Annotated in this window: 53 protein-coding genes and 13 tRNA genes (2 of these 66 cut by a window edge); 39 read left to right on the top strand and 27 right to left on the bottom strand. The window is 62.7% G+C overall.

Features of this window, described 5'->3' with window-relative positions; all coding sequences use genetic code 11:
* The 3 genes from OCUBac02_RS24230 to OCUBac02_RS24220 form a co-directional block, all read right to left on the bottom strand.
* Positions 1–2331, bottom strand: the 5' portion of a protein-coding gene (locus tag OCUBac02_RS24230; RefSeq protein ID WP_173050033.1) for a hypothetical protein. It extends 33 nt beyond the left edge of the window; only the first 2331 of its 2364 coding nucleotides appear in the window; its start codon is at positions 2329–2331; its stop codon lies beyond the left edge, outside the window.
* 41 nt (positions 2332–2372) lie between these two features.
* Positions 2373–2687 carry a hypothetical protein gene (locus tag OCUBac02_RS24225; protein WP_173050031.1) on the bottom strand — a complete coding sequence of 105 codons (315 nt, stop codon included), beginning with the start codon at positions 2685–2687 and terminating at the stop codon, positions 2373–2375.
* Between the two features lie 71 nt (positions 2688–2758).
* The gene (locus tag OCUBac02_RS24220) at positions 2759–3376 is read right to left on the bottom strand and encodes a M48 family metalloprotease (RefSeq protein ID WP_173050029.1); all 618 of its coding nucleotides are present in this window, start codon (positions 3374–3376) and stop codon (positions 2759–2761) included.
* A gap of 767 nt (positions 3377–4143) precedes the next feature.
* Here OCUBac02_RS24220 and OCUBac02_RS24215 point away from each other — a divergent pair.
* Complete coding sequence (locus tag OCUBac02_RS24215) at positions 4144–5040, top strand: hypothetical protein (RefSeq protein ID WP_173050028.1); 897 nt, start codon at positions 4144–4146, stop codon at positions 5038–5040.
* 83 nt (positions 5041–5123) lie between these two features.
* Entirely contained in the window at positions 5124–6380 is a 1257-nt protein-coding gene (locus tag OCUBac02_RS24210) for a hypothetical protein (RefSeq protein WP_173050027.1), read from the top strand.
* 320 nt (positions 6381–6700) lie between these two features.
* Here the strand turns inward: OCUBac02_RS24210 and OCUBac02_RS24205 are convergent, their stop codons facing one another.
* From OCUBac02_RS24205 to OCUBac02_RS24190, 4 genes are all read right to left on the bottom strand, one after another.
* Positions 6701–7060 (bottom strand): hypothetical protein, encoded by a 360-nt coding sequence (locus tag OCUBac02_RS24205; protein ID WP_173050026.1) that lies wholly within the window; start codon positions 7058–7060, stop codon positions 6701–6703.
* 43 nt (positions 7061–7103) lie between these two features.
* Positions 7104–7421, bottom strand: coding sequence for a hypothetical protein (locus tag OCUBac02_RS24200; RefSeq protein ID WP_173050025.1), 318 nt, complete (start codon positions 7419–7421; stop codon positions 7104–7106).
* Positions 7422–7529: 108 nt separating this feature from the next.
* The gene (locus OCUBac02_RS24195; RefSeq protein ID WP_173050024.1) at positions 7530–8327 is read right to left on the bottom strand and encodes a pentapeptide repeat-containing protein; all 798 of its coding nucleotides are present in this window, start codon (positions 8325–8327) and stop codon (positions 7530–7532) included.
* Positions 8328–8605: 278 nt separating this feature from the next.
* Entirely contained in the window at positions 8606–9478 is an 873-nt protein-coding gene (locus OCUBac02_RS24190) for a hypothetical protein (RefSeq protein ID WP_173050023.1), read from the bottom strand.
* 193 nt (positions 9479–9671) lie between these two features.
* Here OCUBac02_RS24190 and OCUBac02_RS24185 point away from each other — a divergent pair, with 193 nt between their 5' ends.
* The 11 genes from OCUBac02_RS24185 (at position 9672) to OCUBac02_RS24135 (ending at position 16211) form a co-directional block, all read left to right on the top strand.
* A complete protein-coding gene (locus tag OCUBac02_RS24185) occupies positions 9672–10703 on the top strand; it encodes a hypothetical protein (RefSeq protein WP_173050022.1) in 1032 nt (343 codons plus the stop codon).
* A gap of 106 nt (positions 10704–10809) precedes the next feature.
* A complete protein-coding gene (locus OCUBac02_RS24180) occupies positions 10810–11880 on the top strand; it encodes a hypothetical protein (protein ID WP_173050021.1) in 1071 nt (356 codons plus the stop codon).
* Positions 11881–11962: 82 nt separating this feature from the next.
* Positions 11963–13021, top strand: coding sequence for a hypothetical protein (locus OCUBac02_RS24175; protein WP_173050020.1), 1059 nt, complete (start codon positions 11963–11965; stop codon positions 13019–13021).
* Between the two features lie 486 nt (positions 13022–13507).
* Positions 13508–13583, top strand: a tRNA-Ala gene (locus OCUBac02_RS24170).
* 29 nt (positions 13584–13612) lie between these two features.
* A tRNA-Asn gene (locus OCUBac02_RS24165) sits at positions 13613–13688 on the top strand.
* 11 nt (positions 13689–13699) lie between these two features.
* A tRNA-Ile gene (locus OCUBac02_RS24160) sits at positions 13700–13774 on the top strand.
* Between the two features lie 29 nt (positions 13775–13803).
* Positions 13804–13880 (top strand) — tRNA-Met (locus OCUBac02_RS24155).
* A 333-nt stretch (positions 13881–14213) separates the two neighbouring features.
* Positions 14214–14627 (top strand): Ros/MucR family transcriptional regulator, encoded by a 414-nt coding sequence (locus OCUBac02_RS24150; protein WP_173050019.1) that lies wholly within the window; start codon positions 14214–14216, stop codon positions 14625–14627.
* A 75-nt stretch (positions 14628–14702) separates the two neighbouring features.
* A complete protein-coding gene (locus OCUBac02_RS24145) occupies positions 14703–15434 on the top strand; it encodes a metallophosphoesterase family protein (protein ID WP_173050018.1) in 732 nt (243 codons plus the stop codon).
* Between the two features lie 79 nt (positions 15435–15513).
* Positions 15514–15876, top strand: a complete 363-nt coding sequence (locus tag OCUBac02_RS24140; protein WP_173050017.1) for a hypothetical protein — start codon at positions 15514–15516, stop codon at positions 15874–15876.
* Positions 15873–16211 carry a hypothetical protein gene (locus OCUBac02_RS24135; protein ID WP_173050016.1) on the top strand — a complete coding sequence of 113 codons (339 nt, stop codon included), beginning with the start codon at positions 15873–15875 and terminating at the stop codon, positions 16209–16211. Before OCUBac02_RS24140 ends, OCUBac02_RS24135 begins: the two co-directional genes overlap by 4 nt.
* 22 nt (positions 16212–16233) lie before the next feature.
* On the opposite strand, the gene OCUBac02_RS24130 is transcribed toward OCUBac02_RS24135, so the two are convergent.
* The gene (locus OCUBac02_RS24130) at positions 16234–17100 is read right to left on the bottom strand and encodes a hypothetical protein (RefSeq protein ID WP_173050015.1); all 867 of its coding nucleotides are present in this window, start codon (positions 17098–17100) and stop codon (positions 16234–16236) included.
* A 54-nt stretch (positions 17101–17154) separates the two neighbouring features.
* On the bottom strand, positions 17155–17577 hold the full coding sequence (locus OCUBac02_RS24125) for an aminoacyl-tRNA hydrolase (RefSeq protein ID WP_173050014.1): 423 nt from the start codon (positions 17575–17577) through the stop codon (positions 17155–17157).
* Positions 17578–17653: 76 nt separating this feature from the next.
* On the opposite strand from OCUBac02_RS24125, the gene OCUBac02_RS24120 reads away from it, so the two are divergent.
* The 3 genes from OCUBac02_RS24120 to OCUBac02_RS24110 all read left to right on the top strand — a co-directional run bounded on the left by OCUBac02_RS24120 (position 17654) and on the right by OCUBac02_RS24110 (position 19966).
* Positions 17654–17881 (top strand): hypothetical protein, encoded by a 228-nt coding sequence (locus tag OCUBac02_RS24120; RefSeq protein ID WP_173050013.1) that lies wholly within the window; start codon positions 17654–17656, stop codon positions 17879–17881.
* A 163-nt stretch (positions 17882–18044) separates the two neighbouring features.
* Entirely contained in the window at positions 18045–18854 is an 810-nt protein-coding gene (locus OCUBac02_RS24115; RefSeq protein WP_173050012.1) for a metallophosphoesterase, read from the top strand.
* Positions 18855–18943: 89 nt separating this feature from the next.
* Positions 18944–19966: a hypothetical protein gene (locus tag OCUBac02_RS24110; RefSeq protein WP_173050010.1), complete on the top strand. Its 1023-nt coding sequence runs from the start codon at positions 18944–18946 to the stop codon at positions 19964–19966.
* A 214-nt stretch (positions 19967–20180) separates the two neighbouring features.
* Here OCUBac02_RS24110 and OCUBac02_RS24105 read toward each other — a convergent pair whose 3' ends face one another.
* The 7 genes from OCUBac02_RS24105 to OCUBac02_RS24075 are packed head-to-tail and all read right to left on the bottom strand — an operon-like array spanning position 20181 to position 25417.
* Positions 20181–20705 carry a DUF4262 domain-containing protein gene (locus tag OCUBac02_RS24105; RefSeq protein ID WP_173050008.1) on the bottom strand — a complete coding sequence of 175 codons (525 nt, stop codon included), beginning with the start codon at positions 20703–20705 and terminating at the stop codon, positions 20181–20183.
* The gene (locus tag OCUBac02_RS24100) at positions 20702–22171 is read right to left on the bottom strand and encodes a hypothetical protein (protein ID WP_173050006.1); all 1470 of its coding nucleotides are present in this window, start codon (positions 22169–22171) and stop codon (positions 20702–20704) included. Before OCUBac02_RS24100 ends, OCUBac02_RS24105 begins: the two co-directional genes overlap by 4 nt.
* Positions 22172–22206: 35 nt before the next feature.
* Positions 22207–22650, bottom strand: coding sequence for a hypothetical protein (locus tag OCUBac02_RS24095; RefSeq protein ID WP_173050004.1), 444 nt, complete (start codon positions 22648–22650; stop codon positions 22207–22209).
* 9 nt (positions 22651–22659) lie between these two features.
* Positions 22660–22911, bottom strand: coding sequence for a hypothetical protein (locus OCUBac02_RS24090; RefSeq protein ID WP_173050002.1), 252 nt, complete (start codon positions 22909–22911; stop codon positions 22660–22662).
* A gap of 4 nt (positions 22912–22915) precedes the next feature.
* The gene (locus tag OCUBac02_RS24085) at positions 22916–23410 is read right to left on the bottom strand and encodes a hypothetical protein (RefSeq protein ID WP_173050000.1); all 495 of its coding nucleotides are present in this window, start codon (positions 23408–23410) and stop codon (positions 22916–22918) included.
* 6 nt (positions 23411–23416) lie between these two features.
* On the bottom strand, positions 23417–24244 hold the full coding sequence (locus tag OCUBac02_RS24080) for a DUF7007 domain-containing protein (RefSeq protein ID WP_173049998.1): 828 nt from the start codon (positions 24242–24244) through the stop codon (positions 23417–23419).
* A gap of 57 nt (positions 24245–24301) precedes the next feature.
* On the bottom strand, positions 24302–25417 hold the full coding sequence (locus OCUBac02_RS24075; protein ID WP_173049996.1) for a hypothetical protein: 1116 nt from the start codon (positions 25415–25417) through the stop codon (positions 24302–24304).
* A gap of 121 nt (positions 25418–25538) precedes the next feature.
* Here OCUBac02_RS24075 and OCUBac02_RS24070 point away from each other — a divergent pair, with 121 nt between their 5' ends.
* Complete coding sequence (locus OCUBac02_RS24070) at positions 25539–26183, top strand: hypothetical protein (RefSeq protein WP_173049994.1); 645 nt, start codon at positions 25539–25541, stop codon at positions 26181–26183.
* On the opposite strand, the gene OCUBac02_RS27405 is transcribed toward OCUBac02_RS24070, so the two are convergent.
* Both OCUBac02_RS27405 and OCUBac02_RS27400 read right to left on the bottom strand, forming a co-directional pair.
* Positions 26155–26838 (bottom strand): AAA family ATPase, encoded by a 684-nt coding sequence (locus tag OCUBac02_RS27405; RefSeq protein WP_244639341.1) that lies wholly within the window; start codon positions 26836–26838, stop codon positions 26155–26157. The two genes, OCUBac02_RS24070 and OCUBac02_RS27405, sit on opposite strands and share 29 nt — an antisense overlap.
* Before the next feature lie 535 nt (positions 26839–27373).
* Positions 27374–28183: an RNA ligase family protein gene (locus tag OCUBac02_RS27400; RefSeq protein ID WP_244639320.1), complete on the bottom strand. Its 810-nt coding sequence runs from the start codon at positions 28181–28183 to the stop codon at positions 27374–27376.
* Between the two features lie 709 nt (positions 28184–28892).
* Between OCUBac02_RS27400 and OCUBac02_RS24060 the strand changes: the two genes are divergently transcribed.
* The 9 genes from OCUBac02_RS24060 (at position 28893) to OCUBac02_RS24020 (ending at position 30864) form a co-directional block, all read left to right on the top strand.
* Positions 28893–28981 (top strand) — tRNA-Ser (locus OCUBac02_RS24060).
* Positions 28982–29011: 30 nt separating this feature from the next.
* Positions 29012–29102 (top strand) — tRNA-Tyr (locus OCUBac02_RS24055).
* A gap of 915 nt (positions 29103–30017) precedes the next feature.
* Positions 30018–30104, top strand: a tRNA-Ser gene (locus OCUBac02_RS24050).
* Between the two features lie 52 nt (positions 30105–30156).
* Positions 30157–30246 (top strand) — tRNA-Ser (locus OCUBac02_RS24045).
* Between the two features lie 48 nt (positions 30247–30294).
* Positions 30295–30384: transfer RNA gene (locus OCUBac02_RS24040), tRNA-Ser, on the top strand.
* Positions 30385–30459: 75 nt separating this feature from the next.
* Positions 30460–30554 (top strand) — tRNA-Ser (locus tag OCUBac02_RS24035).
* Between the two features lie 39 nt (positions 30555–30593).
* A tRNA-Leu gene (locus OCUBac02_RS24030) sits at positions 30594–30680 on the top strand.
* Between the two features lie 14 nt (positions 30681–30694).
* Positions 30695–30781 (top strand) — tRNA-Leu (locus OCUBac02_RS24025).
* A gap of 5 nt (positions 30782–30786) precedes the next feature.
* Positions 30787–30864 (top strand) — tRNA-Leu (locus OCUBac02_RS24020).
* Positions 30865–31044: 180 nt separating this feature from the next.
* Here the strand turns inward: OCUBac02_RS24020 and OCUBac02_RS24015 are convergent.
* Positions 31045–31623: a hypothetical protein gene (locus OCUBac02_RS24015; RefSeq protein ID WP_173049991.1), complete on the bottom strand. Its 579-nt coding sequence runs from the start codon at positions 31621–31623 to the stop codon at positions 31045–31047.
* Between the two features lie 136 nt (positions 31624–31759).
* Here OCUBac02_RS24015 and OCUBac02_RS24010 point away from each other — a divergent pair, with 136 nt between their 5' ends.
* The gene (locus OCUBac02_RS24010; RefSeq protein ID WP_173049989.1) at positions 31760–33091 is read left to right on the top strand and encodes a hypothetical protein; all 1332 of its coding nucleotides are present in this window, start codon (positions 31760–31762) and stop codon (positions 33089–33091) included.
* Between the two features lie 20 nt (positions 33092–33111).
* Here the strand turns inward: OCUBac02_RS24010 and OCUBac02_RS24005 are convergent, their stop codons facing one another.
* A complete protein-coding gene (locus tag OCUBac02_RS24005) occupies positions 33112–33402 on the bottom strand; it encodes a hypothetical protein (RefSeq protein WP_173049987.1) in 291 nt (96 codons plus the stop codon).
* Between the two features lie 16 nt (positions 33403–33418).
* Complete coding sequence (locus tag OCUBac02_RS24000) at positions 33419–33652, bottom strand: hypothetical protein (RefSeq protein ID WP_173049985.1); 234 nt, start codon at positions 33650–33652, stop codon at positions 33419–33421.
* A gap of 135 nt (positions 33653–33787) precedes the next feature.
* On the opposite strand from OCUBac02_RS24000, the gene OCUBac02_RS23995 reads away from it, so the two are divergent.
* Complete coding sequence (locus OCUBac02_RS23995; protein WP_173049983.1) at positions 33788–34957, top strand: hypothetical protein; 1170 nt, start codon at positions 33788–33790, stop codon at positions 34955–34957.
* 3 nt (positions 34958–34960) lie between these two features.
* Here OCUBac02_RS23995 and ligD read toward each other — a convergent pair whose 3' ends face one another.
* The 3 genes from ligD to OCUBac02_RS23980 form a co-directional block, all read right to left on the bottom strand.
* A complete protein-coding gene (ligD, locus tag OCUBac02_RS23990) occupies positions 34961–35962 on the bottom strand; it encodes a non-homologous end-joining DNA ligase (protein ID WP_280528874.1) in 1002 nt (333 codons plus the stop codon).
* Between the two features lie 66 nt (positions 35963–36028).
* Positions 36029–36463 (bottom strand): hypothetical protein, encoded by a 435-nt coding sequence (locus OCUBac02_RS23985; RefSeq protein ID WP_173049980.1) that lies wholly within the window; start codon positions 36461–36463, stop codon positions 36029–36031.
* Positions 36464–36478: 15 nt separating this feature from the next.
* On the bottom strand, positions 36479–36757 hold the full coding sequence (locus OCUBac02_RS23980) for a hypothetical protein (protein ID WP_173049978.1): 279 nt from the start codon (positions 36755–36757) through the stop codon (positions 36479–36481).
* Between the two features lie 105 nt (positions 36758–36862).
* Here OCUBac02_RS23980 and OCUBac02_RS23975 point away from each other — a divergent pair, with 105 nt between their 5' ends.
* From OCUBac02_RS23975 to OCUBac02_RS23965, 3 genes are read left to right on the top strand one after another with little or no spacing between them, the layout of a single operon-like run.
* Positions 36863–37210, top strand: coding sequence for a hypothetical protein (locus tag OCUBac02_RS23975; RefSeq protein ID WP_173049976.1), 348 nt, complete (start codon positions 36863–36865; stop codon positions 37208–37210).
* Complete coding sequence (locus OCUBac02_RS23970) at positions 37207–39126, top strand: AAA family ATPase (protein WP_173049974.1); 1920 nt, start codon at positions 37207–37209, stop codon at positions 39124–39126. Before OCUBac02_RS23975 ends, OCUBac02_RS23970 begins: the two co-directional genes overlap by 4 nt.
* A complete protein-coding gene (locus OCUBac02_RS23965; protein WP_173049972.1) occupies positions 39123–40127 on the top strand; it encodes a metallophosphoesterase in 1005 nt (334 codons plus the stop codon). Before OCUBac02_RS23970 ends, OCUBac02_RS23965 begins: the two co-directional genes overlap by 4 nt.
* Here OCUBac02_RS23965 and OCUBac02_RS23960 read toward each other — a convergent pair.
* Positions 40124–40537 carry a hypothetical protein gene (locus tag OCUBac02_RS23960; protein ID WP_173049970.1) on the bottom strand — a complete coding sequence of 138 codons (414 nt, stop codon included), beginning with the start codon at positions 40535–40537 and terminating at the stop codon, positions 40124–40126. The two genes, OCUBac02_RS23965 and OCUBac02_RS23960, sit on opposite strands and share 4 nt — an antisense overlap.
* A 270-nt stretch (positions 40538–40807) precedes the next feature.
* On the opposite strand from OCUBac02_RS23960, the gene OCUBac02_RS23955 reads away from it, so the two are divergent.
* From OCUBac02_RS23955 to OCUBac02_RS23940, 4 genes are all read left to right on the top strand, one after another.
* Positions 40808–41539, top strand: a complete 732-nt coding sequence (locus OCUBac02_RS23955; protein ID WP_173049968.1) for a hypothetical protein — start codon at positions 40808–40810, stop codon at positions 41537–41539.
* 291 nt (positions 41540–41830) lie between these two features.
* Positions 41831–43090: a hypothetical protein gene (locus tag OCUBac02_RS23950; RefSeq protein ID WP_173049966.1), complete on the top strand. Its 1260-nt coding sequence runs from the start codon at positions 41831–41833 to the stop codon at positions 43088–43090.
* A gap of 76 nt (positions 43091–43166) precedes the next feature.
* Positions 43167–46913, top strand: coding sequence for a strawberry notch C-terminal domain-containing protein (locus tag OCUBac02_RS23945; RefSeq protein WP_173049964.1), 3747 nt, complete (start codon positions 43167–43169; stop codon positions 46911–46913).
* 84 nt (positions 46914–46997) lie between these two features.
* On the top strand, positions 46998–47579 hold the full coding sequence (locus tag OCUBac02_RS23940) for an RNA 2'-phosphotransferase (RefSeq protein WP_173049962.1): 582 nt from the start codon (positions 46998–47000) through the stop codon (positions 47577–47579).
* On the opposite strand, the gene OCUBac02_RS23935 is transcribed toward OCUBac02_RS23940, so the two are convergent.
* On the bottom strand, positions 47576–48481 hold the full coding sequence (locus OCUBac02_RS23935; protein ID WP_173049960.1) for a hypothetical protein: 906 nt from the start codon (positions 48479–48481) through the stop codon (positions 47576–47578). The genes OCUBac02_RS23940 and OCUBac02_RS23935 overlap by 4 nt on opposite strands.
* Before the next feature lie 118 nt (positions 48482–48599).
* Here OCUBac02_RS23935 and OCUBac02_RS23930 point away from each other — a divergent pair, with 118 nt between their 5' ends.
* From OCUBac02_RS23930 to OCUBac02_RS23915, 4 genes are all read left to right on the top strand, one after another.
* A complete protein-coding gene (locus tag OCUBac02_RS23930; protein WP_173049959.1) occupies positions 48600–51293 on the top strand; it encodes a DNA topoisomerase 3 in 2694 nt (897 codons plus the stop codon).
* An 88-nt stretch (positions 51294–51381) separates the two neighbouring features.
* Complete coding sequence (locus OCUBac02_RS23925) at positions 51382–52899, top strand: thioredoxin fold domain-containing protein (protein ID WP_173049957.1); 1518 nt, start codon at positions 51382–51384, stop codon at positions 52897–52899.
* Positions 52900–52907: 8 nt separating this feature from the next.
* Positions 52908–54293, top strand: a complete 1386-nt coding sequence (locus OCUBac02_RS23920; protein ID WP_173049955.1) for a hypothetical protein — start codon at positions 52908–52910, stop codon at positions 54291–54293.
* A gap of 60 nt (positions 54294–54353) precedes the next feature.
* A complete protein-coding gene (locus tag OCUBac02_RS23915) occupies positions 54354–54671 on the top strand; it encodes a hypothetical protein (protein WP_173049953.1) in 318 nt (105 codons plus the stop codon).
* Here the strand turns inward: OCUBac02_RS23915 and OCUBac02_RS23910 are convergent.
* Positions 54668–55166, bottom strand: partial view of a hypothetical protein gene (locus tag OCUBac02_RS23910; protein WP_173049951.1) — the 3' portion only. 17 nt of this gene lie beyond the right edge of the window; only the last 499 of its 516 coding nucleotides appear in the window; the start codon falls outside the window, past its right edge — the gene reads right to left on this strand; its stop codon occupies positions 54668–54670. The genes OCUBac02_RS23915 and OCUBac02_RS23910 overlap by 4 nt on opposite strands.

Here is a 55166-nt window from a genome sequence, read left to right as displayed (position 1 = left end):
ACCAGGCCGAACAAACCCGGGACCGTCTCGACCATCATCGCGCGAAAAACCGTACCGGGCGAGAAGCGCAGTCACTTCCAACTCGGCGGCCCACTCGGGCAATAGCTTCTCGCGGAGGACTGAGTATCGATCCGGGATCGCAGCGTCGAGATCATCATCCCACTTGTTTCTCAGTTCGAGCGCCTCAAGGAAGCCTTTGCCGGCGCCGATCGACGCATAAATTTCGCGACCAACCCCCCAATCCTCGTTGTGATCCGCTTCCGGCTCGATCCCATTTTCGGAAAGGAATTGCGATGCGACGCAGTTCCCGATCTCGTTTGGAAGACTCTTTACCCAGAGCGCGCTTTGGCCGTTTTCGTCGTAAATTCCCCAGTCATTCCCGTTCTCCGAAAGCTCGCGGTAAAAATCACCTGGCGCGATAAAGCCCTCGTCGAAAATGAATGTTGCGGCTTCGATGAATCCCATAGCGGCCTTCATCTGCTCGGGCGTCTTCGGCAATGCCGCATCCGGGGCATATGTAAGAAACGCCACATGCCAGGGCAGCAAGCCAAGGTCGTAGAGAACCACGACATTTCCAATCGCTTCGATGACCGCGCGAGCGCGGCGGGTGTCGAATTCAAGGCCCGGCCACTTGTGGCCCGCGAAGTCGGCAGCCTGTTGAGCGAACGCGCCAATTGGATCATCGGACAGCGTCGGATCATTCAGGTACGCGCCACCGTTCATTTCTGCATGGGCGCGGTGGGTCAGAATCGCTCCAAGCATAGGTGATTTCTCCACCGCTGCGCGAAAAGGCGCATCAGCTGGAAGGGAGCGCGCGATATTGTAAGCGGGTGTGTCGTAGGACCGCACAGCCTTCAACAGGCTCAGCGCGTCTCCATCGAGGCGCGAAAGCGTTGTGCGAATATACTCTCGTTCGAGAGTTCGTTTCGGGAACTTATCTTCTAGAAGACCTGCCATTCGAAGCGCTGTGCCGAGAAAGCTGCTCTGGTCCCGTTTGACGGCGTCAGAGGAACCAGGCGCAGTCCAAGGCAGCCTAACCATTTTGAGACTACCGCCTTCAGCCGTAAGCAATCGGAACCCAAGCTGCTCAGCTGGACCCGATGTTAAACGCCTACGGCCCTCAATCTGAGAAGAACTGATCCAAAACTCGAAACCATCAAGTTCACCGTCAGAGACCGGGCGGATGTGGGTCGCCATGGCCTCAAAACCGAGCGCCATCCGCTCGACCGTCTTCGCCCAGGCGTCCGCCTTCGGGTCAGCGGGCTTGGCTACGATCTCCAAGCCTTCGGCTACCACCCTAACGCCGGAACCGAATTCGATCTCGAACGACCCGTTGGACGCCAGCCCCACCTTCTGGATCTGATCGTGCCGGGCCTCTCCGATTGCGGCCCAATCGTCAGGCTCAGGCCAAAACGCCTCGGAACGCCCGTGATCGAGCAACGTGGCCTCTCCCTTAATTTTGAATTCGTATCCAGATCGGGTTCGGATGTGCAACGCACTGCGATTGAAGGCGATGTGTGAAACCATGCCGCAATTCGAAGCCAAGGGCTGGCTCTTCTTTTCTGAGCGATAGAGACGCGATATCTCCGCGTGGAGCCACGGAGGCATCTTCATCTCAAGCACGCCGGCGGCGAGTGCCTTCCTGGCAACCTGCAGCGCCTTGATCTCGCGGCCGATCCTGGCCTCTGCAACCCGGCTGAAGGAATCGAGGTGTTCCGCGACGTAGCTCTCCATCATTTTGGAGAGGCTCTGGACATAGTTTGTGAGTCCGGCTTCGCCGCGGGCTACTCCCATATGATCGTGCAAGATGGACGGTGAAATATCGACGACATGGCCGCGGGCGTCGAACGAAATTGCGTGGTATCGGCTGCGATACAAGGATTCGTATCCGGGAAGGTGGCCGAACCAATAGACCTCTGTTCCCTTCTGATTGAACACGACGTCGAAATGCCCACCGGACGTGCACGGAAGAGGGACTTCCCAGACGGTCAAGGAGCCAGTTCGTTCTGAGTATACCTCTTCATAGCCTTGCGCCCTTGCGAGCTCCTGGCCCTTCGCCAAGAACTCAAGTCGCTGATCGATCCCCTTGATGAACGGGACACGCCATTCTTCGGTGAGCCGAACGCCGACTTTCCCGGTCGCTTTGCTGCGCTGAAGGTTTGGGTTGGCCTCCTCTTTCAAGAACCGGCGTGCATCCGTGCGGATAGACATCGCGTCAAGCCTCACCCAGTCGTGATTTCGCACCGCCTCACGGTAAGCATTGCGCTTTTCCGGTGTGCCAAACGGCATCCTGGAGTCGGGGCGATAATCAGGGCAGTCGACTGGGATCATGGGTTCCGCCGAGCTTCAAGGGTTAGTGCGCGATCCAGGGATCAGGGCGAGAAGGCGCTCGGAGCCTCCTTGAGATCCTCGTCGAGGTCGTCATCCTCGTCGTCGGAATCACTGGGCTCGCTCGGCCACATGTCCTCCTCGGTCAGCGAGGAAGGAGCTTCGGTCCATTCCAGGCCCAGGCCCCGAAGGCGCTCACGGATCCCGTCGCCCATATCGTCGACGACGCCAGCTCGCAGGGCGATCGAGGAGCCGAGCGACACGAAGGTCAGAGGAAAGGCTTTCTCGGCCGCCGTCGCGTTCTCGAAGGTGCCGAACTTGAATTCAATGAAGTCCGGATCGGAATCGGTATGGGTCATGGAAGGCCTCGCAGATCTGCAAGGACTCTTCCGGATCGGCTTGCCTACGACAAGGCCGCGTTTTGGCACCTCTAGTCTGGCAACCGGCAAGCACGTCCAGCCTCTGGATTGTTCCAGCCCGCGGTGATCGCCGCAACACGGGCAGCGCTGGATGGATGGGTCCGCCCGGGTCGTTTCGAGAACAGAGGGACAGCTGAGAGGGCATCCTTCAGAGTCTTCCCGCGAAGACGAGCTGCCGCGCCGGCGAAGGCGTCTGCCTGGAGCTCGTGCGTGGTGTCGGCCGCCTTTCCGAGATGGCCACAGCGATGATGCCCAAGCTCATGGGCGATGATCATCTCCGCACCGTCGTAGCCAACCTGACCAGAGAGCTCGCGATCATAGACGATGATCCGGTTGCCATCGACGAGCGTCGCCAGAGCGTTGCCTCCGAGCTTCGCGTTCATCGGGAAGATCGAGCATTCCTTGCTGGAAAGTTTCAGCGCATCGCAGAGATCGAAGAGCATGTGAGCATAGTCTTCGAAAGCCGGGTAGGCGGAGACGACGCGACTGCCGGCGGGAAAGTGGATGGTGGGCACAGCGTCGAAGTCGATCCGCGTTCGCTCCTGCGCTTCTGCTGCTGACGGTGAAAACAAGTGTGGCGTCGCCAGAACCCAGAAGGCGTAGGCGACGCGAAGTAGTGAGCTGCCCATGCTTCGCTGGTCTCCCGGTTTCCACTCTGTAAACCTGGCCAGCGTATCGCTTCTCCGATCCAGCTGGAATTCGTCTCTTGGATGCACCGTCTGAACTCACAACCCTCTTGGAAACGGCAAAAATCGATATCGCCATCTTCCATCAGGAGCTTCTACTCCGCGGTCACGCCGTTCATCTAAACACGCTTGCGCGCTATGTCGGCCAATCCGCGACAAAGAGCCCGCCAGCCTGGATGGTGGCCACGGCCCGCTATTTGGCTGAGAACGGTCCCAGCGTAGCGACCGCTGGTCGAAGAAAGCCCACTCCCGCATCGCCCGCGGTATCGAAGCCTCGCACACTGAGCTGTCTCGCCCCGCCGGCCGTCGTTGAAGCGGTCGAAGCGCTGCGGTCTTCGGACCCTACCGGGCCAACCGAAAAGCAGGTTGTGCTGCAGCTGATCGAGCGTGGTCTCGCCAGCCTGCAGCAGAACGAACCCAGCTCTCGAAAGCGCTATGCCTGCGCAGTCTGCGGACATATCTCGGACGGTCGATTGCTCGAAGCGGGGAGAGAGCAAACTGATCCAAGCATGCGCTTTCCCAAGAAGCATAAGGGGTCGGACGGACAACCCTGCGCGGGCAACTATCGCTACGCCCGGATCGTGTAGCGGCAGCCGCCGACGCGTTGTGACTTTCAGGATCAGCTCCCAGCATCGCGTCAGCGAACAGGAGTTGATCCATGAATCTCGACAATGGGCTGCAGCCCACGACGGCTCTCTGAGGGCCTCGCCGTGGTCAACGCTCTGCGCACGCTCGCGGCTCTACGCGTCGCTCTCGACGCCGATGGTCTGGTCCGCACTTCCGACCTCAACGGGGCGGAGATGAGAGGCTGGCTTCCGTCAAATGTGATGGGCTCTACCGGGTTCTCGCTCCGCGCGGTCGCGAATGGCGAGATCGAGTGGCACCTCGTGATCTCCGGAAAGAACCATCTCCGTTACCGCGAGTATGAGGATACCCGAGACGAAGAGACTTATGAGCTGCACGAGCCGGTGAATCCAGAGATCCTCTATCCGCGGATCAAGGCGATCTTCTCCTCGCTGGGAATCAAGGCGGCCTCTGTCCAGGCGACGGACTGGCAGAACATGTGGGACGACGATGTCGGCTACACGATCCGCAGCAGCGCTCCGGCCTGGCTGGAGAAGCCTGACCCGGAAAATCGCTGGCGAATGCCGGGCGAGCCGATCCTCATCACGCTGACCGGCGATCCCAATTCGAGTTCCCGCCTTCGGGGCCAGGGCCTCATCGGATACGCCCATCTCGGCAAGCTCTGGCTCACCCGCGAGACGATCGACCATCTGATCGCGACGCTTCCCATGAAGGCGCCGTCATCGAAGAACGAGTTTGCCAGGCCTTCCCTCTTCGGCGTGCGCCGCGCACCGAGTGATTTCGACGACCCGGCAAAGCTGCTGACCAGGCTGACCTCGAAGGTGACGAACCACTGGGGTGACGAGGTCAAGCTCTACCCCGTGTTTGATACGGACCTGAAGATCGATGCAAGGTTCAAGCCGACCGTCCCCTTCATGATGGGAGGTGAGCTCCGCTCGGAGGCTTCCTTCGTGGAGATCGACGCCCAGTTCGGCGACGAGACACCGTGGAAGGTCGAGCCGACGCCAGCGCTGCGTCCGTGACGCCACCGTGCCCCGTCCACGGACCCTTGCTGGCTTCCTAATGCGGACCGCCGCATGATCGCGGTCCAAAGCGGAGACGAGACGTGCAGATTACCTTCGACGACGACGGCCGCGGCGATATCCGCGTCCTGACCTTGGCAGAAGGTCGTGAAATCGCGCGCCTGGTCGAATCCCCCGACGGCACCGTCGCCCTGAGGCTCGACGAGGGCGAAGCAAAAGAACGGTCGCTGCCGGCTCGATCCAGCTACCCCGATCTGCTCGCGGCGCAATCCTTTCTCGTTGGGGCTTTCGATCCGGATCCCACCTATCAGGATACCTCGGTACCGCAGACTGCCCCCGAAGTTAAAGCGCGCCCAATCGCAACGAGCCGGCCTCGGGAACGGGCCGGTTGGCGCGGCGGCCCCAAGCGCGGCACGCACTACGCGGCAGCTCTGGAGATCACCGACTTCTTCGAGCGCCGCTATGGGACGGTCGATCTGATCGAGAAGCTCAAGCAGCAGTCGTCTGCTCACGAAGCCTGCTATGCAGAAGCATGCGAAGCCGCCACGAAGCTGCGAGAAGCCCAGAGCCTGAGCCGCCACCACTATCCAGGCGCCCGGCAGCACGAGATGTCCTATCGAGGAAAGGGCAAGCGAGCCCTCGACAGGGCGAAGGCGCTGTTCGAGCCAATTCGTCTGGCTGCCCGGCAGGCCGATCGGGAGGCCATGCCGAACACGGTCTACGACATCATCGGCAACACCCGGGATCTTGAGGTCGCGCTGAAGCTGATCGAGGCGAAGGGCTTTCACGAGATTGGCGCCGGCCATCATGCAGCCGTCTATGGCCGCGGGCGCATCGACACGATCAGGGCTGGAAACGGCGTTGACGGCTATTTCCGGCAGTTAGTCGCGGCCGCCGGCCCGCTGGCTCCGTTCGTCGGGCTTCACACTCCTGTCGTCCTCGATGTTCTGCTGACCGACGACGGCGGAGCGGTTGCGCTTGTGGAGCGGCTGGATCCTCTGCCTGATCAAGGCGATGCCCCCGAGCTCGACGAGGTCGTCGACCAGGCGATCGCCGCGCTTCGCGGCATCGACGGGCCCAGCGGCAAGCTCGACCGTCGCTATCCGCGCTTTCGGGAATACGCGAAGATCCTGCGGGAAACCCTGCCGACGATTGATTATCGGCGCGAGAACCTGATGCTGAGGCGAGGCAACCTGATCGCCAACGATCCCTGCGGCCGCGGCTTTCTCGAAAGCGAGCTCGGTGCGTTGGAGGCGGTGATCCCGCTGCTGCCGTTCGAGCCCGCGCCGCGCGCCGACAAATGGTGGGACGACGAGCCTCGCGCTTCGCTGCGGCCCTAAGCGCAGCCTGGACCAACCTCATCGGCACACTGAGGGCACCGCGCCTTCAACCGGCCATAGGCAATTGCCTCGTGCCCGCATTGGAGCTTGACGAAATCGTGGTCGAAGAGCCCCTCGCGATGCCGGATCACATAGGTGATCGCTACCAGGGGTGCCTTCCGCTTCTCAGCTGAAACGGGACGCCCCCATTTCGCCCGGCTGCGCATGAACCGTTTGGAGATCCAACCCATCTGCTCGCTCCTGTCCTTCCATCACTAGTCCGGGCCCGAAACAGGGCGCCGGCAGTTAGAGGACGGGAGGCGTTACAACGGGACACGCGGCTAGACGGCCAAGGCCTCTTCAACCCCGAGGACTGGCAGGCCGGAGATATCGATGACCCCGCTGTAGACAAAGCTGTCTGAGCGGGATGTCTGAGGATCCGCGAGAAGGCGATCGGAGCGAACCCGGCTGTCGTCGACGACGATCACACAGATTTCGTCGAGATGCTCCGACGGAACGCTGCTCGGATCGCCGTAGGCGAGATAATGCTCCAGCATCACCGAGACACAGATCGCCGGGTGAGCAGCCAGGTAGACGCCGGCGGCACAGCCTGGCCAGTTGGTGCCATGGCCATCGGCTCCGAGACCATGGCGACGAATGCTGTTGAGGTGCTTCCGAAAGGTTGCGTGGAAGAACGGCATCAAGCTTCAATGACAGCCGAGCGCCAAGGCGTCGAGGCCCAGCTTACCAGCGGTCGTCGTAGTATGGCCGGCGGTAGCCGTAGGGCGGGGGAGGCGGTCCGTAGCGGCGATAGCCGTAATCTCCGCCGTATCCGTCGCGATAGCGGCCGCCATAGCCGTGGCGGCGCTCATAGGCATTCTGCCGCGCCATATTCTCCTGGATAATCATCAGTCGTTCGCGTTTGGCCTCAGACATCGTGAATTCCGCGGGCAGCCTGTCGAGCCGGGCAGCGACGGAGGGCGCCAGGGCCTCCGTGGCGTGAGCGGCAGTACCAAGGCTGACACCGAGAGCGATCAGGGAAGCGATTGCGAACCGAGCCATCGAGAGCTCCTTTCAGAAGATGCCGCATTACGGCAGAGCGAAGCCGAACAGTGGGTGAACGGAAGCGTTGTCACCCATTCAGGAAACGGGTGGACAGGGTTGCGACAGTCAGGGCGAGGGCTCATCGGAGGGCTCGTCATCGGGGTCGTAGCCCGTGCCATACCATTCGATCCCCAGATCCTCATGGAGGTAGGAGGTGGTGTCCTCGGAGCGGACCCAAAACGCCCAGCCGCACTTGTTTGGGGCGTCGTTCTCGCCGCCGTCTTCATGGAGCTCGAAGGGCGCATCCAGCTCGCCGAGCGTCTCCGTGAGGAAGGCATCGATGACGGCTTCAGCGACCTCGCGCGATGGCCGCCGGCCGCCGCAGGACGATGCCGACAACACCGGCAGATCACCAGGCGTCAGAAGCTTGACGCCCTCGAAAGACAGGACCTTCTCGTCATCGAGGTCATCTTCGTCGATCTCCTGCCTCAGATAGTCGGCGATCCCGGCCGGAAGCTCCTGGCGACGGCCATCGGAGCCGCTCAGCACGACTTCGACCTGATCTCCGGACCAGAGCGACAGTTCAGTGCAGTCGAGGAGCAGCTGGCACCGAAAGCGCTGCTCGCCCGCACCTTCGACGCCAGTGTCGACCAGCTTTATCGGCGTGGTCACCAACCGAACCGCTCGAAGGACCGCAGCGGCGTTGACGAATGCCAAAACACGGTCTGCGTCGGCCCCGACGATCCCTTCGAGCTTCGCGCCGTCGAACTTCGTCGTCCGATCGACGATGACGTTCTCGAAGAGGGCACCAGTCATATCGGCGCCGGAGAAATTCCAGTTTCGCAGGTCGAGCGGGCGCTCGGCCGTGCCACAGAATTCGCTCTTGGCGAGATCAGCGCCGATGAAGGCGATCGCGGGGTCCATCCCGCCGGCCGCGACCAGATCGTCGAAGCGATCGGACTCCAGCGTCAGCACGCTGGCGAGGTCCTTGAGGAGGTCGGCCCGGTCCTGAGGATCAGGCATCAATGCAGACAGGGAGATGGGAACGGGTTGGTCCAGGATGACCTCGGCATGGGCGGTGCCGTCAGCGCCGAGCTTGATCGGACCGGTTCTGACGATGGAAATCTGGTCGCCGGAGAGGACGTTTCCGCGGACCGTCTGCCGATCATCGTTGGAAGGCTTGCTCACGGTTGATCCTCAGTTCAGGGCGCCGGCGCCGCGGCGGTCGTCGGACGCCGTTCAGGGCGCTGCCAATTCGACTTCAGCGCCGGGCCTTTTCCTTTCAGCCAGGCTTCGAGCTCCTCGACGGTGAACCACCCGGAGTTGACGCCGTTCTGATCGTGCGGGTTCAGGAAGAACATCACGTTGTGCTGGGTCTCGATCGGATTGGGCAATCCAACCCGCTCGCGCAGAGGCCGGCCCGGTGCGAGGGCGAAGAACCCATAGGATGACCGAAAGCCGCTGCCCTTCATCGCGGTGTGCCGCTCGGTGATCTTCTGCTCGATCCCGGTAGCAAGAGCATCCCGCTTCAGCTCATTCCTCGCTCGATCGGATGCGAGCATCTGCGCCTTGTCCTCGGCCCTGACCCGGCTGGGCATGGCAATGACAAGCCCATCCCGGGCAAACGGATTTCCGCCGGCGCCGCCGAGCCAGATTGCGAGGTCCGGCACGCGAATGGCTTCGGCGAGAGCCTGGAGATGCGGGATCGCATCCCCATGGGCCGAGATCGCGAACCCAGCCTGGTCCCACCAGCCGCAGAGCTGGTTCTTGGCCTCGAGGAAGTGAGCACGAGGCGAGATCGTCGAAGGACCGATCTGCAGCACAGCAACCTTGTGGTGCTTGCGCGAGCCTGCGAGTCGAACCTTGGAGGTGACATGGAAGTCGAGCGAAAGCGGAACTTCGTCCGCCGACCGCGAGCCGATGCCTTCGGGATCAGAGACCAGCCGGATGCCTGCCCATCTCAGGAGCCGGTCAATTCCGCTCTCATGCTCTGCCCAACCGGACGGCATCAGAATGAACCCAGCGACCTGATCATTCTCGCCCTGGATGATTTCGACGCTCATCGCGCGCTGCATCGGCGCCTCCTATCGAATGCACAAGACGACAGGAAGATACCGGCGTTGTCCAAGAAAATTGAGCGCGAGCCCGCAGAAACCCGTGGGCGGACAAGGACCGCTCGTTTGTTCCATTCATTCCCTCGCGGGAGACTCGTCGTGACCTCATCGAGATCCGGCAATGCGAACGAGACAGGACGACCCCTTCGGCGAGATGCTCGAACGCCAGATGAAGAGCGAGCATCACGAGCTGTTCCGGGAAATCAGCGAAGCGACGGACACGCTCATCTCGGCCGTGAAAAGCGTCTGCGATCCAAGATTTGCTGCCGCGGGGCAACTGGAAGTGGCCGACGTGGAGGAACTCGAAGTGGCCTTCGAGGAAAGCCTCGGTGGCGTAACCTCGCTCTATTCCAGGGACATGGAGCGCGCGAAGAAGACGGCCTTCCGCAACGAATACGCGTTCGAGCGCCTTCGGCTGCATGCCTCGCCGGGCGACTCCGCCGAGTTGTCGTGGCTATGGACGACCAACTTCTACGCCAAGAGCAAGATCGTGATCCTGGAGAATTCGCGACTCCCCTTCGCGTGGAGCACGCATGCCATGGCCAGGATGATGCAGCGGGGCATCGCCCACCGTGATCCACGCAGCGCGATCGCCAAGCAGGTGCTGGAAAGCAGCTTCCTGATCTCGGTTGCCGCCGACCTGATCGAGGCTGAAGGCCTGGCTCCGCGCTTTTCCGTGCCGGTCGCGGACGGTATCCTGGCCGGCTTCGTCTGTCCCATTCCCGAGGCCGACCGCGGTTCGTTTCGCCTAATACGCAGCAGGGACATTGCTGGGATCGACTATATCGGTCCGGCTGCTCTCTACTGGCGCGGCCAGCAGGGTCCATCCACCACGGGTTGGATCGGTCGAACCTTCATCGGGTCGGACACCCTTGGCTCAGCCGAGCGGCAGTACATCTACGATTTTAGCCGCATGCAGCGCCGGTACCGGCTGGCAGCGAAGGAGGCTGCCCATCTGCTGATCACCATGACCTCGGTGATGAAGCCTCCGGAGGAGCTTTCGCAGGGCGTCTCGGAAAGCCTCAGAGAGGCGTACGAGGAGGCGACTGCCGAGATGCGCGAGTTCCTCACCAAGTTCCAGCGGACGAACATCTGCGGAGCCGAACGCGGCAACAAGCGCCGACGCTCCTGGATCGAGCAGCGGGAGGATCTCCAGAGGGAGGAAGCGCTGTCATTCGGAATGTGACGGAAAGGCCCGTAGTCGATGACTTTCGGTGGACGGGCAAGGATCGGTTGTTTGTTTCTTGAGCGGACTGAACAATTGTTTGGTCGGAAACAACGAGGCCGGATCCATGAAAAGGAAGCGCGATCCATTATCAGAGGCTGCCGAGCAGCATTTTTCGGACGAGCATTACAACCTGCTCGCCTCCTCGAATGCCTCGCTCGCGGCCTTGGTGGAGCGTGTCCAGGGAATCTGTGATCGCCCTTTCCTGAAAACAGGCCATCTCGTCACGGCAGAGCTCGATCTCCTGGATCAAGCCTATCGTGACATTCCTGGCATTGCGGTCCCCTCCTTGTTCGAGCGCGATATCGATCGCTCTCCGACAAGCTTCCGTCCGCGGGCGGAGTCGTTCGAGCGCATCCGGGCCCACGCGTCGCCGGGGCACGGCTCGCAGCTGTCGTGGCTTTGGACGCAGACTTTCTTCGCTAGCCGCGAACTGGTCGTCATCGAGAACGCGCCGTTGCCCTTCAGCTGGGCATCGCACGCGATGGCAAGGCTCGTCGAACGCGGCGGGAAGCTAATCGATGTTCGCAGTGAAATCGCGAAGAGCCTCCTCGAACACAGCTTCATGATCGCCGTCGCCTCCGATCTCATAGCGTCGGAAAACCGGCTTCCCCGATTTACCGTGCCTTGCGGGGACGGGATGATCGGCGGTGTCGTTGGAGAGATTGGCGACCTCGGCGTCACGGCGTGCCGGACGATGATCAGTCGGGATTTCTGTGAAGCGACGCCCATTATGCCCAAGGCGCTGAAGCGGAACGGACAGTTCAGCGAGGCGACGACGGGCTGGATTGGGCGAACCTACATCGACGAGGAGACGATCAGCCCCGCCTATCGTCGCTACCTCACGGATCTGCAGCGCTTCCAGAAGAAGTACCAGATTGTCTCCCGCCAGGTGGCGAAGCTGCTGATCACCGGGGGCTCGATCATGCAGCCGCCGGAGGAGGCGCTGCGCGGCATGTCCGACGACCTGCTCGACGCATTCCGGGCTGCGAGCAACGACATGCGCGAAATCTTCAGAGAGCATCGGCGCACGCGATTTTGCGGAAGAGACAAGCGGGCCCCGCGCCGGAGCTCTTGGCCGGAGGCCATAAGCCGCGAGGAGCTGGAGCACGAGGCCGAACTGGCTCTCGCATTCTGACACCGGTTCGTGGCGGGGCAGGGTTTCCCTTGTGCCTCGGCGCGAACGAACCACCACCCTCTAACGAGTTCGGAGCATCCCCATGCTGATCGATGTCAGCAAAGAGCCCACCGTTCTGAACCTCAGGGTCCAGCGCCAGCGGGAGAAAGCACGCGAAGGCATCTATCGTTCGACCGAGCCGGTACTCCAAGCGATTGCTGGTGCGTGCAATCGTCGCTTCGGTGGACGCAAAAAGCTGGTCACCGGGGACCTGCAGGGCATCTCCGATCTCCTGATGACCGAGTTCGACACGACGGTGAATTCGATCGTCTCCTTCGATCACAAGCGCGAGGCGACCCGCGTGCGACCCAAGGGGGACGCGATCGAGCACGTCCGCATGTTTGTTGGCCCCGGGACCAAGGATGATCAGCGCAAGGCGTCGATCTGGACGCTGCATCTCTATGCCACGCGCAAATACGCCATGGTCGACTTCCGGCGCTTTCCGAGCACCTGGAAGGCCCATGCCTCTGCGCGAATGCACGAGCGGGTGGAAGCCGACCTCGACGCTGAACGGGAAGTGGCCCAGGCAGTGATGTTGGAGCATTTCATGGTCTCGGCCGCAACCGACGCCATCGCAGAGCTGGGGCTGCCGCCGCGGTTGGCCATTCCGTGCCGGGAAGGCCTCCTGCTGGGAAACGTGGACTCGATCGATCCGTACGAAAGCGGATCCTTCCGCTGGCAGTTCACCCGGATCGGCACGCAGGATTTCGACGTCCCCAGTCGCTACATCTTCCGGAAGGGTGGATACCCCGAGCTCATGCCGACCTGGACCGCGCAGACCTTCATCGGGCCCAACGAGATGCGCCCGACCCAGGAAGAATACGTTGCCCGCTTCAGCGAGATCCGAAACCGCTTCAAGCATGCCGCCGACCAGGCCGTGCAAATCCTGACGATTGGAACCTCCTTCATCAAGCCGCTCTGGGACGCTGAGACGGCGGAGCCCGAATATCAGCGACTGATCGGTGCCTACGAGGAGGCCAAGGCATCGCTCAAGGTTCTGCTGTCGATTCCCCGGTTTGCGCTCGCTTGCGGCAATGATATTCCGGCCCGACCCATAGAGACCTCCTCTATGGAGTGGGATACGCCCGCGCCGGCTTTCTAAAAAGCGTTCACTGCTTGATCCATTCAGTGATCGTCGGCATATTCCTGTCGCTGATCCTCTCTGGGAGTGCCGCCCGCATCATGCGCGCAAACGCCGCCGTGAACATGACCGCAGCCGTCGCGATTAACGCGGCGCGCTTTGTCGTGTCTGGAGGCGGCTAGAGAGCGATCATTCCTCACAAGGATTGCGCCAAGCCAGGGGCCCCTCCGGAAACGGACGGGGCCCCTGGCTTTTTGGCGTTGGAGCAACGCCGCCCGGCGCTCGGAGAAGGACGATGGGAGACGACGGCATCGCCGGAAACGGCATGGAAAACGAAATGGCGCCTCGGGCGCGAGACTTCAGATCTGGGCCTTCCGACGCGCTGCCAGTAAGCGTGAATGGCGAAGCTTTGCTATCGAGTTAAGGCATTGAAAATAAATGAAAAAAGGCGTTGACGCCGAGGACGGATCGTCCTATCTATCAATCATCAACAGCGGGGCAGCCGATGGGGCTATAGCTCAGTTGGGAGAGCGGTAGCTTTGCAAGCTTCAGGTCGTCGGTTCGATCCCGTCTGGCTCCACCAGGTGCCCCGTTGTTGGTCATGTTCGACGGTTCGGCTTAGCTCAGCTGGTAGAGCACCCGACTGTTAATCGGGTTGTCCCAGGTTCGAGCCCTGGAGCCGGAGCCATCGGAACATGCGGTCGAGTAGCTCAGTGGTAGAGCAGGCCCTTGATAAGGGTCAGGTCGCAAGTTCGAGCCTTGCCTGGACCACCATATAACCGGCCGATTGGCCGAAACGTTGACGCGGAATGGCGCAGTCCGGTAGCGCGCCAGGCTCATAACCTGGAGGTCGAGGGTTCGAATCCCTCTTCCGCAACCAACGTCCCCGCCGGGTCGGTCGAGCTCAGCTCCCGACCCGGTAATCGCAGCAAAACAATGCCGAGACCAATGCAGAAATCGCCTCCGACGCCCTAATAGGCATGCGCTGCGTATCAAGTCGCCATGCTCCGGATCAGCCGGTTGCCCCTAATGCCTTCCAGTTTTCCGCTTCCTCATTCGCTGTGGCTCCTGCGAGCGGGTAACAGAGTTAATCAAGGATTGCGAAACGATTTCTCTGACCGCCATCCACCGAAATGCAGTTTCGTCATCTTCTCATCCCAATTTGACGTCGTTATCCATGGATGCAGAGTTCACTGACAAAAGGACTGCTGATATGGACAAGAATGACTTGGTCGACCTGACCGCCACGATCGTTGCCGCTTACGTTTCTCACAACAGCCTGCCGCGCGCCGAGATCGGTCAGCTGATCACCGACACCTATGGCGCGCTCAGCAAGGTCGGCGCCGGCGAGGTCGTGGCGGAAGTCACCGCCCCGCAGCCGGCCGTCCCGGTCAAGAAGTCGGTGTCCCCCGACTTCATCGTCTGCCTGGAGGACGGCAAGAAGTTCAAGTCGCTGAAGCGCCACCTCCGCTCGGCCTACAACATGTCGCCCGAGGAATACCGCACCAAATGGAACCTCCCGGCTGACTATCCGATGGTCGCGCCGAACTATGCCGAGGCGCGCTCGAACCTCGCCAAGAAGATGGGCCTCGGCCGCAAGGCTGCGATCGGCCGCCGGGCAGCCTGATCCTCTTCTTCCCGTCTGAGATCGAGCCGCGGGTGATCGCCATCCGCGGCTTTTCTGTTTATCGATGGACCTCCGATGCCTCGCCTTTGGATTCTCTCTGATCTGCATCGTGAAGTTGCGGAGAACCGCGGGTTTCTCCCGACCCGGCCTGATGCCGACATCCTGCTCGTCGCCGGCGATGTGCAGGAGGAAAACGTGTCCGACGCGATCGCCTTCGTCGACAGCATCAGGCACGGCATGGAGGCCGTCTTCGTGGCAGGAAACCACGAGTGCTGGGGAACGTCGCTCCAGGCCGTCTCTGAGGCCGGGCGGGAGGCCGGACAACGCCATGGCGTCCACTTCCTCGATGACAGCTTCGTCGAGCTCGCCGGGATCGTGATCGGTGGCGGCACCTTCTGGCATCCGGTCTGCGCCCAGGAGATCGATGCGGCACCAGATCTGACCAAGATCATGACCGGCGAGCAGCCGGCCTGGTTCGGCGGGAGGCATCCCTCTCTGCCCTACGAAGAACCCATCTTCGTCGACGGGCCCGGCGTTATGGATCGCCGCGCGAAGAACCGGACGATCCAGCAGCGTCACGAAGCATCGATCGCTGCGCTTCGGTGTCAACACGCGGATGTCGTGCTCACGCACTACCCGCCCACGATGGCAGCTCTATCTGCGCTCCCAAATGCCAGGCTCTGGGTCCACGGACACATCCATAGGCGTATCGAGAGCCGTCATGGCGACACCCGGATCGTCGGCAACGCGCGAGGCGGCATCTCGATCGTGCCGGATTTCGCCCCGGCCCTGGTCGTCGAGATCTGAAAGCCTCGCGGCCCAAGGATATGTGTTGCGGGTCTTCGCGATCCGACAGATGATTCCTTGCCCATGGAGGGACAGAACGATGCCCGACGTCGTCTACGAGCATGCGGTCAAAGCTGAGCTTCACTCCGGTGCCGTCCGGACATTGAGGGGAGGCTTCCCTTCTAAGGAGGCTGCTGAGAAGCACCCAGTCGACTACTCGCGGTGGAAGCGGGTTTGGATCGAGACGACCGAGAAGGTCTACGAGGAGCCCAAGCCTGCGGAGCTCCCGCCGTTCCCGTGGTCGTTGGAGAAGAGCAATACCTCAGACTCTAATGGGCAGTTCCACGCCTATCTCATCGACGCGACCGGCAAGAAGTTCGCCGCCCTCTGGGGTTCCGGCGATCAGAAGAACCTGCTGGCCGAGCATATCCTAACCCATTGCTCACCGAGCTCCACGGCGTGACCATCGACCCTGCACCGAGACCGAAGGCCCCAACCGCAGAGTGCGAGCTGAGCGCGCTGCTACGCGAACTCGAAGGCGCATCGGCAAGCATGCCCGAGGATCTTGCTAACAGGGCCATCGAGACCATTCGAGCGCTGGCGGCCGAGCGAGATGAAGCGGACCGCCGCGCCGGCGCCAGTGAGCGCCAGAAGGCCCATCTGGAGGAAGGCGAGCGGCGAGCGAACAGCTGGCTCATGCAAGCCAAGGAAGATGCAGGCTACGACAACAATGTCTCGTTCGACCAGGTCTGGGAGGAGACGCTTGCAAAGGCCCGTGGCGCGCGTGCGGAGCAGTAGCGCGCTCAGGCCACGAACTTGTTCAGCGCAGTGTCGGCGCTGAGTTAGCGGGCTCCAGGTCCGGGTTGATCGACACCTCGACATCGCAACCGCCGAAGAGACGACGGGCGTATCGATCAGCCTCCGCCTCGTCGAAGGTGATGAGGACTTCTTCGAGCGTTCCGTCATCCATCTCTGCGAAAACCTCGTGCACGACTGTTTCGCCATCAGTCCAGGTTTTCAGCTTCACGCCATTGGAGGCGTCGGTGCCGGCCATTCGATAGACGCTTTCTCGAATGCAGTCGCCGGCGAAGGCTGCGCGGATCCTGTCTTCGCGCTCCTGCCGCTCTCTGAAGAGATCGGGTAGGCGGTCGAGACGAAGGCGCCAGGTCTCATCGAACATCGCCAGCGTGCGGCCACGAGCTCCGGAAAGAACAACATCCGCAAGGAATCTCAGCTTCTCGGTCTGATCGCGGCCGGGAACATTCTCGAAGTCGCTGATCCAGGCCGCAGGCCGTACGAGATCATCGATGTCTGGATTCAACCCAAGGTCACGCATCACGGCGAACTGCCACGACCAAACGCGAGTCTCACGCAAAGTCGCCTGATAAGAGGTAGCGAGACGTTGGACCCCCGCTCTGGACAGGAACGGCGTCCCGAACTTGAGCCCGAAATTCCGCTCGACCGCGCGATGCTCCGGGATCTCGATGAGATGAGCCATCTCGTGCAGGAGGTTGCCAACTTCATAGCTCGGCCCCGCTCGGCAACCGAGGGTCACGATCCTCGCGTCATAGTCATGTTCGACGCCTTCTGTCCGGATATCGATCCGAACCGAGGGGCACCCGCGAAACCAGCGTTCGCGGATAAGTTCGAAGGTCGCAACGTCGTCGAGCTTCCTGAGGTCGTTCATACCAGTTCCCGCTATCCCGCCGGCATTAGGGGCGGTCGCTCCGAAAGCGACAACCTATGCCGACGCCTCCGCGATGCCCGCGGTGAACTGGTTGTTCTGCAGTGTCCGCAGCCTGCGAAGGTAGCTTGGCAGCTCATCGCGATAGGCCGGCCCGAAGAGGCACACCGTCTTCGTGCCGGGCTCGATCTCGGAGCGGCCGGCGTCGCGCACGGACTGATGAGGTATGCCTGCTGCTGCCGCTTCACGCTCAACCCGCTCCAGAGCCTCCTCAGAGGTTACCGCAACGACGATCTTGGGCGTCGCATCCTCCAAGTACTCCTGCAACAGAGCGGGCTTCTCAGAGGCCACGCGAAGGTGCAGCCAGCCTGCCGCATGCATTGCTTGGCCGAGCAGCTTGCCGACTGATACCGGAAGATCGGTTCGCACAGCGAGCCACATCTTGAGCTCGCGTGCCTTCGGTTCGACAGGATCACTCATCGGATCGAATTTCGCTCTCTACCAGCACATCGCGGCTTTTGCCTGGCCCTAGTCGATGGAAAGCGGAGATACCACCATGACCGACGAGCCAAAGACAAAGGTTCTGCAGAGCTGGGATGACTGGAACACCATTGCGGAAGCGCTGGCGAGACAGGGGGCCCTCGAACGCGACGATCAGGTCATGTTCCTGGCAGCCTCAGTTTTCCGCTCTATCGGACTGTCGGCGACGGCGGGCTGTATCGAAGAAGCGGCACGCCAGATCGCAACGATCTCCCCTGGACCGGAGCGCGCACCCATTCCTTGACACCGGCGGGAACCTACCCGATTTTCAAGGGATGACGAAGCTGTGGATCATCGGCGCTGAAAGCGGCCTGGCGAAAGCCCGGATGCCGATGCGCGTCGAACGGGTACCGCTGGCCTGAAGCCAGCTCGCAACCACCTCGTCCTCTAGCCCCCTAGGGCTTCCAATGCGCATCTGGCTCTTTTCCGATCTCCACCAAGAGCACGACGATCAACCTTGGGACCCGATCCCGGAGGCGCCGGCGGACGGCTTCGACGTGCTCGTGGTTCCCGGCGACGTCCACACACCACTCACCCGGTCGCTTCAATGGCTCCATGAGCGCTTTCCGGGCTCGCGAGTGATCTATGTCCCAGGAAATCACGACTATTACTGGGATGGGGGCGAAGAGCGATACACGCTCTGGGATCAGCTCGATCGCGGACGCGAGCTCGCCGACAGACTGGGCATTGATCTGCTCCTCGACAGCTCCGTCGAGATTGATGGAACGCGCTTCGTCGGCGGGACTCTCTGGACGGATTTCCGGCTGGACACGTGGTCCCTGCACAGTGCCATGCGTGAGGCCGAGCGCGACATGAAGGACTATAAAAAGATCCGCCGGAAGCCCGAAGGGGGCAAGAAGCTTCGAGCAATCGAAACGTTAGCTATGCATCGAGCTACGCGTCGCTATCTCGCGGATGAGTTGGCGCAGCCATGGGATGGGGAGACCGTCGTCGTGACGCATCACGCGCCGCACCCCAACTCACTCGCGCATCGGATGGACTCCCATGGCTATTGCTATGCCTCGGACCTCACTGGGCTGATTGAACAGGCCGCGCCGGAGGTCTGGCTCCATGGGCATATTCACAAGGCCCGGGATTATACGATCGGGTCGACGCGGATCGTCACCAACCCTCGAGGCCACATCGAGGAAACCACGGGCTTTCTTCCAGGCCTTGTGGTTGAAACGAAGCTGGCGCCGGCGTTCTCCCCGGCCTGATCGAAAAGGCCGGGGAACCCATTCGGTTGCTGCCATTCCCTATCCTGAGGTCTGCCATATAGTCGGGCATTCGCAGGGGGATCGCTGATTTGTTCGTGCTCGTTGACACCACCGTTGCCAAGAAGCGCGCGCAGGCGCAGATGGAGCGGACCATTACATCGGCGCTCGGCTACAAAGGCGTCCTGAACGTCGGCTTTCCAGCCGGCAATTTCGATCGAACAGTCTACAGCGGCGGCGTTGAGGATCTCTGGGCAGCCTTCAGCCCGCCGGAGCAGGAAGAGTCGACCAAACGCTACTGGAACGGCTTCGGCGTGTTTCGGGAGGCGCCTGCGTTGACGATCACTGTCGAGATAAATATCCCGCTGGAGGTCAACACGGCCCGCGTCGCCGGTTTCTTCGCGCAGGAGCCGATCAGCGGCGCCATCTACCTGATGCACTCCGGCAAGATCGGCGGCGGCCAACCGGGCGTCGGCAAGTCTGCTTTTCTGGCCTGGTCGAAATCAGAGTTGGTGGCGACTGCCGACGGAGAGGGGAATGTCCGCAGCGGTATCATCATCGGCCGCATCGACGATCCTGATCTGGCCGGCCGCATCTGGCGCTTCGTGCAGCTGGTCGCAGCGTTCAAGGTCGCTGCGCGATCAGGCGAGCTCGAAACAGATGAGTTCCTGGCAAAGGTCGAGGCTTACGATCGGTACCGTAAGGAGTTTTCCGGCCGTAAGCGGGGCGCGCGCGCCGGTGGCGCTATCGACTATCTCAGCTACCACGGCGATGTCGTCCAGGCTCTTTATGATGAGCGGTTCGCGAGCAAATCCAAGGCCGAAGAAATCTCGAACACCGGATTGATCGATCTCTGCGTTCGCGATCGCGGCCGCCTGACCGAGCTGTACGAGGTGAAGACGAGCACGGAGCGCCAAGCTCTCTACACCGCGATCGGGCAGCTTCTGACCCACGGTGTTGGTGGGCCCAAGCGGATCATTGTGCTGCCGGCCGGCGAGGAGATCGCGCCTGACTTTCAGGAGGCGTTCGAGGAACACGACATCGCGGTTCGGCGCTTTGAGGTCACCAAGGCTCGAAAGGTGATGCGCGTGACGCTTCTGCCTGCGGAGGATTGAAGTCGCCGATGGCCTGAAAATGCGAACGGCCATGTAGCTGATAAGGTGCGCGTACATCCGGCGTCACCAAATCCAGCTCATGGCCGTCTAGACAACGAAGGGAAGATCCCTCGACGTCGTCGTTGGAGCGCTTGTAGGGGAGCGCGCGGGCGATAGCAAGTAGATTCTTTCGTGACGAAGGATCGCGGTCGCAATCCTTCGAATCGGGCGGGCTTCAGTGAAGAGCGGCGCCGCCGGGTTCTGGGAGGGCCGATTTGTCCCAACCATCGCGCGTCAGATCGATCTGGTACCGGCGCATGCGCTCGTCGAAGCCGTCCTGCCAGGGGAACACACCCTGCTTATCGGGCCAAACGAGCTGTCGGGTCGGGAACTCGATGCCGCGGTAGAACCAGATGCTCCAGCCGAGGAACTCGCGATATCGCTCCTGGTCGACATCGAAGACGTAGACAGGGATGTCTTCGAAGAGCGCGTCGGTCGGTCTGCCGACTTCGAGGGGTCTCCCTTTCGTGCCCTCTCGATATGCGTTCCAGAGCACCGCGCGCGCGATCTCCGGCGAAAAGCCGAGGATGATGTGCTCTGGCTGCTGGGCGGTGAACCACATCCCGGTCGAATAGCTGAAGGCGGGGCCAGGGCCGCTGCCAACCGCCGTGCCGGCCCAACCGCTGTTCCTGATGTGGTCGAGAAACGTGCGGTCATGAGGCTTCAGAGAGCCGTCAGGAAGATCGAAGGCTGTCGTCATCGGCGCGGCGCCGACGGATTGGCTTCAGGCGCATAGGCGTCCAGGTCAAACAGATGGGGCCGCTCGATCGCCAGAAGAGCCGTTCGAGCGCCGATCTCGGACAGAGCGTCGCTGAAATTGCGCGAGAGGTGGTTCGCCTCGCGGTGGTGACCGAATTCGTGGATGAGCAGGTCGAGCTGCCGGCGGTTCAGCGGGCCTTCGAAGAACTCCTCTCCGAGCGCGCTCATGCAGAAGTAGAGGCTGCCCGGAGCGTAGGCCGCGGCGGCGTTGAAACGCTTGTAGAAGGTGACCGAGATCTCCGCGTCTAGAAGCTCGCGAGCCATGGTTTTGCAGAACTCGGCGAAGGCATCCATAGCCGGCGTTCGAACCGCCAGCTTGGCCGGCTCTCCGTCATCGCTGAATGGCTTGGGCGTCGGCGTGACCCGGCCCGCGGGCTGCACACCGGCTGCTCGGATCTGCGTCCATGCCTGACCGCTGAAAGCGCCGCCGTGGATGACGGCATATCCCAAAGCCACGGCGCGATCGTTGGCTTCTCGGTCGCTGGGGTCGTAGCTGACCATCTTTTCGCCGTAGCGGGCCTTGAGGACGTCTGCGACGGCGGTCGAGGAGACGCCCTCGTCCTCAATAGCATCGTTGATCCAGGGCGCCGCAGCTTCTGCCTTGGGCACTAGGTCGGACGTGTGCGACAGAACTGCGGCGCGCACGTCCCTGAGATAGGCGGGCGTGACCGAGTCCCGTTCGAGCGACAATGGGACCTTCTGCCCAATATCGACGTCGAACAGATCGCCGGTCTCCACGATGGGGATCCCCAGTTCATAGATCCGGGCAGGCTGGCCGGGCAGCGGAACATAGACGTTGACACTGCAGCGACGCGCCGAGCGCCGGAGAACCCCATTCTCATCTGCGAGCTCGGTCGGCAGCGTCGTCTGGAAGCCGCGCAGTGACTGCCGCTGAAACAGATGCTCGCCATTGATCAGCGTCTGAACTTTGGCAGGGGGGATGAAGCCTCGAACGAAGGCCAGCATCTCGGTCAGCTCGTCCCGGGTCATCCGTATCTGCGCCCGGAATTCGGTGCCTGCTTCGGTCTTCCGCCGCGGAAAGGATGCGCGACCATCGGCGTTGAAGGCAATCGTTCCCGTAGTCGACGCGATCGTCGCGGACTCGCAAAGAGCCAGGACCAGCTTTTCTCCGAGGTTGAAGCGCCCCCGGAGGCTGGCGTTGCTCTTTTTGACGGACTCGGAAAAGAGCGTGAACGAGTGAGCCAGATTGTGGAAGCCGTGGGGGCTATCGTCCTTAACGACGAGATCCACCAGGGGGCGGCCCTTGACCGGCTCGGCTGAGAACTCGACACGGGTCACGCCTTCGGCGTCCCAGGCGTTCTGCAAGAGCTCGGCGCCGACGAAGGACTTGCCGCGGCGTTCGAGAAGCTTGCCGAGGCCGGCCCTGTCGACATCGAACCACTGCATGGGGAATCCGATTCTGAAAACTGAGGCCGTGAGGCCTAAGGGGAGGGGGTGCCGAAGTTTTCCGACGGTGCGATCCAGGGCACGCCGCTGCCACAGCGCTTGTCCGTCATCGTGACGCGCATCGGCTCCTTCAACTCCATGGTGCCGGTTCCGAGTTCCGGGAAAATCAACACCATCTTGCCGCCTCGAATCTCGGCGCGTCCTTCATCGCCTTTGATCTCGAAATGTCGGGTGGTCGTGTTGGTCTTCTCGCACTCAATCACAACCTGCCAGCGGGTCACCGGCTTGCCACCGACTGGCTTGAAATCCATACGGGTGTTGTATTCCAAACCATCGGCGCGCCGCTCTGGTAGCGTGACCGTCCAATCGAGCACGAGCTCGCGAACATCGGGGAAGATCGTCGGATAGATCTCGGCTTTCGCCGGTGAACCAACGAGGGTGAGGGCTGCCAGGGCAGCGGAGGAGGAGATGCGGATCATCGCGACATCCTAGCGCGGAAACTGAAGGATCTCAGCAGTCGTTTTCGGTGTCTCGACCAGACGCTCCTCGGCTTGCTTCACCGCGTCGCGGATAGCCCAGCGATCCATGTTGCAGACACCATTCGGCTGCTCGCTCCATCGGTCGGCAAGAGCACTGTGGCCGGCGAGGCGGTAAAGGCGCGCAATCTGCTCGGGGACAAAGCCGCATCGCGGTGTCTCGGCCATGCCTCGGCAGTAGCTGAGGAACTCGCGGTCCGTCATCGCCTCAGCCCGCATCGCGAGAGCCTTCCATATCGGGTCGACGAACGAAGCGCCCGTCCTCGAATTCATCCTGATAGCGCGCGTGGAGAGAGCCATCCTCGTCGGCGCGATAGATGGTGAAGCTGCTGCCCTCAAAGGCGGGGCGGGATCCGTCGGGAGACGTCGGCGAGGCGAGCTGCAGCTTCGCGTTGCCGAGACAGACATAGGTGGATTGGCGCTTAAGATGGAGCATCTTGGGCAGCGACTGGAGCTCGTGATAGAGCTTGCTGGCGCGCAGAAGAAAGTCGTGGTTCACCGAGGCTGTCCCGGAACCGGCCGAAACGCTCTCTGCGAAGGGACGCAGCAGCTCGATCAGGGCAGGGATGTCCGGGGAAGGAGCCGGCTGCTGAAGAGCCTGGGGCCCGGGCGCGTCGATCATCGTCTCACCAACCACTGGAAAGCTCATCAAGGATTGCGTAGGCCATCCTTGATGTCCCAGCAAGAACCGGCGCTTGCCCATCCACCGTCAAGGCTTGAAGGTGGGCTCGGTCTCCAGTTCGGCGTGCCGCGTGAGGTCGACGACGAAATGGCCCTCGGTCATCACGTAGTCGTCGGCGGGAACAAGGAACGTCCGGCGCTCGGCATTGGGCTCACGGATGCCGTCAACCGTGGCGATGACTGCGACCATGCCGTCGTCACGCCCCGAAGCCGAGACCACCATCCAGCAGCCCTTGTGAATTTCCAGAAATGCCTCCTCGCGAAGCTTCCTCGAAGCCTCATGAGGAACATCCATGCCGGTCGCAGCCATGAAGCGGTGGGGATCACCGTTCATCGCAGCGCGACGCGCCATCTCCTGCTCGCGGCGGGTGAACAGCGCCGGGAAGGTGATGACGACGATGTTTGCCTCGCTATCCTCCTCGTAGGCGCCCTTTTCGTTGCGCCACGCGGGGTGGACTTGGTCATTGGCGCTCTTCGACAGCAGAAAGCCGCCATGGCTCGGGGTGCCATAGGCCTGGACGCCGCGGGCATAGGTCGTGCAGCTGTCTGCCTTGCCCCAGGGCGTCGAGCGTCCTCGTCCTCGACCGAATGAGCGCTCCTGCCGGTTGAAGCCTTTCAGCTCCTTGCGGTGGGCGAAGATCGAGGCGACGTCGTTTTTCGCGATGGCGACGGAGTCGTGACGAGTGCCGTTGCGCTCCCAGTTCGGATCGGCGAAGCGATAGCGGGTGTTGAGCTCCTCGACCACGAAACCCGGAGGGATACGCTTGCCGTAGGCGGGAACGGGCACGATCCGGAATGTCCCATCCTCATGGGAGATCTGCGGGTTACCGTCCTCGTTGGTGAACCACTCGGCCATGGCATGCTCCTGGAAATGCTCTCGCGAAGCTGCGGCGCGACGTTGAAAGTTGCAAACCTAGAGCGACAGGGCTGCCAGATCGGCTTCCGACACCATAACAGCCTCGATATCCGCGTGGCGTCCCTTCTCCATCAGCTCCCAACGGAGCATCCCGAGATCGATGCCGCGAAGCGTGTCGCTAGCCAGGCCGTCGTGGTCCGCGACCGAGAGAAGTCCTACCCGCAATGTCGCGGCATATTGGATCACCTGGCCCGCCCATGAGCGATCCCGATCGCCTTTGCCTGTGGAGCGAAGCTGGAGCAGTCCATGCCGGGCCTCCGAGACCTCTTCAGGCCAACCACGCTGCCCATTGGTGACAGAAAGCCCGGCGCCGGCTGTGATCTGCTCAGCGAGCATCACAAGGTCATCGCGCACGATCGAAGCCGGTGTGTGGATGATCACCTGGTCCTCGGTTTGGCGCAGCGGAAGGCCGGATTGCTCCGCGACCCGGGTTGCGAAGGTGTGCGCTTCATCCCAGCGGTCAAGGCGGAACGGAGAGCAGTAGCTCAACATCTCCTGGCGATAGCCCACCATCAACTCGATCGCCTCAGCCGAGCGATGAACGCCCCACCACATCTCGTCAGCCGTTTCGGTACTCCAGACACAGTCGTCGACGAAAATCAGGCCTTTCGCCAGGGCGGCTTGACCAGCGGCCAGGTCTTCTTCGCGATTGGAAGAGGCGATGCGCCCGAACTTGCCAGCTTCCAAGATGGTTTCGAGGGAAAGAGCATTGTCGCGATAGAAGCGCGCCCGCACGTCCAGGCCGGGCACTGCCGGATAGTCGGATCGGCGCCACCGGCGCTCGCCGATCGCACCATTCGAGTGCTTCGGACGTTCGATGTCCGAGAGGAAGTCCTCGACACGCAGCGGGGTGCCGTCCCCTTGCAGAACGGCGCCATAGTGCCGGCCATCGTGAAAACGAGAGACGATCCGCGGAGCGGGACCTTCGACGTTATAGCGCGTCTTCAGGCTATTCTGGATCCATTCGACACCAAGACGAGCCTCGATCGATGTCAATTCTGGAATCGCCACCGTGACGTTCTCACGGAACATCGCAGGATGCGGATTCCGGTGTCGGGGAGGGATGACCTGGGCCCGATAAGCAGCCGGCAGGCTGACGATCCGCTTGTTCAAATCGAGCTCCCGATGTTCACGCGCCAGTCGGGGCGTCCACCGAAGATTGGGCTCCGAGGTTGCAATCGACAACCGCCCAGTCCCACATCTGGGCATCTTTCTGTACCGAACGGGCCCTGTTATGCCGCGCAAGCCTGCTCAGATCGAGATCGTTCCGCTTTCTGAAGAGGATCGCAGCATCCTCGCCGGCTACTACGAGAATGGCTATCTCCATGGTCATTGCGTCCCTCTGGCAATCGCCTTGGCCCGGGCAACCGACGCCGAGCTTGTCATCCTGCGGACAGAGGAAGGGCGACTGATCCACGCCGGCGTGAGAACCGCCGCTGGTGAGCTGCGCGATATCCGTGGTATCGTCGAAGAGCTTGAATTCCGTCGACCATATGCCGGGATGGGCCCGCTTCGGCTGGTACCGACGACGGAGGCCGCTCTCCTGGCAGAGGTGCCCGATACCACTGAGAAGATGATCGAGCGCGCCAGCGCGCACCTATGCGAGCTGTTCGACGATCTGCCACAGGCCCGCGAGCACGAGGAACGGTTGAGAGTATTCCTGGCCGAGCTCAGCGATCTTTGCGCGACGCACGGCTTCTGGCTCCGCGGGGAGCTCCCGAACTCAATCGTGCTCTACCCCGCCTATGGCGACGAAGCTGGTTTCAAGGCCCGCGCGGTGCCGGGAGGGACGCTGCGACTTGAACGTCTTCTCGGCGCGGGCGAATCCGAACCTCGCCGACCAGGGGACCTTAAGGCGCCCCCGGCGCTGGCGCGTTAGCTGCCCCAAGATTGACGAAGGCCGGTCGAAGAGTGTGGTCCGGCGAGACCCAGAACACCTGGTGCGCTTCGAGCGGGGTCGGAGGCTGCCACCTGTCGATAAAGCGCTCGACCACCTCCTCCGGCACCTGCGCCTCGCGCGATCGGTTCTGCTTTAGCACCGTCGCGTAGGGCGTATCGAGCGCATGGACCTCGATATGAGCGTCGTAGCTGCGAGCAAGCGCGATGATGCGATCGCGCATCAGCTTGTTGGTGTTTGTGGCGTTCCAGACGAAGGCTTGCTTCTTCCGCAGATGCTCGCGTGCCAGCTCATAACCGAGCTGCAGCACACGGCCAGGATCATCCTCGTCCTCGCGCAGATCATCGAACGACACCTGCGGAAGGCCAGGAAAGGCCTTCGCCGCGTAGGTGTTCTTGCCGGAGCCGGGGATGCCGCTCAACACGAACACCCGGCTTCCCGCCGGCGGCCGCGGCTCGTAGAAGGGCGACTTGCCGGTCTCCCGGCAGAAGATGACCCGCGCTTCGTCATTGCTGAACGCCCAAGGGGTCTCCAAACAGCCGAATTCCTCGGCCGCGAGGCGGACGCATTCGAGCTCAACGGCGGTCTCTTCGGTGTTGGGACTAATCCTGCCGCGATTGTCCGCCTGCGCGAGCATGACGAGGTCCCGCCAAGTGGCCAGATGCGAGAAGGTGATGAACTCATCGCGCGGCTCGGGCTTGCTCAGCACATGAAAGACGCGCTGGTGCCAGGCCACGAGGGCGAAGACCCGCTCCCGCAGCTCAACGTCGGCTCCGACCTTCCAGAGGAATGACCAGGCCGCCCGTGCGCCCTTCAGGGCGTGATGCGGATTGGACACCTTGACCCTTCCGAGTTCGGCTGAGAACTCCTCGAGGCGAGTTTCGGGCTTGGCGACGTCATGCAACAGCGCGGTGACGAGGAGCGCCTGCCGGTCGAAATCCGATAGCTCCCATAGCGCGGGATCCTGACGAAGGGCTTCGACGACCATCACCGTATGCGTCCAGACGTCGCCCTCGGCATGATAGACAGGGTCCTGGGACGACGCGGCCATCTCAGCTTGCCACGGCACCCGAGCTGCGATCGCATCCCAGGCAAGCGCCGATCCCACCGGCCGGTCGAGGAGCTGGACGAGCTCCTCGAAGCCCGACTGTTTCAACGAGATCGTCACGAAGCTATCCTCGAAGTGCGGTGCCGGAATACGGCGCAGCCAGAATGTCGACGCCGGGAGCGAGACCGTTCTCAAGCGCTGGCCGCTGTGACCAATGCGCACCTGAGGTGATGGTCGCCAGAAAGTCGGCGCGGATCCATTTATAGCGCCCAACGACGCAACCATCGACCTCGTGCTTTACATAGAGGCCTTCAGGAAGGCTGGTCATATCGACCCAGGTGGCGGCGTCGGACGCAGCCACGCCGGCCGCGACGCATTGCTGAGCCAAACTCCTTTGCCAGTCATCGCTCTTGAAGAGGCTCTGCCCCAGGAGGTCCGGGACGTCAGCATCGGATTTCAGATGCCCACGATGGACAACCGGGACGGACGGCATAGGGGCTCCGTCCAGAAGGGCGTGGCGCTCATCGGTCGCGAGGTAGCGGCCGGTTTCGCGGTCGAACACGTCGAATTCGAACAAAAAATGCGGGAGCAGGTCGTAATAGGCACAGTGAACCCTGTGCAACCATTCGCAGTAGATGACGTAGCGCTCGCCAACGAGGTCCCGCAGCCAGCCGTCATGAACCGCGGCCCAGACCTTCAGGAGGTCGAACTGCGGCTCGCGAGAATGACCACCGAGCACCGTGCCTCGATGCCGAAGCAGTAGATTGCCCTCCTCCTGGTAGATCCCGATCTCGCCGCCATCGAGCTTTTCCTCGAAAACCAGATCGCCTCCGCGAAGGCTCGTGACCGAAACCTGGTCACGCGCGCCTTCGCCTTTCGCGGCCTTACTGCCGCGGAGGTGCTGTGTGCGAGGAAAACGGGGAGGCGTGAACATCTGAGGCCTGAGTCGCAGGTTCGAGCAAAAAACTTGCCGGCTCAACGCGGCAAATCACCAAACGATCCTCTCCCGATCGTCGGGATGAAGCAACGGCATGTCACGCACTGCCCACCAGCGCATCGGCCGATTCAAACACACGCGATGGCCCAAAAGGACTTGAAACGCAGCGCGAACCGAGGAAAACCGCTTGGGCGCGACAAGGAATTTCGATCCAATTAACCAATCTCAATCCTTCATCTACATGGATTGCTCCCCCCTGTTGACAGCGATGGGGGCTTTCAACGATATGCGGATCGTCCAATCCCGGACGAGATGAGTGAGTTCGATGGCTACGCACTTCGACAGCAAGGACGGCTTCAAGCCTCGTGCCCAGCGCACGATCGCTGCCGCTCGCCTGTCGTCGTCCAGTCTTTCACTCTCCTCGTTGTCCTATTCGGACAGCGCGACGGGGCATGGTCGAAACTGTGCGGATGACGGGAGCCCCTGAGGCCCCAAACTCCCAACAGACTGAAGATCAAGGCGAAGCCCCCGTCGGACACCGATCGGGGGCTTCGCCTTTTTCATTTTCGGGTCATCGCTGACCCACCGCTGTTTGACAATTTAGCTCGCGCATCGGTCGCCACACCGGTGCGCTCATGTTGGGCGAAAGCCCAAGCTGAGGCGTTGTGCTGCCCCCTCCAGGGCGTGCCGCGATCCTCAATCGGAAGGTCGGCTGGGTGAGAGGCTTAAACCAGCTGCGTGCTAAGCAGCAGCGGGCGTCACCGTCCGCCGCGAGTTCAAATCTCGCGCCGACCGCCGCCGAGTTTTTTGAAGGATTGGTCCTTCGGATGATGAACGTCGGGACTGGGAGCCCGCGGCTGACTGTAAATCAGCTCCTTTGAAAGGTATGGGGTTCGAATCCTTCCATCATCCACCAGATATCTTCAGATCACGTTGAGCGCAGAAGCGCTCCGTGCATGCTGAGGGCGCGCTTCGGCGCCAACGAGATAGGAAGAGACGGCAGGCAGCGGCTCGGAAGGCCGCCGGCAGCCAACCTGGTTCTCCCGGGCTCTCTTCCTCGAACCAGGAAGGCGGTTTCGAAAACCGTCAGTTCGCACCGGCTCAGAAAGTCGGAGCGCGATCAACCGGGGGAACCGGGCTTCCTGGACCAAACGAAGGGGGCGGCCTTGAAAGCCGTCGGCCAAGTGCAGCTCAGAAAGCTGCAGACCAGCCCTCCAGGTCGGAAGCCTGGATCCTCTTCGCCAGCGGAGGCATGCGGCCTTGAAAGCCGTCTGGTAGCACCGGCCCAGAACGCCGGCAGCGCCCACCGGACCTGAACTCCGGGTTGCCCCCGCCGATTTGGAGACCTTGCAGGAGCAGCGGCTCGGAAAGCCGCCATGGCAGCGACAGACTCGAAATTTGCTCGCTCGCACCCGGACTTGAAATCCGGAGCTTCCTGTAGCGGCCGTGAGCCCGGGCAAGCGACTTGAACTCGCATTTGCCCGGGCTCTGAGGCGGTCGGTCTTCGGTCCGAATTGTACCCCCGTGATTTGCCGATAGCGGCGGCCTTGAAAGCCGTCGGGAAGCCCTGCCTCGAAAGCTGGCATGCCCCCTGGACTTGAAATCCAGAGCTTCGGCAAGGCTGCTGGTGGACGCGACTTGAAATCGCGCTGCGCCGGCAGCCGAGATTTGGAGGCAGCGGCCTTGGAAGCCGCCGTGACCGCTGCGGTCCTGAAGGCCACAAGGCAGTCTGCCGGGTTTGAAACCCGGAGCTTCCCACCCATGAGGGCCAGCAACAGGTAGAGCATCACCTCGCTCCCTGTTGCTGGCGACCTGGAAAGTTTGCGCGCTTGGAGAGGTGGTCGAGTGGCTGAAGACGCCTGTTTCGAAAACAGGCCTAGGCGAGAGTCTAGCGGGGGTTCGAATCCCTCCCTCTCTGCGCGCGCGCAAAAGATTGAATCGGAATTCCTCGTGCATCGAGGATCACGGACGGAGAGCTGGCAGAGTGGTTTATTGCGGCTGGTTGGAAATCGGCTAAAGGCGAAAGCCTTTCGGGGGTTCGAACCCCCCGCTCTCCTCCAATCACATCAAGGAATGCCCCTTGGGTCCATCTCAAGGGGATGGGAATCGGAGCAGTGGTCGAGTGGCTTAAGACAGCGGCCTTGAAAACCGCCGTGGGCGAGAGCCCACCGTGAGTTCGAATCTCACCTGCTCCGCCATCCTGGAAAACGAGTTTCGACGCCCGCTTGGTAGGTCGAGCCTTGGCTCCCACCAGGCGGGCAGAAAGCAGGTACGGACAGGTGGCTGAGTGGCTTAAGGCGGTGGCTTCGAACCCCACCGAGGGGCTGAATAAGCTCCTCCGCGAGTTCAAATCTCGCCCTGTCCGCCAACGATGATCGGCGAGCAGCGTATTCGCCGAGGTGCAAATGCGGACGTGGCGAAACTGGTAGACGCAGCGCGTTGAGGGCGCGCGATCGAAAGATCCCTGGGAGTTCGAGTCTCCCCGGCCGCACCATCCCTTTTCTCTTCGCGGGCATGGCGAAACTGGTAGAACGCGCCGGATTCAAAATCCGGTGGCTTCAAGCCGTGCAGGTTCGAGCCCTGCTGCCCGCACCACTAATGCGCTCGTGGCGAAAATGGTAGACGCGCCTGTCTCAGGAACAGGTCCCTTGCAAGTTCGAGTCTTGCCGAGCGCACCAACTTCGGCCGCGCCGATCGCCGACCTGGCGGGCACTTGAACGGTGATCATACCGCTACGCGGCACGTGAGCGTTTCCGGATTGCAAGGAATGGCGATATATTCCTTGAACATTCCTCCGTCCGCTGCGCTCGTTGCGCGAAGGAGAGACGATGAAGCCGGCACCTGGCAAGACGTCAAGATCACGGACCCGCGGACATCTTCGTCTCGTATCCGGTCCGGCGCGTCCACATCCTCGCCGCGTCGATACCCCGGTGCAGCCGAGCCCTCATGCCCATCTCGCCGTGGGCTGTGATGCGGTCGAGGAGGCCGCCTTGGCGCAACTCGCCCTCGACATCGAGGCCGCGACAGTTCGCTATGCCCGTGCGACAGGAGCCGACGGCAAGTCGCCGGCTCGCGTCATGGCTGTCATCTCTACGAGCCTGCTGGAAGCGTCCGTGGCGTACGCGCAAGAACTCGGAAATGTTGGAGGGCCGCGCTTCGACGCCGTAAGGATGGCCCGTGCCGCGCGTGTCGTGGCCGAGGATATGCTTGCTGAGGAAGAGGTTCCCGGCCTCGGCTTCCGACGATAAGGATTCACGCCGGACCGCGATCGGGATAAGGTACTCCACCTCATCGAGCACTGCGCCATGTCCCTGGACTCCGAATCGATCATCGCGGACCCCGCCGCTGCCTTTGTTGACGGCGAGATTGGTATGGACGCTGCCATGCAGCTTCTCCAGGTCGACCGTCCGGACCAACTTGCCAGTATGCTCGAACATGCGGGACTGACGGCTCCCGAAGCCGATGGTGAAACGATCGCACCCTTCCGGCGACGGTAGAACAGAACTGCGGTCTTTGTACCTTTCATCGGTCACCCCTAGCAAAATTGGGAGATCCAATTTCGCAGGACGACCTATGAGCCAGGTTTGGAAAGCCCCCGACCAGAAAATTGATGGTCAGACCCGCTGCCGCGGCATCAACGAGCACGAGAACTTCCGCGTCATGCTCAACGAGGCCGACAAGGCGATCGAGGCGCTGGTTGGCGGGCCTGACGAAGCCTACGCCGACAAGCTGGCCTTGACTATTGTCGACTGCGAGGATTCGCTCTTCGGCAAGAAGCGCAACGCCGACCGCTATCTGGAAGATTATCGCCGGCACGCCGACCCGGTGGAGATGAGCGTTCGCGAGCTTGATCGCCTCCCGTCGCGGCGCCTACTTGCAACGGCAGAGCTGTCGAGGCGTGGCAACCTAACCGTTCACCTGACACCTCAAGCGGTAGGGAGCAACGGCGAGCTGACGCGCGCTCGTGAGTGGAAGAAGACCCTTTTCGACGGGATCGGCGGCCGCTACCGCGAGCCGAATGAACTGCTCTTCATCCGGAACGCCGGGATGCTCTTCGCGAGCAACAGCCTGGATGGCAAGAGCGTCGGTTTCGACGGCCTGAGCGATGCAGGGAAGAACGCCTTCCGTCTCGTCGCGGATCTGGTGAACACCGCCTACTGGCATCGCATGAAGGGCCTCGAACATTTCGACATGGCTGTCGATATGCATATCGCGCTGCTGCGAGACGATAAGCATGCAGCGCTCGGACTGGAGATGATCGATGACCTGGCCGAGCATCGGATCCATCTCGCCAGCCAGGTCGACCAGCTGGAAGAGCAGACCGGCTACTCTGCGGACGTCTTCCTGGAAGCGATGCGTGTGGCTGCCAACGAGCAGATGAACGGCAAGCCCAATGCCAAGGACGAGCTTCACACGAAGCTTTCACGCGAGCTGCGGACGAAGACCGATGTCGGCTCTGACCTCACGCCCGGCGCGGTTCGAGAAATCCTCGACCTTCTGAAGACGGCGATCGACTATCGCATTTGCAAACTGCCCAAGGCGGTTGCTGAAGCGGCGCCTTTGACGCCCCCGCCGCAGGCTCCTGTTCCGCCCGAGCCAAAGCAGCTTCGTGATCGCCCTCTCGCAGATCCCGAGCGCGTACGCTTTCGCCAGCGTCCGGATCTGTTCTTGGAGCCGCCGTATGCCCCGCTGCCGGCCGCCGAGTGGCCGGAGGCTCTCTCGCACGAGTTCGGCGTCAACAGCACGATGGCATTCGTCCAGAAGTTGAACGAGCTGCGCCAGTACGAGGGGCGCCTCCCAGTTCCGCAGGGCAGCTACCCCTCCTCGCCACGAATGCTTTCCGTCTTGCTCAAGGAGGCTCGAACCATCACGCGTCGCCAGAACGAGATGCGTCCCGGCATGTGATTACCGGAGCCGGCGCGGCGCTACTGTTCCGTGTCGGCTCCGCTCCGCGCGCCCCCGGAGCCACGAGCGCGAAACAGACCAACCGCTTTCTCGATGAAACCGAGTGCTTCCTCCTCGGGCATCCATCCGGCGTCGAACGGGCCGGCCCCGTAGGGCTCCTCATGACGCCAGGGTGAGCCGGGCGCCTCCTCGATCTCCAGCGCCCAGTGCATGCCGCGCGCCCTGAAATAGTAGGGAAGGCCGTCGACCGTCCCTTCCGACTGGACCGGGCAATTGCCGCCGATCCAGGTGATCTCGACACCGTCCACCATCTTCGTCGTCTCCTCGCTACGCGACCACCGGCGCAGCGCCCTGCCGGACGTAGATCAGCCCCGGTGCGATGACGGTCTCGCCGCTGGCGAGCTGATCCATATCCATCGTGCCATCACCATCGATGATAGCGACACGGTCGAAATCGTAGCGCACCCTGTCGGCCTCAATCCATTCCGGGATCGGCTTCTCATAGAATGTCCCGATGCTCGGTCCGTGCTTGACGCGGGGCTCGCTCGAACTCTCGGACATGGCGTACGACTCCTTTGCTGTCACGCCTATGGTCGCCCCGGCGAAGGTTTGCGTCCATCGATCCTTCAGTCTCGCTATCCAGGCCATTGTTCCATGCGTGGTCTCGAACGATGGTCGACCGACAAGGAGATCATCATGGCGTTCCAGCTGACCACCGGTGACATCGAGGCGGAGATCGACATCCGCAAGGGCGCGAGCCTCAGCGAGGCCGTCAGCCAGGCGCTCGATAACAAGGCGGTTCGAGAGCTGATCGGCCAGACCGTCGAGAAATATGCGCGTGACGTCTTCGACAATGACGGCGAGCCCTCCAGCGATTGGTTGGAGAAGTGCGCCCAGGCTTTCATCCTCGGCGGCCGTGACGCTGTCGAGGATCACATCCGTGCCAGCTTCGAGCATCCGAGCGCCGTTGACCATGCTGCCGAAGAAGCGCGTGGCGACCCGGCGATCGAGGAGCTCGTCGATGACCTGGTCGATGGCCTGCGCGGCGTTCGCCGGGAGAAGTCGTCCGCCATTCGCGATGCGATCTGGGCCCGGATGGATGAGGTCCTGGAAGAGGAGCTCGCCGCGAAGGACACCTCCGTGCCGCTCGACGCGATCGGCAAGAACGATCACGTCCGGCTCACCTACGTCCCCGGGATGAATGGGCTGTCGCCCGAAGACGTGATGATCAAGGCCGTGGATCGCGTCTGCAGCGCGGAGACCGTCATCCTGGACGAGCGCCTCATCCCGCTCTTCGTCATGGCAAACGTGGACCGCGACGCCTTCGTCGACTTTGTCCGAGAGGACAAGGGGATCGATCTCACCCAGGCCGGATTCGATGAAAGCTGGAGCGACTACCGGCGCGCGGAAGAAGAGGCCCGCGCCGCCTCGTGGCGGGATGCGACCTGGACGACCGATCCTGACAAGCCGGAGCTGGTCTCGAAGGAAGATCTCTTTCTCATCCTCGGCGAGAGCTCCTATGGCGGCGTCCCGTCGCTCACGATTTCGGTTCCGCTCAAGCAGTTCATCGAACGAGACTGGAGCCTTCCGCTCGTCATCGAGCCGGCGACCATTCGCGACAGCGGAAAGATGAGGACAGTTGCCGGCCAGCTCGGCCTTCATGATTTCGTCTGGGGCTCCGGCTACACCATCACCAATTCGAGCCCCATCACAATCCCACCGGATTCGCTGAAGGACTGGTGCGTCTCGGAGAAGACCGGGCACGGCTTCGACAAGGTCTACGACATGGTGGGCTGGGCGTATCGCGCCGGCGTCAAGGATGGAGAGCCTGCCCCCGAAGCTGAGCTTCAGGCTCCGACACCCTGATGCTTAGGCGGAGAGGTCAGCAATCTCGACCTCTCCGCTATCGGCCTCTTGAAGGCGCTTGAACGAGGCGTGCCGGAGCTTTCCTCCACCCGTCACGCCGAGGAAGGAGACCTCGGCAACCGTCTCCGGCCTCACCCAAGTCGCCTTTCCGCTATCGACCTGCGCCACCGCCTCCGACCGCTTCAGCGTCCGCAGGCGCTGCAAGATCGCAGCGGCGGAGCGTTCCGAGAACCCAGTACCGACGGTGCCTACATAGCGCAGCCCATCGCCTTCGCGTGCAGCGAGATAGAGCCGGGCGAGGCCACCCAACGACGAACGGGACGATTTGTATCCGATCACGAGGAAGCTCGCGGTCTGGAAGCATTTGATTTTCAGCCACTCGCCGCCGCGGCCCGAGCGATAGGGCGCGCGGGCACGCTTCGCGATAATGCCCTCCAGTTTCATTTCGCAGGCAGCAGCCAGGAACGCGGCGCCATCTGCCTCGACGGTTTCGCTCATCCGTAGATGAGGATCATCACCAATGATCTCCACAAGGGCTGCGCGCCGCTCCACAAGCGGAAGGTGCCGCAGATCCGTGCCGTCGCAATAGAGCAGATCGAAGCCGTAGAAGAGGACCACCCCACTTGAGCGCCGGCGGGCGGCGCTTTGAAGAGCGGAAAAATCCGAGACCCCTTGATCGTTCAGGACAACGGCTTCGCCGTCCATGATGAAGGTCTCGGCGGGAATGTTACCGGCGGCCGCGAGAATCCCGGGGAAGCGATCAGTCCAATCGAATCCACCCCGCGTCCTGAGGACGAGGCGACCATCGGGGTGCCGCTCGATAAAGAGCCGGTACCCATCCCACTTGACCTCATACACCCAGTCCGAGCCGGACGGCGGCCGCACGGCGCTCTTCGCTAAGCATGGGGGAATCGGAGCAGGGAAAGGATCATCGACCAAATCCGGCCCGGGCGTGCGCGCAACGACGCGGGAGCGCGAGACATCGCCGCCTGGGCCGGATCGCATGATGGGCCGCTTACGCACAACGCTACTCCACAACGCCGACTCAACTGCGACGAGGGCGATGCGTTCCTACGACCGAAGGGAAAGGGTCTGAACGGGGAAATGCCCCGCGAGAGCGCCTCTCAGCAGCGCCGCCAACCTCTCGACAAGCTCGGGATCATCCGGTGCATCGAGGAGGTCACCTTCCCGGTGAGGGCGGATATCGACGCCGCGCCAATTCCCCAGCATCTCGGCGGACGCAAAACGGCGGATGAACAGCAAGCGGGCCCTCGGCCCGGCGTAATCCCAGAACCGGTCGCCTTGGTGTACAGCTGCGTGATCGGCCAGGCCGTTCGCGCGCGTCAGGACGACAAGGTCGCCACCGATGACATCCTGGAGGGCACGCGCGAAGGCGAGACATCCTCCATCGAAGGGCCCACATTCGGCGGCGTCGAGCAGTTCAGCCGCGATATCGTCCGCGATCGGTCGAATTGCGGTGCGCCACTCCGCGAGCGTCATGGTCATGGCGCAGCCGGGGAATCAGCTCGCGAGCGCGTAGGAACGCTCGGTCAGAAGCGAGTTGGGGATGGTTGCGACCGGGGTCGACTCGCGGAGGAGCTGGACCAGCTCGACGTCGACGGCGGAATAGGAGAACGGCAACGCGGCGGGAGCGATGAAGACCTGCCACTCGGCGTTCTCGGTCGGCTCCGAAAGCTGAGCCTCCATGCGTGTGACCGCATCTTCAGGTCGCGCGGCGGCGATATCACCCTGGATCCAGCCGCAGTCCGCATTGAAAACGATGAACCTGCTGTTCTTCATGGGGAGACGCCTTGATCACGATTCGATGCATCAATCGTGAGGTCCATCGCTGAAAGCGACAACGCAGCTACCAGTGCTCATCCCCCGTTTCGATGAGCCTCGTTCTTGCGACTGTCGGCCGGCGAGCGCCATTGTGGTCCGGTAGATCGAGGACGATTCCAAATGACCACGCAACGCAGCGAAGCAGTTCGCCAGCTCGACGACCTGAAGAAGCGTCACGATGCCCTGCGCACCCGCGCCATCCGAAACCAGGCGGATAAGGAGCGGGCCGAGAGCGAACTTGCCGAGGCCGAGAAATCCGCCATCGAACAATTCGGCACAGCTGACGTAGCCACGCTGGTGAAGATGGCCGATGACATTCGGGCCGACAATGCGCTCAAGCTCCAGAGCTTCGGTGAGGCGATCGTCGCGGCGGAGACCAATCTCGCCGCCTTGGAAAATCAGCCCGCATGACGTCCGACCGGGCGACCCGGCTTGCCCGCGCCAGCGAACGCCATGCCCGCCTTGAGGGGCGACAGGAAACCCTTGCACAGCGCCGGGATGAGCTGACGCGCGATGTCGGCGCAGCGAAGGGGCGCTTGCTGATCAAGCGCGAAGTCGAACAGTTCATCGACGAGATCCAGTCCGAGGCCGGCCGCCGGCGGATCGGATCGTTCGAGACGCTTCTTTCGGCCCTGGTGACCGAAGTTCTTCCGGATGAGAAGCCGATTGCTCTTACGCTTTCGACCGAACGCGGCATGCCGGCGCTCGATATCTCCTCGAGGCACCCTTCCGGAAAGCTCGAAGACGTCCTCAACGACCAGGGCGGCGCGCTCACCAACGTCGTTGTCATGGGCCTTCGCCTGATTGCCGTGATGAAGTCTGGCCTTGCCCGCTTCGTCGCGCTGGACGAGCCCGATTGCTGGGTGGCCCCTGAACGGGTGCCGAGCTTCTTCCGCGTTCTCCAGGATGCTGCGACCCGCCTCGGGCTGCAATGCCTGGCGGTGTCACACCACGATCTCCAGAAATTCGACCCGACTGGCGCCCGCATCTCACGCATCGTTGGCGTTCCGAAAGGCGAGTCCGCCGTCCATTGCGAGGAGGCTCACCCGCACTGGGACGACGATCAGCCAGGCATTCGCTGGATCCGCCTGATCAACGTCCAGGCATACGCCGACGCCACGCTTCATCTTTGCCCTGGTGTCAACTTCATCAACGGAAACAACAACCTCGGGAAGTCTGTTTTCATTCGGGCTTTGCGGGCTGTGTTCATGGGCGAGGCAAGCGACAGCCTGGTTAGGCACGATAGCCAGCTCGCCACCATCGAGATCGGGCTGGCCGCGCGGCGCACGCTTCGCTTCAGCCGACAGCCGCGGCGCAACCCGGTCAATCTCTGGACGCTTCTCGAAGAGGATGGCTCGGTCGTCGAGGAGGCCGGCATCCATCACGAGACCGGCGGACGCGAGGCGCCGGGTTGGCTCTCCAGGATCTTCCCGGTCCAGCGCATCGAGAACCTCGATGTCCAGATCTCCCATCAGAAGACGCCTGTCTTCCTGCTGGGTGAGTCCCCGTCGCGGCGGGCCAGCGTCCTGTCGATCGGCCAGGAATCCGATTACGCCCGCCTCATGCTGGCGGTACACAAGGAGCGTAACCAGCGCGATCAGCAGGTGGTGCGCGACGGCGAGCGCGAGCTTGGGCGGGTGCTCGATGTCCTGAAAGCTCTGGAGGCTCTGGGCGCGATCAAAGCCGATATCGAGATCCTGCGCGGACTGGCGACGGAGATCGCGGACGGCGAGAGAAGGCTCAGCGCGGTCGAGGACGTTGTGGGCAGGCTCACCCGCCTCCGCAGCGCTCAAACCCGCCTGGAGGCCACCGGGGTGGCCTTGAAGGGGCTGCCGGGACCAGAAGATCTGGACGGGATCACTGCCCGCGAGGCGCGAGCAACCGAACTCGACCGCCTCTCAACAATCATCGACCGCACGTCCGGGATCATCGCAAAGGCCACACGCGAAGCCGACGTGCTCGGTCACATCCCGGAGCAACCGGTCTTCGAACCGATCGAACGGCAGATGCAGTTGGCGCGCAAGATTGCTGGACTACTCGACGAGCTGTCATTGATCGAGGCCTGCGATGCTGCCTTGGCGGAGCTTCCTGCGCTGCCCGATTTAACGCAGGAGCCGACCCACGACCGCACCGCCCAGACCATCGATGCGGCGCGTCAGCGGTTGATCGATGCCGAACAACAGGACGCTGCGATCGCTTCGGAGGAGGCGGATATCCGCCGGCAGATGGAAGCGCTCTCTGCCACCCTCGGCAATCGGTGCCCGACCTGCGGCTGCGAGGTCACCGCGGAAGCGCTGCTCCATCACATCCATGGAGTTGCAGCGTGATCGTAGCGGGCCATTTGCTTTACCAGGACCCGGTTCAGGTCGAAGGCCTGATGTTCGTCGGCGATCCGCACATCACCTCCGCGCGCCCCGGGCGCCGGAAGGATCCGACCTGGCCCGACCCGGTCCTGCGCAAGCTTGAACACTGCGTGGAGGTCGCAAATCAGCGCGGGCTCGCGATGATCCTGCTCGGCGACCTCTTCGATGACCCGTTCGAGAAGGACGAGGCGCTGAAAACCCGCGTCTCCCGTATTCTGAAAGCGCTCAAGATCCCGCCGATCGCGAATGTCGGGAACCACGACATCGCCAACAGCAGGCTCTCCGACGGCGATAGCCTGGCCTTCCTCGCTGTCAACGACACCCTGGATGCGGTGGCGGCTTCCGGTCCGGTCTGCGTTTTCGACCTCGGCGGCGTCAAGCTCGGCCTCGGCATGACCCCCTACGGCCAGGAGATCCCAACTGACGTCACCGGCGCCTTCAGCGGCGTGAATGCGGTCCTATGGGTCACGCATCACGATATTGCCTTTGAGGAGACCTATCCGGGTGCGGTCAATCCTTTCCCGATCGAGGGCTGCAAGCTCGTGGTCAACGGCCATGTGCACACCCGCAAGAAGCATGTCCTCGCCGGCGGCACGACCTGGCTCAACCCGGGCAACATCAACCGCCTCAGTATCGACGTCATCGATCACGTCCCCTGCGCCTGGACACTTGACCGGAATTCTCGCTTCGAGCCGGTCGAGCTCCCGCATGAGAGCGATGTCTTCGATCTAACCGGGCGCCTCGTCGACCCGACGAAGCCAAGCCCGCGCGACGAGAACATCTCCTCGGCTTTCGTCACGCTCCTGCAGGCAGAGGACGCCGTCGACACCTCGGCGAGCGCCGATGGCGGCATCATGCTCGAAGAGATCGAGCAGAAGTTCGAGCGAGACAATACGCCTGACAGCGTCCGCGCTGTGGTTAGGGAGCTGCTCCGCGAGGCGGTTGCCCGGAAGGCCGCGGCCTAGAGCGGCCGAACCTGCGGAGTCGGGGTCAGGAGATAGCCAATCTCGTCGCAAGGTGCATCGACCGTCTCAAGCGCGCCCAGCCCTCGTTCACCCTGGTCGATCACCGGTGCTTCGAGATGCAGCTGGTCGCCCTTGTCATCGACATAGGTCAGATGCAGGCGCTGTGCCTTCCCCTCGGCCGGCGAACTCAGGGCAATCACATAACTGCTCCCTGAGTGGTCGGAGATGAACTCCTGTGCCGCGTTGCGCATCGTATCGGGATCGACGCTGTCGAGCAGGGGAAGCACGGCGTAATTCTCACCGAGCTGAACGACGAAAGCGGCACGGAACGGCCGGAAATCCTGGTTCACGAAGACGTCCGTCGCGAGCTCGATTGCGTGCCGCACGAGCTCCGGTGATTGGATCGTCATGACCGCCCCTTCGTTCGAAGGGTTCGAAGGCCTGTGTTCGGATTTCGATGCGGCGACATCTCTGTCGGTCGTCCTGCATTCGGCGTCAGAACACGTTCTCCAGCTCCCTCGACACAGAATGCGCTGGCGGCGAATTCGGTTCAAGCGGCTGCGTCTCCAATTCTACAGCTTAGGGCGGAAAATTTGGCCGGGACGAGCTGGGCAAACCCGCTGGCGGCTTGCATCGCAGCCCCGTATCAAAGTCTGGAACACCAGCCTCGGGAAAAGCAGTTGTCGAACGACCCTAGCATCGCCTCGGAAAGCGATCAGGCGACCGTTTGGGTCCACCAGGGCGGCTTGACCGTCGCGCGCTATGGCAGGATGAGCTTCGAGGTCTACTCACCCGAAGAGCCGCGCCGGCTCGTGGGGCACGGCCGAAGCGTCGGCGCGGAGAGCTGGCTCTCCTTCAAGGCGAAAGTCCGCGAGGTCTTCAGCCACGACATCGATGACATGCTCACGCCCGTGCGCTTCTGGGACGAGCTCGGGCTGACCCCCGGGTTCGAGACCGGCCACCCAACCTTCTCGATTGCCACCGACGAGATCGCTCATCTCAACAATCCATTCGAGGACGATATCTGGGGCAGGGGCCAGGTCACACGCGAAGAAGTCGCGCGGTGCATTGAGTCTGGCAATCTGGCAGCAGAGTTCGTCCCGATGGGTCTCCGCGATCGCAAGCCCTCAGGTTGGGATGCGCAGCGGATCGCCTACTTCGTGGTTCACCCCAATGATTGGCCGATCGACATCGAGGTCACAACCGCAGAGGGCGAATTCCAGATCGAGGATGGCTTCCATCGGCTTGCCGCGAAGATTTTCGAGCAGAAACCGGTGATCAAAGCGACGCTCGGGGGCTACGTCAGCGGAATGGCCAAGGCATTCCCCTCACGCGTGCCGCTCTCACCGGAAGCGGCAGAGTTGGTGGACGCCATGGATGATCCCGAGATGCACCTCGGCCCGAGCATGTAACTCGAAATCCACGAGCACCACAAAAAATAATCCTTAAAGATCCGCAGGAATGATCGTTGTTATTCCTTGCGTTTTGGTGCCCGGAGCACCCCGCGGGCTGGGATAATCCTTTCCAACGCGAAAAATCGCTTGACCGACCTCTGGTGACTTTCATCGATCCACCGGAACCTCTCTCCATGCAAGGATTGATCGACTCGATCCTTGCTCTAGCCGCTGAAGGGCGGCTGGCGAACCCAACCATCTGCAACCCTGAGCCATTCGAAAACGCCAGGGGTTCGTTAGGAGAGATTCATGTCGCTCGCTGCACTCAAGCAGTCCAAGTCCGGTGGCCGCGGCGCCGGCAACGGTTATCCGAACGTCCTCGTCCTCTTCCAGGGCGCCGAGCTCGCCAACAAGGCTGGCCGCACCCCCGACAAGGACGTGCTGACCGGCCTCCTGGTCAACTCCGTCGACGACCTCGTCGCCAACTACGACGAGAACGGCATGCCGACCACCGTCGTGCAGGTCAAGGTCTCGGCCGACAAGCCCGGCAAGCAGGAAGCCAACATCAAGCACGGCGTCTACGAGATCGCCAAGGGCAAGAACAACAACGAGGCGCTGAAGGAAGGTCAGTACGTCGCGTTCGATCGCTGCAAGATCCGCGGCACCATGATCGAGGCGGAGTATGTCGATCGCCCGTTCGGCAAGCTCGGCACGTTCAATCCCGAGACGATGTACATCTACCTGAACCTCCCGATGAGCGTTCGTCCCGAGCGCGAGCTGAAGCGCGACGGGAAGGAGCCGAAAATGGTCCAGGCGGCCGTGATCTGCCATCCGGCCGAGAGCAAGCTGTTCAACGATCGCGACTCCTTCGTCGAGGCCATCCGCAATGCGGTCGAGATCGGCGGCGCCGGCGGTGTCGATGTCTCGGTCTATATCCGTGGCCTCGAACGCGGCGAAGACGGCACGGTCGTGGCCTTCTCGGCCGAGGGTATTCGTCGCTGGGACAAGACGACCGAGGACTACGAGACCCCCGAGGCGTTCGCCGAGCGTCTCCTGACCGACGAGCGCAACACCAAGGACCTCCTGGAGGAGGCCCTGAAGGGCAACGCCGAGCAGATCTGGGAGGTCGTTCCTCAGACCCGTATCGGCTACGGTGTCAACTCGACCCTGTCCGGCAAGATCGCGGCGAAGCAGGCCAACAACAACGCGGTCGCCCTGACGGACGACCAGAAGCGCAAGCTCGACGACTCCGAGCGCTTCCGCATCGATCTGGACGAGGGCACCGAGTACGGCTGGGTGCAGTCGAACCTTCCGATGCAGCGCAAGATCGACGGCGACGACGTCGGCAAGTGGTACGGCACCGGCGTGCGTTCGCTGAGCGGCTCCCAGCCGCGCCTCGGCCGCCACGAGCTGATCACGGCCAACACCCCCGAGGACATCGCGAAGGTGTTCAAGGACAACGCCGAGAACCGTCGCGCCGCGCGCCGCGCTGCTGCCCAGGCCGACCAGGCCGAGCAGACCCCGGATCCCGCGACCCAGGAGGCGGGCGCCCCGGCGCCGGCGTTCTGATCGACGCGACAATCGAGACTGGAAGGGGCGGGCATCAGCCCGCCCCTTTTTCGTTAGGGCGAACAAGGTGGTGAGAATGGCTTCGACGGAGTGGCTCGATCCAGGTGTGGAGGATGCCCGCATCTTCGTTGCTCAATTCGACAGCTCGAAAGAGCCGCATCATCGCGCAGTAGTCATCGAAGGCCATGGTATTGATCAGAAGGCGGCCCACGCGCTTGGAGCGATTGGCTTCCGAAAGGTCGATGGCGACCCGCCGGCGTGGCTTCGCCCGGGCGGTCAATTCAAGCTGGGTGAGATCCGTTCAGCGTTCCCGGAATTCCGAACCGTCAAGCTCCCGTTCGAGGAGACGAGGAAGCGCTTCGCCGGCAAGTCGCCACTCGACATCGCGAGGTTGGCGCCCGTCGGAGGCACAGCCAAGGTCAATCGTTTCCAGATCAAATACGAACCGGCCTCGAAGCTGGGCAAGCCGATCGCAACGATCCCGACCAATCTTGCTGCGGCGACGGGGCGAGCGCTCGCGCAAATCGAGGATCGCAACGGGCCGGTCGACAGCTTCGTGTCCCGCCGGTGCGGTTGGTCGATCGCGGAGCTATCCAAAGCGCTCTCTCCGGAACAGATCGACGCCGTTGCCATGGCGCTCGATGCGATGGATCGAGGGCAGGGACTTGTAATCGCGGATGCCACTGGTCTCGGCAAAGGCCGAGTCGTGGCCGCCGTGCTGCGCGCGATCGTCTATGCCGGCTCGGTAGCTATCTTCATCACCGAGAAGGAGAACCTGTTCTCCGATCTCTTCCGGGACATCATCGATATCGGCTCGTTCGATCTGTTCGGGCGTCCCTTCATCCTCAATAACGAGGCCGAAATCAGCGAGGGCGGCGGCGAGGATCGCAAGGTGCTTCACCCCGCCTGGGATCCTGCTGTCGTCCAGAAGGCCATCAAGGCGGGCGAGCTACCGGCCGGCACCAGGCTGGTGATGGCGACCTATTCCCAGTTCAACCGGGCCGGATCGATCAAGGCCGACTTCCTGCGGCGCGTCGCGCGGGGCTCGCGCATGGTTTGCGATGAGAGCCACAATGCCGTCGGCGACTCCAACACTTCGGAGAACCTGGGCGCCGCCATGGACGAGGCGGATTCCGTTACGTTTTCCTCGGCCACCTTCGCCAAGAACCCGCGCAATCTGGCAGCCTATCGCCGGCTGTTCCCAGCCTCGATGCGCTCCTCCGATCTCATGTCGGTGCTGTCGGCAGGCGGTCAGGCCATTTCTGAAGCGCTGTCCCAGATGCTGGCAGAGGACGGCGCGTACCTGCGTCGCGAACACGACCTCTCCGACATCAAGATCGAGGTCATCGAGGACACAAAGCGCACCGAGCGCAACAGGGCGTACGCCGACGCGCTTTCACCCATTCTGAGCGAGATCGCGCGGCTCGGACGCCAAGCGACGAACATGGCGGAGGACCGCAACGGCGGAAAAGATGAGGACGAGAACGCCCGCCGGCGTCGGAAGGAGTTCTGGTATGCCGCCAACTTCGGGTCCGGCCTGGCCGCGATCGTTCGCCAGTTCCTGACGGCGCTCAAGGTCGAGCTCGATATCGAACGGTGCATCGCCGCGCTTAACCGAGGGGAGAAACCCGTCGTGGTGGTCGAGTCCACGATGGAGAGCCTCATGCGCGAGCTCGCATCGGACACCCGGGCCGATGAGACGGCTGATGATGTCGCCTTCGAAGCCGGTGACGAGGAGATCCCCGTCGAGAGCCGGCCGCCGGACTTCAAGGACGCGCTGCGACTGTTCCTTGATCGGACTCTGACCTTGCGCATGAAAGTTCCGAACAAGGATCCGGAGCTCGTCCAGATCGAGGACCCGGACATGATCGCCGCAGGCGAGAAGGTTCGGGAGATGATCGCGGCGTTTCCCGATCTCTCGCTCTCGCCAATCGACGATATTCGCGCAGCGATCGAGCGCGAAGGCGAGCGACTGGGAACCGGTTGGAAGGCGGAGGAGATCTCAGCGCGCTCGGTTCGGGTGATAGGCTCAGAATATGTCCAGCTGCCCAAGCAGGATCGCGTCGCCCAGGTCGCCGGCTTCAACTCGGGACGCTCGGACGCCCTCGTCATCACCAGGGCCGCGTCGACGGGCTTGTCGCTGCACGCCTCGGAAAAGGTCCGCGATCGCCGGCGGCGAAAGATGATCGAGCTTCAGATCGCTTCAAACGTCGTCGAGCGGATGCAGTTCTTCGGACGCGTGAACCGCCGCGGGCAGGTCTCGACCCCAACGTTCGAAACGCTCTCGACCGGGCTTCCCATGGAGACCCGGAATCTCGCTCTTCAGAACAACAAGATGGCGCAGATGTCGGCGAATGTGACGGGCAGCGCTGAAAACGCGACGTCCATGGACGTGCCCGACATCATCGACCAGGTGGGCAACGAAGTGTGCAAGCGCCTCCTCGAGGACAGGCCAGGCCTCGCCGAGCGCATGTTCATCGCGATGAAGCTGCCTGACCCGGAAAAGGCCGCGACCGAGCTCTATCACATCAACAAGTTCCTCTCCCGCTTGATCCTGCTGCCGTCGCAGGAACAGGACCGCCTCTATGACGAAGTTGTCGCCGCCCATATTGCGATGACCCAGGATCTCGCAGCGCGCGGCCGCAACCCGCGGGGTGCCCGCGAGCTCGACGGCGAGTGGAAGGTGATCGCTCGCGAGATCTTCGAGCCGGGCGATCCGCGCGATGGCGAGGTGTTCGGCCGGCCGGTCACGGTTACGACCATCGAACGCATGCGTGAGGCGAAGCCGCTCAAGGCGGACGAGATCCTGCGCATGATCGACGAAGCCGAGGAGAAGACCCCCAAGGCAGCGAACGAGCGCTTTCCGGACCATAAGAAGGCAATCGAGAAGCTGCGTCCGAAGCTGCGGTTCGCCGCGCTGTCCAAGCGTTATCTCAATGTCGAGCAAGCTCTCAAGGATCCGAAGGGGAATGCCGTCCAGAACCAGGATGCGAAGCTCAACCATCTGCAGGGGCTGATCGCATCGTGGCGCCCCGGCTGCTCCATCCAGATCCCGGGCGAGGAAGGTCTGGAGACCGGGCTTGTCCTGGAAGTGCGGCCGCCGGACGACAAGGACCAGGTGGCTCACCCCGGACAGTGGACGATCCGCTACGCAATTCCGGGGGACGAACGACCGCGCGTCATCTCCGCAGCCGGCGTTCACTCCGAGGCCGGCATCCTCGTGCAGCCCTGGCGCGGGCCGCCGAACCCGGTTGCCCTGGCGCGCTTCGACAAGGCCCCCTCAGGCCATGTCCCGGAGCGCCGCAAGGTTCTGGATGGAAACCTGGTTCGAGCCGTCATCGCCGCCCGCAATCAGAAATGGGGCTCTTCAGTCCTCTGGACTGACACGAACGGCGTCGGCCATCGCGCCATGCTGATCCCCAAGAACAAGCAGGACGCCATCCATGCCCTGGAGGGCCGCACGACGTCGTTGAAAGGCGCGCTCGCTGTGCTGCGGGCCGGCGGAGAGCTGACGACCGATGCGGACGCTCCGGATGATCGGGCGGCAATCTATGTGGACCGTCCACACCTGGTGGTTTCGTTCACCGCGCGGCCGAAGACGCTGAAGGCCTTCCTGACCGACGAGATCGTGGCCGTGACGGGTCCGTTCGCCGGGAGCAAGGACCGCGCCGCGCGGGTCGCGCTGCCGAATACGCCGGCGGTCGTGGCTGCCTTCCTCAAGGCCGGGCACGCTTTCCATTTCTCGGGAAGCTATCGCCAGCATGTGGCCAAGGCGCTGATGGAAGAGCCCGAACCCGCCGCGGCGCCCGCGCCGTCCCCTTGAGCTCACCGGCATGCTAGACGGGACCATGTCTACGCCTGTCTGGGCGGCCAGAATTGGATTGCGGAACCCGGATTGGAACCCGCGATGAGCGTCCGCGAAGTAAGCAAATTCCTGAGCTTTGTTCTCAGGCATGCTCCTGAAGAGATCGGGATCAAGCTCGACCACGCCGGCTGGGTGCGCATCGACGATCTGCTTGCCAAGTCGAAGAAGGCTGGCAAGCGCTTCGACCGCGCGATGCTCGACGAAGTCGTCGCGACAAGCGACAAGAAGCGCTTCACGATCTCCGAGGACGGGCGTTTTGTCCGGGCCGCGCAGGGCCACTCGATCAAGGTCGAGCTCGGGCTCGTGCCGAAGGAGCCGCCTCAAGTGCTCTTCCACGGGACCGCGGCCGCATCCCTCGACTCGATCTTCGCGACCGGCCTGGAGCCGCGAGGCCGCCAGCAGGTTCATCTCTCGATGGACATTCCGACTGCCCTCAAGGTCGGCGGACGTCACGGCCGCCCGGTGGTTCTCACCGTCGCCGCGTCCGAGATGTGGGCCGCAGGCCATCAGTTCTGGCAGGCAGACAACGGCGTCTGGCTGACCGACAGGGTCGACCCAGCCTTCTTGAGCTTCGACCAGAGCTACGACCATCAGGCGCAAGAGTCCCCTGGTCCCAAGCTCTAGGACCTGCCCATCGCCGGGGGCGCCTGCTCGAAGATCGTTTCGCCGTTCGCCAAGGTGACCCCGTGGCGGAGGCCGGTAATACGGGTCCGGGACAAACCAGTCCGGGTCTGCGCAGCCAGGACGCCGGACCGTCCGTTTAAGCTCCAGTTCGACTTCAACGGCAGCGGGTCATCCGCCTCAAGGATACTCAGATCCAGCGCCCAACGCTTACGGCTCCGTTCGAAAAAGAGCCGATTGTTATGCTGCGCGGCGATAGCTTGCTCGTTGGGTGTCCACTCGTTGACCGCCTTGATGCGCTCGATCACTGCATCGGATCGCCGGCGCACACTGGCAAGCCCCGGATGGAAAAGCTCGTGACATTCGTGGCACAGGGAGAGGAGATGACGAAGCGTCTGCCGGCACCATCCGTCCGCCCCGGGCTCGTCATCGAAGCTCCAAACCTCATGGCATTCCAGCGGCCCGGAGCTCTCGCCGCAACACTGGCAGACATGACCGGCGGCGCGATAGGCGTGTTGCCGTATCTCCTTCCACGCCGCCTCCGTCAGCAAATTGGTGAGCGATGCTCCGAACGCGCTCTCCGGGATCATCTCGGCCATCAGCGGGGTGAACACTTTGCGCGCGATCAGCGGAACGAATGGCTGCCACTCGTCCTTGGCAGCCTCCGATCGGGGAATCGAAAGCCGCTTGTAGGAATCGATGTAAGCGCCGCGGCTGACGAGCTCGCGCTTGTCAGCCTCCGATGACACCAGCCCAATCATTCCCGGTCCCGGCCACGACGCGCCGCGGCTTCTCGGCAGAACCGAGCGTGTCTTCGCGCGAAAAGCCAGAGCGAGCGCACCCCGGCCAGTCGGCCTGGCGACGCCTGGGGTGAGATCGAAAGGATGGTTCACGGTGTTCGGCAAGAGCATCTCGGGTTCAGGATTGAAGCCTCCGTCGGCTCGCACAGTAGGAGTAACGCATCAATCCTTGATTTGCTCAAGAATTGCGCTGAAACTTGCGCACCCAATTCGGAGCTCATGAGTGGTCCGCAGGCTTTACATCGCCGAGAAGCCGTCCCTGGGACGAGAGATCGCCAAGGCGGTCTCCGCGATCACGGGAGCGAGCCAGAGCAACGGGCAGGGGCTTATCAAGGTCGGGCAGGACACCGTCACCTGGACGCGCGGCCACGCTTTCGAGAACGCAAAGCCAGAGGAATACGATCCGATCCTCAAGAGCTGGCGACTCGATACCCTTCCGTTCGTGCCAACCGAATGGAAAATGTCTGCCCGGCAGGACATGTCCGGCGAGATCAAGGCCATCAGCCAATGCCTCCGGGAGAAGCCTGACGAGATCGTCCACGTCGGCGACGCCGAACGCGAGGGGCAGCTGATCATCGACGAGATCCTGATGAAGTACGGCATCGATCCGTTCGGTGGCTCGGTGAAACGGGTCTGGATCCAGTCGATGACGGATACCGCCATTCAAAAGGCAGTACGCGAGGCTTTCCCCAACGCCGAGAAGCGCAACCTCTCACACGCTGCGATAGCGCGGCAGCGGGCTGACTGGGTTCACGGGCTGAACGCCACCCGGGCTTTCGCCATTGTTGTGCGCCAGGCTGGCGTGGACGGCGTCGAGGTGCGCGTCGGGCGCGTCCAGACCCCGACATTGAAGCTCGTCGTCGATCGGGACCGCGAGATCGAGAATTTCAAGCCAGTCGACCACTTCATCCCGGCAGTGATCTTCCATCACGAGAACGGCTCGTTCAAGGCGAGCTGGATCATGCCCGAGGATACACCGGGCCAAAACGCCGACGGGCAGCTCCTCGACAAGGCGGTCGCCCAGGCCGTGATCGATCGAGTAGCTGGGAAGACCGGAACGCTATCCGATCTCCAGAAGACGCCGAAGAACACCTCGCCGCCATTGGCGTTCTCCCTGGGCACGCTGCAGAAGGCCTGCTTCCGTCGCTTCGGCATGCAGCTGGAGGCCACGGACGCGGCCGCTCAGAAGCTCTACGACATGAAGCTCGCCTCCTACCCGCGAACGGAGTCCGAGCACCTGCCTACTTCGCTCCTGGCGGAGGAGGCGCCGCAGATCATCGCCAATTTGACCAAGGTCGATGGTCTCGGTGAACTCGCTGCCCAAGCCGACTTGAAGCGTCGCTCCCCGGTCTGGAACGACGCCAAGGTCACGGACCACTATGGCATCGTGCCGACGATGGAGGCGACCGCCTCGAAGATCGCCTCGCTGTCGGGCGACGAGAAACGCGTCTTCATGCTCATTGCGAAGACCTTCATCGCTCAGTTCTATCCAGACTATCGCTATGAATCGACGGCTGCGACGGTCTCGGTCCCGACGGGTGAGCGAGCGGACCGCTTCAAGGCCAATGGCAAGCGCGTCGTCGACGTCGGTTGGAAGAAGGTCTTCGGCGCCGAACTCGACGAAGAGGACGACAAGGAAGAGGACGAGGGCACCTTGCCGGCCATGGCCAAGGGCGACCCGGTGGATGTGAAGGCGATGGAGCTCGGGCCCAAGCGCACGAAGCCGCCGGCGCATTTCGACGACGCGAGCCTGATCGACGCCATGATGGCGATCCATCGCTTTGTCTCGAATGCGCAGATCAAGCAGCAGCTGAAGGAGAGCTCAGGCATCGGCACGCCCGCCACCCGAAAGGCGATCGTGACGAAGCTCATCGACGTCGGCCACATCGTGCGCAAGCCGAAGGGCAAGAAGTCGATCATCATTTCGACAACGCTCGGTCGCGCCTTGATCGACCTTCTGCCCAAGAAGGTTTCCAGCCCAGACATGACGGCCTTCTGGGAAACTTACCTGGAGAAGATTAAGGACGGGGAATTCACCCTCGATCGGTTCATGGCCGAGCAGGAGCGGGCGATCCGTATCCTGATTGACGAGGCGAAGACCCAACCGGTCAACGTCGCTGCGCTTGGCGTGAAGCCACTGCCCGGACATGGCGACACCTGTCCCGAATGCCAGAAGGGAACGCTGCGCACCCGCACCTGGCCCTTCGATGACGCCTTCAAGGGCAAGCGATTCCTGCGCTGCGACAACTTCGTCAAGGACGACCCAAACGCTCAGTGCAAATACCGAGGCCGGCCGGAGGGTCTCAAGGAAGCCCCGAAGCATCCCGATGAGGGAAAGACCTGCACCGAGTGTGGAAAAGGCACGATGACTTCGCGTGTCTCCACCAAGAAGGGCCCGAATGCAGGCCGGCCGTTCATTTCCTGCTCGGCGATCGACTTCAAGACCGAGGGCGGTTGCCGGAATTTCTCGTGGACCGACGTCGAGAAGCCCTCAAGCCCGGACGATGGTAAGCCCTGCCCCGATTGCGGGAAGGGACAGCTCCAGAGCGGTATCGTTCAAAAGGATGGCCCCAACAAAGGGCGCAGTTACATCCGCTGCAGCGCCGCGGATTTCACCAAGGACGACGCCTGCAAGCATTTCGCCTGGACCTCGGAACAGAAGATCAAGGGCCGCCCGATCGCCGGCGAAGGGCAGCCCTGCCCGAAGTGCGGCAAGGGCAAAATGATGCGACGGACAATCACCAAGGACGGGCCCAACAAGGGAAAGGCCTTCCTGGCCTGCAACAACTGGACACGCGGCGCTTCGGATAATTGCGATCACGCGATCTTCCCCGACCGGAAAGATGCTCCTGCGAAGCCGAACAATCCTTCAAAGGGGAAGGCTCCGCCGCCCCCGCCGCAAAGACGGCGCGCCTAATCCACTAGGATTGAGTCGCGGATCGTTGACCCACGCAAGAACCGGCCTTTAGATCATCAGGTATCTGAATGATCGGAGAGTCGGCTCCATGCGGGCAATTAAGAAAGACCTTCTCGGCGCATCCGCCGCGATCCTCATCGCGTGCTCGGGCGCCGTTGCCCAGCCCGCTCCGTCCGAAGCGCCCAAGAACATTGGCCCGGTCATCTCCGGCGGTTCTTCGGCGATCGCTCTTCCCAATCCCACCGTCGAGCCGAGCAACCCTCTCGCCGGCCGCGGCGGCGAGCTTCCTGCTGTCATCCGCTATGTCATCTCCGAGGGCGTGAAGATCACCTCGCTCGGTGAGACCGCCGGTCTGCGCACCTATCTGGGTGAGGCGGCCAACGGTCGCTTCAACGCCTTCTACGTCGCGCCCGACGGCGAGCATCTGATCGCCGGCCTCCTGTTCCAGGCGGGCGGGCACAATGTCACCAACGACCAGATCGCGGCCATGCTGAAGCGCTTCGGCGAGGCGGCGAAGCAGATGCCCGGTATCGACGCCGGCCTCCTGCCCTCCGTCCCGGAGAGCGATCCGAAGGCCGATCCCAAGGGCGATTTCATCGACTGGATGAAATCGCTCGGCATGAAGATCACGCCGTTCGAAGGGACCGACGGCGGTGTTCAGGGCTATCTCGTCGAGGCTCCGGCCGAAGGCGGTGCGCCCGGGAAGATCCAGGCCATGTACGTCACCCCCGACCGCAAGCATGCGGTGGCCGGCGTGCTCGTGAAGCGCGGTGGCATGATGATGACCGGCGTTCAGGTCGGCCGCCTCCAGCAGCGCTTCCTCGAAGAGGAGCAAGCTCGCCAGAACGGTCTGTCGTCGCCCGTCGAGCCAGGCCGCATGCTGCCGCGCGCCGAGCCGGTTTCGCCGGAGGTCGCAAAGTCGCTGACTCAGAAGGCCAACCCCGCGAGCTCCACGATCGAGACCAAGGCTGCTCCCGAGGCGGCAGCGCCCGTCCAGGTAGGCGCCGGTCTTCGTACCGATGGTCCGGCCGACACCCCCGTGCCAGCCGGTGTTCCCACACCGGTCCCCTACGTCCACCAAATCTCCTCGAAGCCTGCGAGCGCCTCCGACCAGTACCGCTATCCAGGCCAGGACGTCGCTGCCTTCATGGAGGCGATGAAGACGACCGTTTTCTTCACCGTGGGCGTCAAGGACAGGCCTGCCATATGGATGCTCGCCGATCCGCAGTGCCCGTTCTGTCACCAGGCCTGGGCGAAGTTGAAGCCGCTGGTGTTCGACGGCAAGATCCAGGTGCGTGTCATCATGATCGCCGGCCTGCGCAACTCCGAGCCTCTGACGCGGTCGATCCTCGGGCGCGCCGAGCCGGCCAAGGCCTGGCTCGCGGGCGAGGGGAGCATCGACAACGTCCCGGTTCAGCCGGGCCCGGCTGTGGGCAGCCCCGAGAGCGAGCGCGCTGGCGAGTATATTCGGATCAATAACGGCTTTGCCGCCCGCTACATGATCCGCTCGACGCCCTTCCTTGCCTACACGACGCCTGACGGGAAGCTGTTCTCATCCGTCGGCTTGCCGCCAGACATGGACGCCTTCCTGGCTGCCCTCCGCTGAGGACCGATATGTCGCTTCAGGACCTGCCTTCCCAGATTTTTGCCGACGCCGAAGTCCGCGTGGGTCGCATGCTCGCGATCCAGGCGGAGATCGCGCGGCTGCAGGAGATGGCTGACAGGTTCGAAGGCGAGACCCGATCGATCCTTTCCAAGATTGGCGGACCCGATCTCGTCGACGCGCTCTTCCAGGCCGTCGCCGACCGCGTGGCCGGCCATCCGCTCGTGACGCTCGATGAGATCGCGCCGCGGGGATCCGCGATGACGCTGGCCACGCCTCCCGTCGTGGCTCCGCCCGCGGCGCCTGCAACGGCTCCGGCAGCTACCGCGGCCCCGGCTACGATCCTCCCGCCTCTCTCTCCCTCGCCCCCACGCGTCATCGAGACGCCCACGGCGGAGCAGATCGTCGACCTCGGTGACGACCGTCTCGACTATTTCGGCGTGCCGATTGCCAAGAACCATCTCGGAATGGCCCGGGAGATCGTCCAGGAGGCGAGGGACGCGGTCAAAGCCAATGACCGTACAGGCCTTGCCAAATATGCCCGTCGGTTCGGCCGCGTGGCCTGGAAGCGCCATCTCTATTTCGCAATCTGGCGCATCGAGTGCACCGGATTCAATGAGGCCGAACACTTCCCCGGCGATGCAGCGGCACCCACCGGTGTCGAAACCGCAGCGGCTTCGCATGAGCCGGCCACTTTCCCGGATCCGCCGTTCGACGGCGAACAGGCCGCGATCGTCAGCTATGCGCAGGCTGTGGGGACTAACCCTCCCGCGGACGTCGTCCCCGAGGAGCCGTCGTTCGACGATATCACGCCTACGGTTGCCGCGGACGTCGAGGCGGAGGCTCCGTCGGAACCGGATCTGATCACGGACCTCGATGATGACACCGTGGCAAGAGACGAGATCCAAGAGGAGCTGACGGACGACGACCTTCCTGCCGCGGAGGCTGATGCATCCTCCGTCGAGCCTCATGCGGCGGTCACCGATATCGACGAAGGCGGCTACAGCGCCGACCAGCGACCCGAGGAAGCGGAAGTCGCGACCGGGAATGCGACCACGGTCGTCTCGCTCGATCCGCCTCAAGTCGCGATGGAGGTCAGGACCTCGGGGCCGGGAGAATTGCGTCTCGGCGCGCCGCGCCTGCCGCCGGCTGCCCCGCCGATGGGACGACCACCACATGGCGGGCCACGCCCTGCGCCAGCCCCTGTACAGGCTCAGCTCTCCGATGATACGACCTTCGGGGAGCCAGACGGGGCACCCGGGTTCGATCTCGCTCAGCAGCCGCCTCTGTTCGACGATGCCCTGCCTGATTTCCTGAAGACGCCCGCCGCCTCTCCGGCACCTCCACCTCGCGCGGCGCCGCCTGGTGCTCCTCGACGCTTCGCGCCTGGGCTATGATCCGTTAACTGGTCGCTGCCAGAACGGCTACAAGCTCGGCTACGATAGGACGCTGGCGGTATGGCGACGCAGGACACGGTCGAAAGCCGCGAGGGAATGCTTGCCCGCCTGATCGGCGAGCAGGCATCGAACGCCGTCCTGAACAGCCGGCGTATCGTCCCGAAGCGGCACTGGAACGGCATCATCGAAGAGGCGAGCGAACGCTTCCTGGACCCTCAGAAGCCAATCTCGGGAGCGCAGGTCAGGCTCTTCATGGAGGACGTGCTGAGGCGAGACGGCGTTCCGTTGCTTTCGCCCCGCGGTCTTTTCATCCTCTTCGTCGACAGCAGGATCGGGCGCCGGGGCAACCGCGCCGAAGCGACCGCTCCCAACTCCTAGATCGACGGGGAAGAAGGCTCCAATGCCTGGCGCCGCTCACGATAGCGCGCGAAAGCCTCCTCGAGGCGCCCGACCTTTTCCGGGTCGAAGAGATCCGGGATGATCTTCTCGATCGCCTCCTGTCCGACCACGGCCGCGAGCTCGACGATCAACATCTGTTCGGGCTCTGCTCTCTCCAAAGCGCGGCTCGCCTGCACGCCAGTCCACTCGTCGCCCTGCCCGTCATTCAGGTTCACGAAGCCGCCGAAGCATTCCGCCAGTCGCTGGATCAAAGCCGGGCCGGGATCCGTGACCCCGATGCTGACATAGGTCAGGGCGCCGGGAACGAGGCTCGGCTCATCGGTCTGAGACACGAACAGCTTGCGCTGGGCGCCGGCCTGGTCAGCGAAGGTAACCCATCGCTCGGCGGCGGAGATGCTGTTGGCGTCGATCGTCTCGAAATCAGACAGGGCGGCGAGCAGCTCCGCGGTCGAAATTGAACCCAGGAGATAGGCT

Origin of the sequence: Bosea sp. ANAM02 (genome assembly GCF_011764485.1) — a bacterium.
GTDB lineage: Bacteria > Pseudomonadota > Alphaproteobacteria > Rhizobiales > Beijerinckiaceae > Allobosea.
This window is presented reverse-complemented; position numbering and strand designations above follow the sequence as displayed.

Bases quoted from the DNA above. Each gene is read 5' to 3' on its own strand.
- OCUBac02_RS24225 (WP_173050031.1), bottom strand. From the start codon at position 2,687: ATGACCCATACCGATTCCGATCCGGACTTCATTGAATTCAAGTTCGGC.
- OCUBac02_RS24220 (WP_173050029.1), bottom strand. From the start codon at position 3,376: ATGGGCAGCTCACTACTTCGCGTCGCCTACGCCTTCTGGGTTCTGGCG.
- OCUBac02_RS24205 (WP_173050026.1), bottom strand. From the start codon at position 7,060: ATGCCGTTCTTCCACGCAACCTTTCGGAAGCACCTCAACAGCATTCGT.
- OCUBac02_RS24200 (WP_173050025.1), bottom strand. From the start codon at position 7,421: ATGGCTCGGTTCGCAATCGCTTCCCTGATCGCTCTCGGTGTCAGCCTT.
- OCUBac02_RS24195 (WP_173050024.1), bottom strand. From the start codon at position 8,327: ATGGACCCCGCGATCGCCTTCATCGGCGCTGATCTCGCCAAGAGCGAA.
- OCUBac02_RS24190 (WP_173050023.1), bottom strand. From the start codon at position 9,478: ATGCAGCGCGCGATGAGCGTCGAAATCATCCAGGGCGAGAATGATCAG.
- OCUBac02_RS24185 (WP_173050022.1), top strand. From the start codon at position 9,672: ATGCTCGAACGCCAGATGAAGAGCGAGCATCACGAGCTGTTCCGGGAA.
- OCUBac02_RS24180 (WP_173050021.1), top strand. From the start codon at position 10,810: ATGAAAAGGAAGCGCGATCCATTATCAGAGGCTGCCGAGCAGCATTTT.
- OCUBac02_RS24175 (WP_173050020.1), top strand. From the start codon at position 11,963: ATGCTGATCGATGTCAGCAAAGAGCCCACCGTTCTGAACCTCAGGGTC.
- OCUBac02_RS24150 (WP_173050019.1), top strand. From the start codon at position 14,214: ATGGACAAGAATGACTTGGTCGACCTGACCGCCACGATCGTTGCCGCT.
- OCUBac02_RS24145 (WP_173050018.1), top strand. From the start codon at position 14,703: ATGCCTCGCCTTTGGATTCTCTCTGATCTGCATCGTGAAGTTGCGGAG.
- OCUBac02_RS24140 (WP_173050017.1), top strand. From the start codon at position 15,514: ATGCCCGACGTCGTCTACGAGCATGCGGTCAAAGCTGAGCTTCACTCC.
- OCUBac02_RS24130 (WP_173050015.1), bottom strand. From the start codon at position 17,100: ATGAACGACCTCAGGAAGCTCGACGACGTTGCGACCTTCGAACTTATC.
- OCUBac02_RS24125 (WP_173050014.1), bottom strand. From the start codon at position 17,577: ATGAGTGATCCTGTCGAACCGAAGGCACGCGAGCTCAAGATGTGGCTC.
- OCUBac02_RS24120 (WP_173050013.1), top strand. From the start codon at position 17,654: ATGACCGACGAGCCAAAGACAAAGGTTCTGCAGAGCTGGGATGACTGG.
- OCUBac02_RS24115 (WP_173050012.1), top strand. From the start codon at position 18,045: ATGCGCATCTGGCTCTTTTCCGATCTCCACCAAGAGCACGACGATCAA.
- OCUBac02_RS24105 (WP_173050008.1), bottom strand. From the start codon at position 20,705: ATGACGACAGCCTTCGATCTTCCTGACGGCTCTCTGAAGCCTCATGAC.
- OCUBac02_RS24100 (WP_173050006.1), bottom strand. From the start codon at position 22,171: ATGCAGTGGTTCGATGTCGACAGGGCCGGCCTCGGCAAGCTTCTCGAA.
- OCUBac02_RS24095 (WP_173050004.1), bottom strand. From the start codon at position 22,650: ATGATCCGCATCTCCTCCTCCGCTGCCCTGGCAGCCCTCACCCTCGTT.
- OCUBac02_RS24090 (WP_173050002.1), bottom strand. From the start codon at position 22,911: ATGACGGACCGCGAGTTCCTCAGCTACTGCCGAGGCATGGCCGAGACA.
- OCUBac02_RS24085 (WP_173050000.1), bottom strand. From the start codon at position 23,410: ATGGGCAAGCGCCGGTTCTTGCTGGGACATCAAGGATGGCCTACGCAA.
- OCUBac02_RS24080 (WP_173049998.1), bottom strand. From the start codon at position 24,244: ATGGCCGAGTGGTTCACCAACGAGGACGGTAACCCGCAGATCTCCCAT.
- OCUBac02_RS24070 (WP_173049994.1), top strand. From the start codon at position 25,539: ATGCCGCGCAAGCCTGCTCAGATCGAGATCGTTCCGCTTTCTGAAGAG.
- OCUBac02_RS27405 (WP_244639341.1), bottom strand. From the start codon at position 26,838: ATGCTCGCGCAGGCGGACAATCGCGGCAGGATTAGTCCCAACACCGAA.
- OCUBac02_RS27400 (WP_244639320.1), bottom strand. From the start codon at position 28,183: ATGTTCACGCCTCCCCGTTTTCCTCGCACACAGCACCTCCGCGGCAGT.
- OCUBac02_RS24015 (WP_173049991.1), bottom strand. From the start codon at position 31,623: ATGTTCGAGCATACTGGCAAGTTGGTCCGGACGGTCGACCTGGAGAAG.
- OCUBac02_RS24010 (WP_173049989.1), top strand. From the start codon at position 31,760: ATGAGCCAGGTTTGGAAAGCCCCCGACCAGAAAATTGATGGTCAGACC.
- OCUBac02_RS24005 (WP_173049987.1), bottom strand. From the start codon at position 33,402: ATGGTGGACGGTGTCGAGATCACCTGGATCGGCGGCAATTGCCCGGTC.
- OCUBac02_RS24000 (WP_173049985.1), bottom strand. From the start codon at position 33,652: ATGTCCGAGAGTTCGAGCGAGCCCCGCGTCAAGCACGGACCGAGCATC.
- OCUBac02_RS23995 (WP_173049983.1), top strand. From the start codon at position 33,788: ATGGCGTTCCAGCTGACCACCGGTGACATCGAGGCGGAGATCGACATC.
- ligD (WP_280528874.1), bottom strand. From the start codon at position 35,962: ATGCGATCCGGCCCAGGCGGCGATGTCTCGCGCTCCCGCGTCGTTGCG.
- OCUBac02_RS23985 (WP_173049980.1), bottom strand. From the start codon at position 36,463: ATGACCATGACGCTCGCGGAGTGGCGCACCGCAATTCGACCGATCGCG.
- OCUBac02_RS23980 (WP_173049978.1), bottom strand. From the start codon at position 36,757: ATGAAGAACAGCAGGTTCATCGTTTTCAATGCGGACTGCGGCTGGATC.
- OCUBac02_RS23970 (WP_173049974.1), top strand. From the start codon at position 37,207: ATGACGTCCGACCGGGCGACCCGGCTTGCCCGCGCCAGCGAACGCCAT.
- OCUBac02_RS23960 (WP_173049970.1), bottom strand. From the start codon at position 40,537: ATGACGATCCAATCACCGGAGCTCGTGCGGCACGCAATCGAGCTCGCG.
- OCUBac02_RS23950 (WP_173049966.1), top strand. From the start codon at position 41,831: ATGTCGCTCGCTGCACTCAAGCAGTCCAAGTCCGGTGGCCGCGGCGCC.
- OCUBac02_RS23945 (WP_173049964.1), top strand. From the start codon at position 43,167: ATGGCTTCGACGGAGTGGCTCGATCCAGGTGTGGAGGATGCCCGCATC.
- OCUBac02_RS23940 (WP_173049962.1), top strand. From the start codon at position 46,998: ATGAGCGTCCGCGAAGTAAGCAAATTCCTGAGCTTTGTTCTCAGGCAT.
- OCUBac02_RS23925 (WP_173049957.1), top strand. From the start codon at position 51,382: ATGCGGGCAATTAAGAAAGACCTTCTCGGCGCATCCGCCGCGATCCTC.
- OCUBac02_RS23920 (WP_173049955.1), top strand. From the start codon at position 52,908: ATGTCGCTTCAGGACCTGCCTTCCCAGATTTTTGCCGACGCCGAAGTC.
- OCUBac02_RS23915 (WP_173049953.1), top strand. From the start codon at position 54,354: ATGGCGACGCAGGACACGGTCGAAAGCCGCGAGGGAATGCTTGCCCGC.